59 protein-coding genes (2 of these 59 only partly in view) are annotated in these 56230 nt (G+C 51.3%); 32 read left to right on the forward strand and 27 right to left on the reverse strand.

All coding sequences use genetic code 11. The annotated features are described in order from the left end of the window. Positions 1–176: the start of a metallophosphoesterase gene (locus tag ACO0LK_RS10455; RefSeq protein ID WP_422974764.1), read on the reverse strand. It extends 1984 nt beyond the left edge of the window; the window shows 176 of its 2160 coding nt (coding positions 1–176); it begins with the start codon at positions 174–176; its stop codon lies off the left edge, out of view. Positions 177–651: 475 nt separating this feature from the next. Here ACO0LK_RS10455 and ACO0LK_RS10460 point away from each other — a divergent pair, with 475 nt between their 5' ends. Both ACO0LK_RS10460 and ACO0LK_RS10465 read left to right on the forward strand, forming a co-directional pair. Then, on the forward strand, positions 652–1269 hold the full coding sequence (locus tag ACO0LK_RS10460; RefSeq protein WP_422974766.1) for a DUF4124 domain-containing protein: 618 nt from the start codon (positions 652–654) through the stop codon (positions 1267–1269). 250 nt (positions 1270–1519) lie between these two features. Next, positions 1520–4666: a DUF4157 domain-containing protein gene (locus ACO0LK_RS10465; RefSeq protein ID WP_422974768.1), complete on the forward strand. Its 3147-nt coding sequence runs from the start codon at positions 1520–1522 to the stop codon at positions 4664–4666. A gap of 145 nt (positions 4667–4811) precedes the next feature. On the opposite strand, the gene ACO0LK_RS10470 is transcribed toward ACO0LK_RS10465, so the two are convergent. From ACO0LK_RS10470 to argF, 3 genes are all read right to left on the reverse strand, one after another. Next, complete coding sequence (locus ACO0LK_RS10470) at positions 4812–5126, reverse strand: pyrimidine/purine nucleoside phosphorylase (RefSeq protein ID WP_422974770.1); 315 nt, start codon at positions 5124–5126, stop codon at positions 4812–4814. Positions 5127–5197: 71 nt separating this feature from the next. Beyond that, positions 5198–6430, reverse strand: coding sequence for an argininosuccinate synthase (locus tag ACO0LK_RS10475; protein ID WP_422974772.1), 1233 nt, complete (start codon positions 6428–6430; stop codon positions 5198–5200). A gap of 317 nt (positions 6431–6747) precedes the next feature. Beyond that, positions 6748–7662: an ornithine carbamoyltransferase gene (gene argF, locus ACO0LK_RS10480; RefSeq protein WP_186948290.1), complete on the reverse strand. Its 915-nt coding sequence runs from the start codon at positions 7660–7662 to the stop codon at positions 6748–6750. A gap of 475 nt (positions 7663–8137) precedes the next feature. On the opposite strand from argF, the gene ACO0LK_RS10485 reads away from it, so the two are divergent. From ACO0LK_RS10485 to ACO0LK_RS10500, 4 genes are read left to right on the forward strand one after another with little or no spacing between them, the layout of a single operon-like run. Beyond that, positions 8138–8797 carry an SGNH/GDSL hydrolase family protein gene (locus tag ACO0LK_RS10485; RefSeq protein WP_422974774.1) on the forward strand — a complete coding sequence of 220 codons (660 nt, stop codon included), beginning with the start codon at positions 8138–8140 and terminating at the stop codon, positions 8795–8797. 23 nt (positions 8798–8820) lie between these two features. Beyond that, positions 8821–9480 (forward strand): alginate O-acetyltransferase AlgF, encoded by a 660-nt coding sequence (locus ACO0LK_RS10490; RefSeq protein WP_422974776.1) that lies wholly within the window; start codon positions 8821–8823, stop codon positions 9478–9480. 25 nt (positions 9481–9505) lie between these two features. Next, complete coding sequence (locus tag ACO0LK_RS10495) at positions 9506–10903, forward strand: MBOAT family O-acyltransferase (protein WP_422974778.1); 1398 nt, start codon at positions 9506–9508, stop codon at positions 10901–10903. A gap of 9 nt (positions 10904–10912) precedes the next feature. Further along, a complete protein-coding gene (locus ACO0LK_RS10500) occupies positions 10913–12055 on the forward strand; it encodes an alginate O-acetyltransferase AlgX-related protein (protein ID WP_422974780.1) in 1143 nt (380 codons plus the stop codon). 201 nt (positions 12056–12256) lie between these two features. Here ACO0LK_RS10500 and ACO0LK_RS10505 read toward each other — a convergent pair whose 3' ends face one another. After that, positions 12257–13144, reverse strand: coding sequence for an AraC family transcriptional regulator (locus ACO0LK_RS10505; protein ID WP_422974782.1), 888 nt, complete (start codon positions 13142–13144; stop codon positions 12257–12259). A 153-nt stretch (positions 13145–13297) separates the two neighbouring features. On the opposite strand from ACO0LK_RS10505, the gene ACO0LK_RS10510 reads away from it, so the two are divergent. Genes ACO0LK_RS10510 through ACO0LK_RS10520 form a run of 3 tightly spaced genes read left to right on the forward strand, consistent with a single transcriptional unit; the run spans position 13298 to position 14798 of the window. Beyond that, positions 13298–14041 carry an SDR family NAD(P)-dependent oxidoreductase gene (locus ACO0LK_RS10510; protein ID WP_422974784.1) on the forward strand — a complete coding sequence of 248 codons (744 nt, stop codon included), beginning with the start codon at positions 13298–13300 and terminating at the stop codon, positions 14039–14041. 18 nt (positions 14042–14059) lie between these two features. Beyond that, positions 14060–14473, forward strand: coding sequence for a VOC family protein (locus tag ACO0LK_RS10515; protein ID WP_422974786.1), 414 nt, complete (start codon positions 14060–14062; stop codon positions 14471–14473). After that, positions 14463–14798 carry a hypothetical protein gene (locus tag ACO0LK_RS10520; RefSeq protein ID WP_422974788.1) on the forward strand — a complete coding sequence of 112 codons (336 nt, stop codon included), beginning with the start codon at positions 14463–14465 and terminating at the stop codon, positions 14796–14798. The genes ACO0LK_RS10515 and ACO0LK_RS10520 overlap by 11 nt, the downstream gene beginning before the upstream one ends. A 91-nt stretch (positions 14799–14889) precedes the next feature. Here ACO0LK_RS10520 and ACO0LK_RS10525 read toward each other — a convergent pair whose 3' ends face one another. From ACO0LK_RS10525 to ACO0LK_RS10575, 11 genes are all read right to left on the reverse strand, one after another. Further along, on the reverse strand, positions 14890–16659 hold the full coding sequence (locus ACO0LK_RS10525) for a hypothetical protein (RefSeq protein WP_422974790.1): 1770 nt from the start codon (positions 16657–16659) through the stop codon (positions 14890–14892). Between the two features lie 109 nt (positions 16660–16768). Continuing rightward, complete coding sequence (locus ACO0LK_RS10530; protein ID WP_422974792.1) at positions 16769–17290, reverse strand: hypothetical protein; 522 nt, start codon at positions 17288–17290, stop codon at positions 16769–16771. Further along, positions 17283–17861 carry an alpha/beta fold hydrolase gene (locus tag ACO0LK_RS10535; protein WP_422974793.1) on the reverse strand — a complete coding sequence of 193 codons (579 nt, stop codon included), beginning with the start codon at positions 17859–17861 and terminating at the stop codon, positions 17283–17285. The genes ACO0LK_RS10530 and ACO0LK_RS10535 overlap by 8 nt, the downstream gene beginning before the upstream one ends. A gap of 228 nt (positions 17862–18089) precedes the next feature. Continuing rightward, positions 18090–18590, reverse strand: a complete 501-nt coding sequence (locus tag ACO0LK_RS10540; protein WP_422974795.1) for a hypothetical protein — start codon at positions 18588–18590, stop codon at positions 18090–18092. A 602-nt stretch (positions 18591–19192) separates the two neighbouring features. Continuing rightward, entirely contained in the window at positions 19193–20590 is a 1398-nt protein-coding gene (locus ACO0LK_RS10545; protein WP_422974797.1) for a S41 family peptidase, read from the reverse strand. Between the two features lie 6 nt (positions 20591–20596). Next, positions 20597–20875, reverse strand: a complete 279-nt coding sequence (locus ACO0LK_RS10550; RefSeq protein ID WP_422974798.1) for a hypothetical protein — start codon at positions 20873–20875, stop codon at positions 20597–20599. 400 nt (positions 20876–21275) lie between these two features. Further along, on the reverse strand, positions 21276–21476 hold the full coding sequence (rsgA, locus tag ACO0LK_RS10555) for a GTPase RsgA (RefSeq protein ID WP_422974799.1): 201 nt from the start codon (positions 21474–21476) through the stop codon (positions 21276–21278). Between the two features lie 28 nt (positions 21477–21504). Further along, entirely contained in the window at positions 21505–22269 is a 765-nt protein-coding gene (locus tag ACO0LK_RS10560) for a substrate-binding periplasmic protein (RefSeq protein WP_422974801.1), read from the reverse strand. A 242-nt stretch (positions 22270–22511) separates the two neighbouring features. Then, positions 22512–23417 (reverse strand): ribosome small subunit-dependent GTPase A, encoded by a 906-nt coding sequence (gene rsgA, locus ACO0LK_RS10565; RefSeq protein WP_422974803.1) that lies wholly within the window; start codon positions 23415–23417, stop codon positions 22512–22514. Beyond that, positions 23417–23767: a 4a-hydroxytetrahydrobiopterin dehydratase gene (locus tag ACO0LK_RS10570; RefSeq protein WP_422974805.1), complete on the reverse strand. Its 351-nt coding sequence runs from the start codon at positions 23765–23767 to the stop codon at positions 23417–23419. Before ACO0LK_RS10570 ends, rsgA (ACO0LK_RS10565) begins: the two co-directional genes overlap by 1 nt. Before the next feature lie 10 nt (positions 23768–23777). Next, on the reverse strand, positions 23778–25037 hold the full coding sequence (locus tag ACO0LK_RS10575) for a M48 family metallopeptidase (protein WP_422974807.1): 1260 nt from the start codon (positions 25035–25037) through the stop codon (positions 23778–23780). A gap of 42 nt (positions 25038–25079) precedes the next feature. On the opposite strand from ACO0LK_RS10575, the gene orn reads away from it, so the two are divergent. Beyond that, entirely contained in the window at positions 25080–25667 is a 588-nt protein-coding gene (gene orn, locus ACO0LK_RS10580) for an oligoribonuclease (RefSeq protein WP_422974809.1), read from the forward strand. 332 nt (positions 25668–25999) lie between these two features. On the opposite strand, the gene ACO0LK_RS10585 is transcribed toward orn, so the two are convergent. After that, on the reverse strand, positions 26000–26356 hold the full coding sequence (locus tag ACO0LK_RS10585) for an FKBP-type peptidyl-prolyl cis-trans isomerase (protein ID WP_186948272.1): 357 nt from the start codon (positions 26354–26356) through the stop codon (positions 26000–26002). Between the two features lie 523 nt (positions 26357–26879). Here ACO0LK_RS10585 and ACO0LK_RS10590 point away from each other — a divergent pair. From ACO0LK_RS10590 to ACO0LK_RS10630, 9 genes are all read left to right on the forward strand, one after another. Then, entirely contained in the window at positions 26880–27854 is a 975-nt protein-coding gene (locus tag ACO0LK_RS10590) for a cytochrome D1 domain-containing protein (protein WP_186948271.1), read from the forward strand. Between the two features lie 13 nt (positions 27855–27867). Next, complete coding sequence (locus ACO0LK_RS10595) at positions 27868–28674, forward strand: polysaccharide deacetylase family protein (protein WP_422974811.1); 807 nt, start codon at positions 27868–27870, stop codon at positions 28672–28674. After that, positions 28674–29654: a sterol desaturase family protein gene (locus ACO0LK_RS10600; protein WP_422974813.1), complete on the forward strand. Its 981-nt coding sequence runs from the start codon at positions 28674–28676 to the stop codon at positions 29652–29654. Before ACO0LK_RS10595 ends, ACO0LK_RS10600 begins: the two co-directional genes overlap by 1 nt. Then, positions 29651–30487: an EI24 domain-containing protein gene (locus ACO0LK_RS10605; RefSeq protein ID WP_422974815.1), complete on the forward strand. Its 837-nt coding sequence runs from the start codon at positions 29651–29653 to the stop codon at positions 30485–30487. The genes ACO0LK_RS10600 and ACO0LK_RS10605 overlap by 4 nt, the downstream gene beginning before the upstream one ends. 80 nt (positions 30488–30567) lie before the next feature. Beyond that, the gene (locus tag ACO0LK_RS10610; RefSeq protein WP_422974817.1) at positions 30568–31374 is read left to right on the forward strand and encodes a competence/damage-inducible protein A; all 807 of its coding nucleotides are present in this window, start codon (positions 30568–30570) and stop codon (positions 31372–31374) included. Further along, positions 31361–32707 (forward strand): TAXI family TRAP transporter solute-binding subunit, encoded by a 1347-nt coding sequence (locus tag ACO0LK_RS10615; protein WP_422974819.1) that lies wholly within the window; start codon positions 31361–31363, stop codon positions 32705–32707. The genes ACO0LK_RS10610 and ACO0LK_RS10615 overlap by 14 nt, the downstream gene beginning before the upstream one ends. A 48-nt stretch (positions 32708–32755) precedes the next feature. Further along, positions 32756–33313 (forward strand): nucleotidyltransferase family protein, encoded by a 558-nt coding sequence (locus ACO0LK_RS10620; RefSeq protein WP_422974821.1) that lies wholly within the window; start codon positions 32756–32758, stop codon positions 33311–33313. A 188-nt stretch (positions 33314–33501) separates the two neighbouring features. Then, positions 33502–34806, forward strand: a complete 1305-nt coding sequence (locus ACO0LK_RS10625; RefSeq protein WP_422974823.1) for an acetamidase/formamidase family protein — start codon at positions 33502–33504, stop codon at positions 34804–34806. A gap of 65 nt (positions 34807–34871) precedes the next feature. Continuing rightward, positions 34872–35339, forward strand: coding sequence for an SRPBCC family protein (locus ACO0LK_RS10630; RefSeq protein ID WP_422974825.1), 468 nt, complete (start codon positions 34872–34874; stop codon positions 35337–35339). Between the two features lie 12 nt (positions 35340–35351). Here the strand turns inward: ACO0LK_RS10630 and ACO0LK_RS10635 are convergent, their stop codons facing one another. Beyond that, the gene (locus tag ACO0LK_RS10635; RefSeq protein WP_422974827.1) at positions 35352–36449 is read right to left on the reverse strand and encodes a hypothetical protein; all 1098 of its coding nucleotides are present in this window, start codon (positions 36447–36449) and stop codon (positions 35352–35354) included. 146 nt (positions 36450–36595) lie between these two features. Between ACO0LK_RS10635 and ACO0LK_RS10640 the strand changes: the two genes are divergently transcribed. Together ACO0LK_RS10640 and ACO0LK_RS10645 are read left to right on the forward strand one after the other, a co-directional pair. Then, positions 36596–37291 (forward strand): response regulator transcription factor, encoded by a 696-nt coding sequence (locus ACO0LK_RS10640; RefSeq protein WP_422974829.1) that lies wholly within the window; start codon positions 36596–36598, stop codon positions 37289–37291. Further along, positions 37288–38718: an ATP-binding protein gene (locus tag ACO0LK_RS10645; protein WP_422974831.1), complete on the forward strand. Its 1431-nt coding sequence runs from the start codon at positions 37288–37290 to the stop codon at positions 38716–38718. Before ACO0LK_RS10640 ends, ACO0LK_RS10645 begins: the two co-directional genes overlap by 4 nt. Here ACO0LK_RS10645 and ACO0LK_RS10650 read toward each other — a convergent pair. After that, positions 38709–39116, reverse strand: a complete 408-nt coding sequence (locus tag ACO0LK_RS10650) for a hypothetical protein (protein WP_422974833.1) — start codon at positions 39114–39116, stop codon at positions 38709–38711. The genes ACO0LK_RS10645 and ACO0LK_RS10650 overlap by 10 nt on opposite strands. Before the next feature lie 182 nt (positions 39117–39298). Continuing rightward, the gene (locus ACO0LK_RS10655) at positions 39299–40399 is read right to left on the reverse strand and encodes a threonine aldolase family protein (protein ID WP_422974835.1); all 1101 of its coding nucleotides are present in this window, start codon (positions 40397–40399) and stop codon (positions 39299–39301) included. Positions 40400–40558: 159 nt separating this feature from the next. Here ACO0LK_RS10655 and ACO0LK_RS10660 point away from each other — a divergent pair, with 159 nt between their 5' ends. The 6 genes from ACO0LK_RS10660 (at position 40559) to ACO0LK_RS10685 (ending at position 46325) form a co-directional block, all read left to right on the forward strand. Then, positions 40559–42277, forward strand: coding sequence for a M14 family zinc carboxypeptidase (locus ACO0LK_RS10660; protein WP_422974837.1), 1719 nt, complete (start codon positions 40559–40561; stop codon positions 42275–42277). Positions 42278–42378: 101 nt separating this feature from the next. After that, positions 42379–42594 carry a hypothetical protein gene (locus ACO0LK_RS10665; protein WP_422974839.1) on the forward strand — a complete coding sequence of 72 codons (216 nt, stop codon included), beginning with the start codon at positions 42379–42381 and terminating at the stop codon, positions 42592–42594. Between the two features lie 107 nt (positions 42595–42701). Continuing rightward, positions 42702–44387 carry a tetratricopeptide repeat-containing diguanylate cyclase gene (locus tag ACO0LK_RS10670; RefSeq protein WP_422974841.1) on the forward strand — a complete coding sequence of 562 codons (1686 nt, stop codon included), beginning with the start codon at positions 42702–42704 and terminating at the stop codon, positions 44385–44387. Positions 44388–44560: 173 nt separating this feature from the next. Further along, positions 44561–44755, forward strand: coding sequence for a hypothetical protein (locus ACO0LK_RS10675; RefSeq protein WP_422974843.1), 195 nt, complete (start codon positions 44561–44563; stop codon positions 44753–44755). 153 nt (positions 44756–44908) lie between these two features. Continuing rightward, the gene (locus ACO0LK_RS10680) at positions 44909–45736 is read left to right on the forward strand and encodes an SAM-dependent methyltransferase (RefSeq protein ID WP_422974845.1); all 828 of its coding nucleotides are present in this window, start codon (positions 44909–44911) and stop codon (positions 45734–45736) included. Between the two features lie 190 nt (positions 45737–45926). Next, positions 45927–46325, forward strand: a complete 399-nt coding sequence (locus ACO0LK_RS10685) for a hypothetical protein (RefSeq protein WP_186948252.1) — start codon at positions 45927–45929, stop codon at positions 46323–46325. A 96-nt stretch (positions 46326–46421) separates the two neighbouring features. On the opposite strand, the gene ACO0LK_RS10690 is transcribed toward ACO0LK_RS10685, so the two are convergent. From ACO0LK_RS10690 to ACO0LK_RS10710, 5 genes are all read right to left on the reverse strand, one after another. Then, positions 46422–46637, reverse strand: a complete 216-nt coding sequence (locus ACO0LK_RS10690) for a DUF3820 family protein (RefSeq protein ID WP_422974847.1) — start codon at positions 46635–46637, stop codon at positions 46422–46424. 21 nt (positions 46638–46658) lie between these two features. After that, entirely contained in the window at positions 46659–47261 is a 603-nt protein-coding gene (locus ACO0LK_RS10695) for a DUF2242 domain-containing protein (protein ID WP_422974849.1), read from the reverse strand. 109 nt (positions 47262–47370) lie between these two features. Next, on the reverse strand, positions 47371–47568 hold the full coding sequence (locus tag ACO0LK_RS10700; RefSeq protein ID WP_422974851.1) for a hypothetical protein: 198 nt from the start codon (positions 47566–47568) through the stop codon (positions 47371–47373). 345 nt (positions 47569–47913) lie between these two features. Further along, entirely contained in the window at positions 47914–48669 is a 756-nt protein-coding gene (gene hutC, locus ACO0LK_RS10705; protein WP_422974852.1) for a histidine utilization repressor, read from the reverse strand. Positions 48670–48707: 38 nt separating this feature from the next. Beyond that, positions 48708–49643: a LysR family transcriptional regulator gene (locus tag ACO0LK_RS10710; RefSeq protein WP_422974854.1), complete on the reverse strand. Its 936-nt coding sequence runs from the start codon at positions 49641–49643 to the stop codon at positions 48708–48710. 165 nt (positions 49644–49808) lie between these two features. Here ACO0LK_RS10710 and ACO0LK_RS10715 point away from each other — a divergent pair, with 165 nt between their 5' ends. Beyond that, positions 49809–50576: a 3-oxoacyl-ACP reductase family protein gene (locus ACO0LK_RS10715; protein WP_422974856.1), complete on the forward strand. Its 768-nt coding sequence runs from the start codon at positions 49809–49811 to the stop codon at positions 50574–50576. 50 nt (positions 50577–50626) lie between these two features. Here the strand turns inward: ACO0LK_RS10715 and ACO0LK_RS10720 are convergent, their stop codons facing one another. Together ACO0LK_RS10720 and ACO0LK_RS10725 are read right to left on the reverse strand one after the other, a co-directional pair. Next, positions 50627–51103 (reverse strand): GNAT family N-acetyltransferase, encoded by a 477-nt coding sequence (locus tag ACO0LK_RS10720; RefSeq protein WP_422974858.1) that lies wholly within the window; start codon positions 51101–51103, stop codon positions 50627–50629. Positions 51104–51106: 3 nt separating this feature from the next. Continuing rightward, a complete protein-coding gene (locus tag ACO0LK_RS10725) occupies positions 51107–51514 on the reverse strand; it encodes a rhodanese-like domain-containing protein (RefSeq protein ID WP_422974860.1) in 408 nt (135 codons plus the stop codon). 281 nt (positions 51515–51795) lie between these two features. On the opposite strand from ACO0LK_RS10725, the gene hutU reads away from it, so the two are divergent. From hutU to hutI, 4 genes are all read left to right on the forward strand, one after another. After that, positions 51796–53499, forward strand: a complete 1704-nt coding sequence (gene hutU / locus ACO0LK_RS10730) for a urocanate hydratase (RefSeq protein ID WP_422974862.1) — start codon at positions 51796–51798, stop codon at positions 53497–53499. 212 nt (positions 53500–53711) lie between these two features. Next, positions 53712–55253: a histidine ammonia-lyase gene (gene hutH / locus ACO0LK_RS10735; protein WP_422974864.1), complete on the forward strand. Its 1542-nt coding sequence runs from the start codon at positions 53712–53714 to the stop codon at positions 55251–55253. Between the two features lie 118 nt (positions 55254–55371). Beyond that, positions 55372–55980, forward strand: coding sequence for a HutD family protein (locus ACO0LK_RS10740; RefSeq protein WP_422974866.1), 609 nt, complete (start codon positions 55372–55374; stop codon positions 55978–55980). Beyond that, on the forward strand, positions 55980–56230 hold the beginning of the coding sequence (gene hutI / locus ACO0LK_RS10745) for an imidazolonepropionase (RefSeq protein WP_422974868.1). Its footprint extends 970 nt past the window's final position; the window shows 251 of its 1221 coding nt (coding positions 1–251); it begins with the start codon at positions 55980–55982; the stop codon falls past the right edge of the window. Before ACO0LK_RS10740 ends, hutI begins: the two co-directional genes overlap by 1 nt.

Consider the following 56230-nt stretch of genomic DNA (forward strand, 5'->3'; position numbering starts at 1 on the left):
TCACCGTAGACATTTTCAAAATGCACGTCAGACATGACGGCCACAGCGGGTGTTTCGGCCTCGGTTGCTGGTGCTGCGGTATCTTTGCTGTCACCGCAGGCCATCAGGGCCAGCGGCAAGCAGAATGAAAGCAATTGCTTTGCAGCTTTGCCTTCATTTAAAAAACGAAGATTCATGGTAGTTCCTGTCACAGGTTTGATGGGCACAGCTATGTCATTTGTGCCGGCGCGTGGTACGGATAGAAGACTGTTGTATGACGCTAAAGAATAGAAAAATTAGCCATCTTCAGTAGTTGAGGATTGTAAAGTTGCTTAATGACAAGCTTGTGACGATGGTGTCCATGTATGTGTCCATACATCAGGCGGCGAGCTGCGTGAGCTTGGACCCGATTGAATTTACTTATTTGTTGCCATAGGGGAAATTTGATCGATGCCTGATGACGTGCAGACAGGCATTGCCAGGCAGGCCCAGTATCTGCACGTGCGCAAAGTGACAAAATTGTGATGTCGATAATGCAAATAAATGGAAATTTATGTATGCCAGGACAGGGGCCTGAATTATAATTTCTTAACATTCCATGTATGTAAAGGGCAAAGTGTTTTTTGAAATAAAATGTAATTGCCTGCTTATCGACTTATAAAAAACTGCCCTATGAATAAATCACTGCTGTTCGCCATTTTTTGCCTGAGTTTGTCCGCTTCCTGCATTGCTCATGCAGAAGTTCGTAAATGTGTCACCAGCACTGGCGAAACGATCTATACCGATCAACCCTGTAACGCTAAAGTCGGCACCACAGCCACTGAAGTGAAGGGCGATGGTGCCTTGCGCAAGATCAGTTCTTTGCAAAAAGAAAAAGATACTGGTAAAAGCTGCTGGGTACTGGCACATCGTTATCAGCAATGCAGTACCAGCGTTGATAGCGTGCTGATGACCAATTTCAAGGAAAACTGCGAATCGCCGACCAACAAGTTTATAAAAGACAGCAATGCCGAAGCCGATACCGGCTACAAAAAGACTTATCGTGACAATCGCTACAGCCGCGAGCAAGCGCCTGATGCCGATGACCTGGAATACAGCCACCGCTATGTCAACAAAAGCCGCGCTGTACTTCAGTGCGAGGTACTGCAAAAAGATATGTGGAATTACCTGAAAAATAATTTCAGCGCCAAGATACCGCCAGCAGATGCCAAAGGCATAGAATACCGCTTGCTGGGTTTGCCCGACCCTGCTGACAATACGGCGTCTTATTCTTATAGAAGAAAGCGTTGAGAATCGATCAGAAGCGATAATAACCCTGATTAGAAAACGCTGAATGTAAAAATGGCCTGCTATACAAATATAGCAGGTCATTTTTTTGCCTGTCATTTTGTTAAACAGCAGACCAGCTACTAATTTCTGAGTGGTAATCTGATCACAAAGTAAAACCTGATTGACAAGTCTTTGTGTTATCAGGAATACTTTCTTAAATGTTATCTACCCGGTAGCTCGTCCCGAGAAACTGTTTAGTCGAAAAATCTCCATGTCCAGCTACGCCAAACATGCATCTAACCAGAGCACTGGTACGCAAACCACTCAACTGAATGCTTCAGAAGTGCGGCAAAGTAGCGACGCCGTGGTAATTTTTCAAGACGATCGCCCTCAGGCAACTGCACAGCGACAAATACAGACTCTTGCAAATAACAGTTCTCGTGCCTTGCAGTTAAAGGCGGCGCAACGGCAGGCAAATCTGAGCCCGCAAGCAAGCCGGTTGGCTGGCATACAAGCGCTAGCCAATCAGCATACAAGTCAGTTACAGCACAATCTGGCCTCACAGCAAAAAAACGCTAACCCTGTGACACCAGTTCTTAAGCCAAATAATACTGGTCTTCCCAACCAGCTCAAGGCGGGCATAGAAAATCTGTCAGGTCTGAGCATGGACCATGTCCATGTCCATTACAACTCGACGCAGCCCGCACAATTGCAAGCCCATGCTTTTGCGAGCGGAAGCGACATACATCTTGCGCCAGGCCAGGAGCAACACCTGCCACATGAAGCCTGGCACGTGGTGCAACAAGCTCAGGGGCGCGTATTGCCCACTATGCAGATGAAGGGTGACGTGCCGGTCAACGATGACAGAGGGCTTGAGGCGGAGGCAGATGTCATGGGGGCGCGTGCTTTAACGCATGGTGCTTCAGTAGCTTCTTTGCAGCGTGCAGACAACGGTGTTTTGGAGTCGCCTGCTTCCCATAATCAGGGTGGCAAATTGTCTGCAACATCTGTCCAGCTCAAATTTGATGGTCATAGCACCATGAGGGATATGAAAGTCGCACTTAATAATTATCCCGATGCAGTGCAGGCTTTGGAATTACAGGAAGTGCACGACCTGATTGATCCGTATTTGACTAAAAAAACCAACTATTTTCCAACCAAACTTAGTGAAAAAGACCCTACGAAGGTTGGAAAAACGAAACCCGTCAAGAACTACGATATTGAATACCTGTCCAAATGGATTCTGAAGATAAAAGATTTATATTATGGCCAAAAGAAAAGCGAAGAAGGATTTGGGAGCGATCATTCTTCTCTTCCATCACTTACCAAGCCACACAACGATAACTGGCAAAAATTTGTCAAAAACAGACTTGACAAAATCAGCTTGGCTAATTTTAACAAAAGTAAATTAAATAGCTTGCGGGTAAATGCTGAAGCCGCAGCAAAACGACTTGACAGAGACGACCCGACGACTGCATCAGCAGACAGAGATATAGTCAATGCATTTGCCGACTATGTATTTAAAAAAGCACAAAGTCCAGATATAAAACCTTCCATCCCGGTTTGGAGCACCGAAAGTCAGTACAACACGGGTACCAGGGTGCATGCCACTTATTTTCCTGGCTACACGATGGTGAAAGGTAGCGGTTCAACCATCAAAACACCGATAGACTGGTTTTATGAAAGTCGCGTCAAAGATGGTGGAAGTGCTTATTACATCAAAGGTCATTTGCTTAACGATCATGTTGGCGGAGTAGCCAGAAATTACAACTTGTCGCCACTCAAAGATAATCGCAATAAAGAACATGAAGCGGGTATTGAGCATTACTTGAAAGACGCTGTTGGGCAGATGACATATGAGCATTCCATACAGGATGCGCCGACATTTAACAAAATTGAATATACAACAGAACTTGGTGCACAGACTGGGCCTAGATCAAATACCTTGCTCTGGGAAAGTGCGCTTAACTATTGGAACCATGTAAAAACCACAGATGCTGCTAGCTACAAGTCCACTACGCTTGACGATGTTTTAAAAGACAAGAATGTACCGGTTAATGTAAAAACCGCGATCCAGACCTGGAGTATTAGCTATCAGGATTACACCATGAAAGACTTGTTTTCATGGGTTAAAACATCGGCCTTGTTACTTGAGACTGAGGATTATCTGGTGCGCGATTGGACGGTGCATTTGCGCTTGTCCTATTCGAATAATAAAGTGGAAGACAGATTTGTTGTTTTAAAAAATGAAAAAATTGATGGCAACAAAGTATCTGTTAAAGAACGTTTATATAAAGATACCAAAGGCGTCGGAAATATTGTCAAAGATACCGACAAGTATCACAAGGACAGGCCAACAGCGATCAAACATTTTATTCATAGTCTTGGCGATACTAAGCGTCTGGGCCTGACTGAATTTATTTCAAGCCATCAGCTACATCCAGGTTTCAATATCTTGAATATGGATCAGGTCGAGCAGTCACCCGACATCAGTATGCTGCTATTGTCTGAATATGACACTTATGTGAAAAATTTACCCTCAGAGAATAAGTCACTGAAATCGGAAAATGATGAAATAAGTCTCAAATATAAAAAAGTAAAAAGAGAAAAAAGACGTTTGACGAGAGAAAAGAGAAGTATTCAATCTGACATAAAACTTGTCACGAAGCGTCAAAGAGTTATGCAAAGCTTGAAAAAGAATCCAAGTACGAAAGTTATCGGACGGACTTTGCTGGAATTCAAAAAGATAGATAGCGTTGATGGCACTGCGAATATTGTTGAAGAAGGGTTTAATTTTTTATTGGATGGCACCGAGGAGGAGGTAGAAACATTTGAACGCAGGTTCAACAGAAGAATAAAAAGGGAGGAAAAAGAATCTGCTGAAATAAGAAAACGCAAAAGAAACAGTGACGGACCGAAACGGAAGCGTAAAAAAACAGAAGTGATTGATGATGATAATGACGAGGTAATCGCCAACAAACTGCCGTTAGAGGTAAGGGCTTTTATCGATCATCATTGCCAAGGTTTTTTCATCTTGGATGGTACGGAAGATGTTGGTGCGGTAAACGAATTTGTCAGGCTCTATAGGCTGATTGAGTCAGAACAATTGAACTATGATGAATACAATAATGAAGAACAGCAGATATTCCTGAAATGGAAGAATGCAAGCCCACTGGGTTGGGTCAAAAATGGCTATTTATTGTCAGTGGGCGTCAAGCAGCTCATTAATAGCCATATCTCAAAAGGAAATCAGTTCAAATCCGGGGATCTGCAATCTGGTCACTTTAAAGATGTATTAAAGTTTAAGTGGCTATATAACAACTATCATAATTTACATCTGGACCTTTTTCATGAGAGTGAAAAATCCTTGCTGCAGAACTGGATGAACGCACCTGCATTGAAATGGTTGCGATATTAGCGCCAAGCCCCAGTTTTTTCTATTTCATGAACAGGTTAAGACACTTCCGATAAGGATACTGACATCAGAGGGCAAAACCAGTCTTCTGGAAATTGTTTTCCTTATTTTGCAGGAAGCATAGCATTGCTTCCTGCAAAACCGACGTTTACACAAAGTGGCAAACGTAATCCAGTGTATCAATGGTTTCAATTTCAAAGCTGGAATTGGCTGGTACATTGAATTGCTGGCCGCCTTCGTAGGTAGCCCATTCTGTTTCACCTTTGAGGCGGATGCGGCATTTGCCGGCGTTCAGTTCCATGATTTCTGCGGCAGCGGTGTTGAATACCAGGCTCGATGGGAAGATCACGCCTATGGTTTTTTTGCTGCCGTCGGCAAACAACACGGTATGGGATACGCATTTGCCGTCGAAATACAGATTGGCTTTTTTGACGACGCTGACTTGATCAAATTGGGTAGACATGCAGGGTAACTCCAAAAAAAGACCCGCGCAAATGAATGGGCGGGTCGATAATAGTTTAAGTGTTTAGTTAATTACTGACCGCGTTTTGCACGGGCATTGGCAGCAATACGCATGCGCAATGCATTCAGCTTGATGAAGCCGCCAGCGTCTGCCTGGTTGTAGGCGCCGCCATCTTCATCAAAGGTTGCGATGTTCATGTCGAACAGCGAATCGGTTTTGGAATCGCGCGACACGGTGATGACATTGCCCTTGTACAGTTTCAGGCGTACCCAGCCGTTGACGGTGTGTTGGGTATGGTCGATCAGCGTTTGCAGCGCGACGCGCTCTGGTGCCCACCAGTAGCCGTTATAGATCATGCTGGCATAACGTGGCATGAGGTCATCTTTCATATGGGCGACTTCGCGGTCCAGGGTGATGGATTCAATCGCGCGGTGGGCGCGCAGCATGATGGTGCCGCCCGGTGTTTCATAGCAGCCGCGTGATTTCATGCCGACATAACGGTTTTCAACCAGGTCCAGACGGCCTATGCCGTGCTTGCCACCCAGGCGATTGAGTTCTGTCAGCACCGTTGCTGGTGACATGCGTACGCCGTTCAGTGCAACGATGTCACCGCGTTCAAACTCTATATCCAGGTATTCTGCCTGATCTGGTGCAGCTTCAGGGCTGACGGTCCAGCGCCACATGGATTCTTCGGCTTCTGCACTTGGGTTTTCCAGGTGACGGCCTTCAAAGCTGATGTGCAACAGGTTAGCATCCATGGAGTAGGGTGCGCCACCGTTCTTATGTTTCTGGTCGATGTCTATGCCTGCATCTTCTGCATATTTCATTAGTTTTTCGCGGGACAGCAAATCCCATTCACGCCATGGGGCGATGATCTTGACGCCTGGCATCAGGGCATACGCACCCAGTTCGAAACGAACCTGGTCATTACCTTTGCCGGTCGCGCCGTGGGAAATGGCATCGGCACCGGTTTCTTTGGCGATTTCGATCAGGCGTTTGGCGATCAACGGGCGGGCGATGGAAGTGCCCAGCAGGTATTCACCTTCATAAATCGTATTGGCGCGGAACATAGGGAACACGAAATCGCGCACGAATTCTTCACGCACATCATCAATATAGATGTTTTCAGGTTTGATACCGAACTTGATGGCCTTGGCACGCGCCGGTTCCAGTTCTTCACCCTGGCCCAGGTCGGCGGTAAAGGTGACGATTTCGCACTGATAATTATCTTGCAGCCATTTCAAAATGACAGAGGTATCCAGACCGCCGGAATAGGCGAGGACGACTTTTTTAATATCGCTCATGATGTGCTTTCAAAATTAAACTAACTTTATGCTGAAGACCTAAAAGCTCACCACAGAGACACAGAGGCGCGGAGAAAGGCATGAGAAAGACAACATGCATTTATCTGCTACTTGGTGACTGCGATGACTCTTAATTTGATCTTACCGCTTCCAATACAAATGCGATTCCCAGAGAAACGATTTCATTCACAGGCTACTGATTCAAGAATAATCCCGGACCAACAAGATTTTCTTCGGTTTTCTCTCTGTGCTGACTCTGTGTCTCTGTGCCTCTGTGTTAAGAGGTCTTTCAAAAAATTACCGTGGTTGAAACAAGATCAGCGAATCTCGCCCACAACCAAAAATTCCAGCAAGGCTTTTTGCACGTGCAGGCGGTTTTCGGCTTCGTCCCATACGACTGACTGCGGGCCATCGATCACACCGGCGGACACTTCTTCACCACGGTGCGCTGGCAGGCAGTGCATGAACAGGGCGTCAGGGTGGGCGCGGGCCATCTTTGCTTCATCGACGATCCAGCCATCAAAAGCTTTCAGACGGGCCTGATTTTCATCTTCATAACCCATGCTGGTCCAGACATCGGTATTCACCAGATCAACACCGGCACAGGCGTCAGACGGGCTGTCAAACACGGTGTACTGTGATTTGTCAGCAGTCACCTGCGACATATCCATGTCATAGCCCTTGGGTGTCGAAATATGCAGATGGAAGTTGAATACCTGTGCTGCCTGTAGCCAGGAATACAGCATGTTGTTGGCGTCACCTATCCAGGCCACTTTTTTACCGGTGATGGAACCACGGTGTTCGATATAAGTAAACACGTCGGCCAATACCTGGCAGGGGTGATGCTGATTGGTCAGGCCATTGATGACAGGCACGCGCGAATTGGCGGCGAAGCGCTCTATCATTTCCTGCTCGAACGTACGGATCATGATGATGTCGCACATGCGTGACATGACCTGGCCTGCGTCTTCAACCGGTTCTCCACGGCCCAACTGGCTGTCGCGGGTATTGAGGTAAATCGCGGCACCGCCGAGCTGGTGCATGCCGGCTTCAAAAGACAGGCGGGTACGGGTGGAATTTTTTTCGAACACCATCACCAGGGTTCTATCCAGCAAAGGGTGATAGGTCTGGTAAGCCTTGAAACGCTGCTTGATGATGCGGGCACGCTGCATCACGTATTCAAATTCGGACAGCGAAAAATCGGAGAACTGCAGGAAATGTTTGATAGCCATAAATAAAACGGGCAGCAAGTTGAGCTTGCCGCCGCTTGTCATAACTGCTTAATTATAAGGGATTAATTCGTCTTTCCCATATTAAATTCTGGGTAGAGATTAATCCTATCCATTTTACGCAGTTTTTTGCTTTCAGGCATTAATTTATTGCCATATGTGCAATGGCTCTTGTAAACTTGCCGGTTTTATTTCCCACATAAAGAATTTCAACATGTAACAGTTATTGCATTTCCTATTTGAATCAAGTTAACAATTTGTGAATTTTCGTCAACTAGCTGGCATTGCTGACTGATTTGTTTACACTCAAATATATTGCAGTAAACGCACAAAAATGGATTTCGTATTTAACAGAATTTAACGATTCCGCAAACTGCAACCAATAGTGTTTGTTTTTGCAGCGGCCTCGAATTGCTTCAGCAGGTGATGCAGATATGACAAACACATGTCATCCAACGAATTAAAAAGTAGATAAATTATGAGCGCACTGTTAGCCGGACTTACCGTCCTGATTATTGGCGATAGCCATATGTCCACCCCCGACTATCTGATCACGACCCTGCATGATGATCTGATGAGCAAGGGCGCTGTGGTGTATTCCTTCGGTGCCTGCGGCGTTGCCGCCGGTGACTGGATGGTGAAAAGCCAATCGCCATGTGGCGGTGCGGCGCGCATCAAGGATGGCCCGGTAGAAGTGAAAACCGGTCAGGATGCAGTAACCCGTCCTTTCAATGAACTGGTTAAAACATATAAACCGAATCTGGTTGTTGTCGTCAATGGCGACACCATGGCGTCCTATGCCGCACCAGAACTGCCGAAGACCTGGATCTGGCAACAAGTGACGCGCCTGACCAAGGGCGTTAAAAACAACGCAGTGAGCTGTGTCTGGGTTGGCCCGGCATGGGGTACTGAGGGCGGCAAGTTCAACAAGACCTTTGCACGTGCCAAGGAAATGTCTGGCTACCTGTCTGAAATCGTTGCACCTTGCACCTATGTGGATTCCCTGACCTTGTCCAAACCGGGCGAATGGGCTTCGGCTGATGGTCAGCATTTTGACCAGGCTGGTTATAAAGCCTGGGGTACGGCGATTGGCAATGCCATTTCTTCGCCAGCCGTTTTGCAAAACATTAAAAAATAAATTAAACCGGATCACCCTTAATCATGAAAAAACTGATCGTTGCCTGTCTGGGCTCTATCTTGGCATTGGCGGCACATGCCGCTGACAATCCTTTATATGAAACCGGTCCTGCCCAGGATTCTTCCTTTGTGCGTTTCCTCAACGCCAGCGAAGACAAGGCCAGTGTGGTGAATGGTGCTGCGAAAGTGGCACTGGCAGCACAGGGCGACGCCAGGGTGTCCCGTTTTTATCCAGTCAAGGCCGGTGCCAAGCTGGCAGCCAATGTGCAGGTAGGTGCTGCAAAAACTTCGGTGGAAGTGGTGGCCAAGCCAGGTGAATTTGTTACCGTTGCCATCATCAGCAAAGGCACAGGCATAGAAACCGTCATCATCAAAGAATCCCCTACGGATTTCAATGCCAGCCGTTCATCCGTTGCCTTGCTGAACCTGGATGCCAGCTGCGCCGTTGCAGGCTTGAATGTGGCAGTAAAAAATACACCGATACTGGAAGCCGTGAAACCGGCTACCGTGCAACGTCGTCTGGTGAACCCCATCAGCCTGAAAGCGCAAGCCATGTGCGATGCGAAAGAAGAAGGCAAGGGCGTTGATCTGGGCCAGTTGCAGGCCGGTGAACGTTATAGCGTTGTTGTCATGCCGGGCAAAAAAGGACGTCAGACCTTCTTTGTTCGCGATAGTACTTCCTGACCCACGCTAAGCACAGGCACGACCCATGGTATTTGCGTCTTTAGAGTTCCTGACTCTTTTCTTACCTCTGTTCTTTGCTATCTACCTGGTTACCCCCCAGCGGTTTCGCAATCACACTCTGCTGGTGGGGAGCTGGCTGTTTTATGCCTGGTGGACGCCAAAGTTCCTGGTACTGATCATTGCACTGACCGTACTGGCCTGGGCAGCAGCCATATTGATCGACAAAACCAGCAATGAACGCAGCAAGACCCGTATCATGGCGGCTGCCATTGTGCTTAACCTTGCCTCGCTGGTCTGGTACAAGTACACCAATATGCTGGTGTATTCGCTCAATACCATTTTGACTGGCCGCGACATGCCCACCATCCCGTGGGAAAACCTGATGCTGCCGATAGGCCTGTCCTTTACAGTCTTGCATGCCATTTCATATATCGTCGATGTGCGCCGTAAAACCGTGCCGGCGCAATACAGCATTATTTCTTTCAGCGCCTATATGGCGATGTTCCCGCATCTGATCGCTGGACCGATTGTGCGCTACAAGGTCATCGATACCGAATTGCGCGAGCGGGTATTTTCCATCGATAAATTTGCTGCCGGTGTACGCCGCTTCATGGTCGGTTTTTCGATGAAGGTCCTGATTGCCGACACCCTGTCACCCATCGTGACACTGGCATTCGGTTTGCACAATCCAACGTTGATCGATGCCTGGACGGGTTGTGCGGCCTACACGCTGCAACTGTATTTTGACTTTGCCGGTTACAGCGCCATGGCGATCGGCCTGGGCCTGATGCTGGGTTTTGATTTCCAGGAAAACTTCAACAACCCCTATCTGTCCGTGTCAATACAGGATTTCTGGCGGCGCTGGCACATGACACTGTCATCCTGGCTGCGTGATTACCTCTACATCAGCCTGGGCGGTAACCGTCATGGTGCGGGCCGCACCTATGTCAACCTGATGCTGACCATGGCCATAGGTGGTCTGTGGCACGGCGGCGAAAACTGGAACTACCTGATCTGGGGCATCATCCACGGCTCGGCCCTGTGCTGTGACCGCATGTTTACCCAGCGTGGTTTATCCATGCCCAATTACCTGTCACGCACTTTGACGCTGTTGGTAGTGATGCTGGCCTGGACCGTGTTCCGGTCCGACAGTTTTGCAACGGCGATGGATTTGTGGGCCGGGCAGTTTGGTCTGCATGGCGTCGCCATGGGGGACGCCATTGCACTGGCATTGCGCCCCAGTATCGTACTGACCTTTGTTTTGGGCCTGATCTGCGTCGTCTATCCGGCTACGGCCATCGGCAAGCGCGGTGGCCTGGGTTTTGTCGGCTGGAGCATGACCTGGCCAGTGCTGACCTTTGCCTATGCTGTTGTCGTACTGGCCGGGCAAAAGGCCATTCCCTTCCTGTATTTTCAGTTTTAGGAGGTGATCATGAGTGAATGTTTTACTTTCGATCCCAAAAAAGCCGGCTGGACCCGTTTCCTGCCGGTGACCGCTTTTGCCGCCATCATGCTGGGTGGTCTGATAGTGACCCAGAGTTCATTGAAGGCCGTGCCCACCGAAAGATGGGCGGGCATAGATAATCCCAAACGCCTGCTTGACGGTGAGGCAACCCGCCAGTTTTCTGCGCAACTGAACAGCTACTTCCTGCTCAGCAAGCCGTTTGCAAAAATTGAGCGTGGTGTAAGCTGGGCCGTTGCTGGTGATACCGGCGTATCGGTGCGCCAAGGCTGTACCGACTGGCTGTTTCTGACTGATGAACTAACCCCCTTTGCCAATGCCACTGACAACGCCGCAGCGAGAGCAAAAATCATCACCCAGACTGCCAGCGATCTGCTAAAGCGCGGCATCAAACTGGTGGTGGCCGTCGTACCCGACAAGACCCGTATCGAGCATGAGCATTTGTGTGGCCTGCATCGCCCCCCCAGTTTTGCACCACGGGTGGATGACTGGGTAAAAATCCTGGCCGACAGCAAGGTCGATACCCTGGACTTTACGCCCGCACTGGCTGCAACGACAGGCGAACGCTATTACCGCAGTGATTCCCATTGGAATGAAAACGGCTCCAACGCTGCCGCCAAAGCCCTGGCAGAACATCTGCTCGCGCTAAATCTGGTGGATAAACCCAAAGCCTTACCCGACCCCAAAGCCGTACAGTCATCCAGGGTGGAGCGATCAGGCGATTTAATGCGCGTTTCCAACCTGGAAGGCTTGCCAGCCTGGATACGCCCGGCAACCGAAGTGACACAGATCAGCAAGGTGGCACCAGTCGCGGTTGCCAGCGACGATCTGTTTGGTGATGCCGGTTTGCCACCAGTGGCACTGGTAGGCACATCCTTCAGCCGCGCCTCGAATTTCTCACCCTTCCTCAGCCAGCACCTGGGTTCAGCAGTCGCCAACCTGGCCAAGGATGGCGGTGATTTCGACGGTGCCGCCTACGCTTACCTCAATAGCATCGAATTCAAAACCCAGGCCCCCAAGGTCGTCGTCTGGGAAGTGCCAGAACGTATGCTGCCCAAGCCATTGTCTGTGTCTGAGAAGAAATGGCTGGCGTCATTTGCCCCCAAGACTTGACGTAGCAGAGCGAATTTAAAAAAGGTGAGAGATAATTTAATTATCGATCACCTTTTTTATAAAGAAGTCGAATTTCAGCAAAAAATAACGAGCCGGCCTGTGGTTTTCGATAGACGGCCGAACAAACATTGATATGCGGTTTGTTCACCCTGACTCCCGCACGTAGAAATTTTTGTGATCGCCGTCAGGCAGCAGGCTTACCTAACGCCTCAGTGCATTTGAAATTCTGGTGGCGTCTTTTCCTGGAGGCTGTCCAAATTCGCGCAAATACTCCCGGCTGAATTGAGTCGAACTTTGATAGCCGACCTCATGCGCCGCTGCGGTAACGCTGTATCCGGCAGCCACAAGCAAAGTGCGGGCGTTCAGCAATCGAATTTGCTTCTGATACTGGACCGGACTTAAGGTCGTCACAGACTTGAAGTGCCGGTGAAACGCAGACACGCTCATTGCAGCCCTGTGCGCCAGGTCTTCCACACGCAGTGGCAGTGTATAGTCGCGCCGGATCTGCTGGATAGCCAGGTTGACTCTGGAAAGTGCCGAGTCAGGCAAGGCAACGTCGCGCAGCATCCATCCCATAGGCCCTTGCAGCACGCGATAAAGAATTTCACGCTCATACACCTGTGCCAGCGCGGGGATATCGGCAGGATGATCCATGAGCCGCAGCATTCGCACCCAGGCGTCAAGTAATTCCGGCGTCATCGCTGCGACAGAAAACCCCGCTTCCTTTGCATTAAGCCGGCCGGCAGTATCAGGCAGGTCGGCCAGGAGATTGGCAATCGTGCCGGCTTCCAATGTCAAACTGACGGCAAGATAGGGTTCACCTGTGGCGGCTGGCTGCACTGCACCCACCGCAGGTAGGTCAACGGACATCACAAAATAGGTTGCCGGGTCGTAGTGCAGTGTCCGTCCCCCTACAGTCATGGACTTGCTTCCTGTAAGAATCAGGTTGATCATGGGATCATAGACGGCTGTCAGCTGGTGTTCCGGAATGACACCCTGCACCATGGCAACGCGCGGGATACCCGTCTCGGTACGCCGGTTTTCGGCATGAGCGGCAAGGGTTCGAAGTTCATTTAATTGTTGTTCCATGCAGAGATTAAACCCCAGTTTGCGCTGTGTTGGCAATGGGGGCGCAGATAATGAAAAAGTAGGAATAGGCAGGATTGAAGCATGAAATGGCAGGCCTGATCTCGCACGGATGCTTATCATGGTGGCTCTTTTACATACATCTTGGAGCTACCAATGAACATCGTCATCATCACCGGCGGTAGCCGTGGAATCGGCGCTAGTACTGCCCTGGAATGCGCGCGCCGTGGACTGGGCGTCATCCTCACCTACCATAGTCAGGCCGCCAAAGCGGATGAAGTGCTTGCTCAAATCGCTGCTGTCGGTGGCAAGGCCGCTGCCTTGAAACTGGACGTTGGCGACGCCCGTGCTTTCGCCGGTTTCCGTAGCGCAGTAGAACATACCCTGGCCAAGGTTTGGAATGTCAGTGAACTAGCTGGCCTGGTCAACAATGCAGGCCATGGCTTGTACAACCCCATCGAGACCGTTACCGAAAAACAGTTCGATGATTTGATGAATGTGCATCTGAAGGGGCCTTTCTTCTTGACGCAGACGCTGTTGCCGCTGATGAAGAAGGGCGCAAGCATCGTCAACCTGACCAGCGCAACCACGCGGGTTGCGACTGCGGGTGTGGCACCTTACGCCGCATTCAAGGGCGGACTGGAAGTGCTCACCCGATATATGGCCAAGGAATTTGGCGAACGGCGTATTCGTGTCAATGCAGTATCGCCTGGTGCCATACGCACCGATCTTGGGGGCGGGTTGAACGACGAATTCGAAGCACTTCTGGCATCCCAGACCGCTTTGGGGCGCGTTGGTGAGCCAGAGGATGTCGCTCGCGTTATTGCAGGTTTGCTGACGCAAGACAGCGGCTGGATCAATGCCCAATCCATCGAAGTCGCTGGCGGCTATAACATTTAATACGAAGAGGGCAAAATCATGCTGGATCATATCTTTCTTTCGGTCAGTGACATTGACCGTTCCATCGCCTTTTACACTGCCGCGCTGGCACCATTAGGTATCGTCAATCGCCTTGACTATGATGGCAAAAACGGCCCGCCGGGCCACCCCGACCTGAAAGGATTCGGCGCGAATGGGCGCGTATTCTTTTGGTTACGCGAAGGCGTTGTTGAGGGCCAGGCAGCACACATCGGATTTGTCGCTCGCGACCAGCACCAAGTGAACGCCGCCTATGCCGCCGCCATGGCCGCTGGCGCAACCGACAATGGTGCACCAGGGGCAAGGCTCTATTATGACCCGCGCTACTATGCCGCCAATGTGCGCGACCCGGATGGCTACAGCCTGGAGTTCGTCTACAAAAGCTGGCAACACGGAGAAAACGATGGGAACTAAATCAATGGCAACTGAAGAGATGCCAACTGAAGCGATGGAAATCACGACCTTCCACCTGTCAGCGAGCGTGACGATGAAAGACTTTATTGCGGCAAACATTGATGTAGATGCCTGGCTACAGCGCCAACCTGGTTTTATTTTGCGACGCATTTGCCAGAGCACAGATGGCCTGGTGACCGACATGCTACTGTGGAAATTAGCTAGGGATGGTGAACGTGCCGCTAGCGGAATCGTCACAGAACTGGCACACTCACCCGTCCATGCGGCGATCGATCAAGCCACGGTAAACTGGTCGGTCAATGCGTGTCGACATCGTTTGAACTGAATAGGGTGATGCTAAGTACGTCTGGAAAAACGGGATGTGCCCATGCATGATGACGTTAAAAAAACTTGAATCGATCTGCTAAACAGTATGATCACTGCACCATCAAATATTGCCGCGCCACTTCTGCTACATCTTCTTGATGGGATTGCGCCAGATGGGTAAGGCAATTTTTGACGTCGGCATGATCCTCGCCATTGATGGCTATGCATGCTTCGATGACAGCCCGGGCTTTATCCGCATCGTCAATATGGCTTTCGTCCCGAAAAATAAATACATTGATCGCGTCCATGGCTGGTAAAGAAGCCTTGCCAAATTTACCCAGGGCGATGATCGCTGGTCCGCTGGATATGTGACCCTGCTTGAGAACCATTTTTCGCAAAGCTTCAACGACTGCATGTGAATCATCGCCTGCCGCAGCGAAGCAGTCTGCCAACAATTTGTTGGTGCAAAGGTAGCCGTTAAAATCTTCTTCTTGTTCACAGGTCTGCGCCAGACGCAACAGCTTTGGTACCTGGCTTCGAACTTTGCAACCCAATCCGGTCATTGCTTGCAGCGCAGCTGACTGCACGCTCCAGTCATGTCCTTCGGTATCAAAAATCATATCACCCAGCCTATCAATCACAAGGCTATCCTCTACGCCTAATTTGCCCAGTGACATGGCGGCGTTGCCCCTGATAAACCAGGTTTTACTGTCAAGGCACGGGACTAATATGGCTATAGCTTGTGCACGAAGTTCCTGACACCGCGACAATGCGATGACGTTGTAATTAAATACTTCGTCACGGTGGTTACTGCTGCGCGCCTGCGCTGTCTGCAAGATCAGTGTCTGCGCAGCCAAGGGGAGAGCAGTGTCCAATGTGTTGAACGTCTCCAGGATGGCGCTTTGCAAATGGTCATTTCCAGTACTAAAACGTGTGGCAATCGTTTCAAACCATGCGGGATTTTGTTTCAAGGCAGTTGCTAAGGCAATGCCCGGTTGATACGGCCATTCTCGCACGCCATGTTTTTTCATTGCGGCCAGCAGATGTTCAAGATGTTGTTCATCCAGCTTGGGAAACGCCGTCAGCATGGCTGCACCGAATGAATTGAGACTGCTATCGTCCGCATCTATCAGTTCCATCACTTCTTGCTGCGCCAGATGACCATAACCGGGAAGTGCATACATGAAATTGCCTAGCTCTATGCACACTTTATTGTATTCATTTAGTGCTTTTCTTCTGGATTTACCTTGGAACAGGCCAAAGAATTTTTCATTTTTGGATGACGCATTCAGAGCGGCCAAGGTACGCGTGTAATTCAGGCGATAACCAGTCAGAAAGTTGGCGACAAAGCGTGCTGTGGCAAAAGCCGGTAATGTTGTGACGCTCTTGAACAGTTCGGCATGCATCCGTAAAATAAATGGTGAGGCTTCTAATTCGCCGAGTCGCTTCATTGCTTTATCGTTGATTTGATAGTCGTGACCTACGAAAATGTTGAGCAGGCAGTCGCCAATTTCCATCAGGCGTGGTACTTGCCAGACTGCTTGATATTCGGCTTCGGTAACGCACAAAGCAGTATTGTGAATCTTGGTGACTCTGATATTGCCTACATTTCTCTCGCCTTCATGTATTTTTATTTCGCGGCCTTCCCATAGACAGGCAGGATAAATATCTGGTGTAGCTAGCCACACCGCCACGCGCCCGCTCTCACCAGGCTGTACATTATCCCCGTCCAGATATTCGTGAAGTCCGGTACTGGAATAATTATCATGCAATTGATGAGAGGGGCGATATCCCGAATGCGCAGGAGTTTGCCTGCCGCCTGGACCGGCCGGAATCAGGTTTAGTACGCCTTCAAAGTCAGCTGGGCGGGATTGGGTCATGGGTTTAGTCGGGTTTTAGTCGCGCGAGCAATTCTGTATTTTGATGAACAGATCATTGATGTTGGACTTGATAGAGGCACACCTTCGCTCATGCTGCGAGCAAACCGAATCATAGTATCGCGTCCCACGCTTTGTCTCTTTTAGTAGAATTATTTTTCCGGTCGTAAGGATAAAAACTGACTCCGGCACTTTTTGCAACATCAAGAAGATATTGAATCTTCACAAACGCATTCATGGTAATTACAGTGCCGTCATTCAGCGCAAATTGGTATTCAGAACCAAGGGACGAGCCGCCGATTGATTTGATGAATTCGATATCGGTCCACGCAATTTTCCTCTCTTTGTACCATCGAAGATAGCTAAATCCGGTTTCATCAATTTGAGGGCGTGCGCGTGTCAAATGCAAAAAGCCGGTTGCAGCCGCCCGCCAGACCAGAAAAAATGGTAAACCAATTCCTCCCATTAAATAAATATCATAGCCAACGTCTGGTTGCGGAAGTTTTAGTGCTGCCAGTAGCTTGCAAAATGCTGATAACGTCAATGCAAGAACGATGCAGGCTAGCCATATAGGGGAGGTCAGTAGTAACAGCAGAAAAAGCATGGTGTCCAGAAATGTAATGCGGTCATTCATGGTGATACCTGCTTGTCTGCAAACCTGTGATGACACCCAGGTCTGACGAATAGCTGCGCTCAAGTGCACTGACGATGAATTGATTGACTTCTTCATGGTGAGTACGTGTCAATACATGACCTGCACCCGCGATGATGGTTTCTGCCCTGGTACGGCGCACGTCAAAGACATTATCCTCGCTGCCGTGCATCTGCATTATTGGGCATGCTGCATCAGATGATTTCCAGGACAAAAGCGCCGACAAGGCCCAATCTCGAAACTGCCGTTGATCGCTGGACAGGCGTTTGCGCCTGCTGCGTACAGATGGGGTGGTCGCGACGGCCGCTTCTTGTCCCAACATCATTAATCTCCAGACGGTTTCAGCACTGAGCAGTTTGCTCAGGCGTCTCGCCATACGCAAGCCGGTTGGCAACCCTTGCACGTCACGGCTAGAGGCAAAGAGCAGGCACGTTTTCGCCTGCAAATAATGTGCTGCTTCCAGCGCAACGATACCCCCAAAAGATGCGCCACCGATCAGGCAAGGGCAGCCCGGGTCGATGTTGCGTGCCATGCGCTTTGCATACGTTGCCATGCTTTCTGATTTAACGGGTGGTAACCAATGTGCTATACGCAACGTTGGAAAGACTCTTGCCTGCTCAGAAAATATACGGGCATCGCCATTGATACCGGGAAAAAAGATAATTGGCAGTTGATCCATGCGACAAAGGAATGTTCCCCGAAAAATTGAACTTAAGTATAGCTGATGAGGAATGGCATATTTATGAAATGAGTTCTAGTTAGTGTCTGAGACAGCATCCTCTCAGTTGTAGACCGTACGCTCTTTGTTATTCATATTTTTGCAAATAGCATCTTCCTCAATCGGTATGCCCATCTCTTTTGCCTGGACGATCAGTTGTCTTGTTTCCTCAGTGGCGATTATTTGTAATTGCTGTCCTTCGTGGAAATGAAATTGAAATGCAGACCCACCGGACGGCACCCATACTTCGCGGATCACACTGATACTATTCCATAGAACGGTCTTCTTTTGAAAACGTCGATGGAAGCTAAAACCTGTGGCATCTGATTGCGGGCGTTCACGCAATAAGTGCAGGAAGGCATAACTGCTTATCTGGGCGACTATAAGAAAAGGATAGCTGATTGCCATAATAACTATTGTTGCGATTGACAGGAATGAGACCTGACCTAGCAACCAACAGATGCCGAGCAGTGCCAAGCTGATCAGCCCGCATGGAATCCAAAGTGGGCTAGTCAGGCAAAGTATCAAAAACACGTACATGTCATGACGGGTAATGCCGTTCATCTAGATCTGCCTTTGGCTTCATATTTCAGTGTCAAAAGTCCACACCAATACCAGAACTCATTTCATCCCTATTTATGAAATGAGTTCTATGTAATTTGGATTCAAATTCTGCTGGTACAAGCGATATCAGTTCCCTGACAAGCTCGCAAATTCTCTGGTATGACGGGTGAGTGTCAGGATCTTGCCTGCACTGTGCGATATAGTTCCTGGCTTGCGTGTTGATCCAGTGAATATCAGAATCCCGAAATTCTCGGTGCACGATCAAGGGCCCCAGATTGTGGACCAGTTCCAGTTCCGTATATAAATTGGTGAACAGTCTTTGCCATGCATTCCAGGTTTGGACGCTACGCGCATAAGGGAGTATCAATTCAAGAATTTCTCCGTAAATGCCTTGCTTGCGACTTGAGTGTGTATTGATATCAGACATTTGTATATTGCGGCTCAAAAGGCAGGTGTTTGCTTAAAAATGATACGCGCGAGTCTATTTGTAATAAATTGGCGGAACGGCCCTGGAGGACAGCAACAGTTAAAACAGAACTGAAAAATATGTCTTGTATTGCACTCGCCAGCATGCATCTGATGACGAGAGTATCCCTGGCGCATCACCTGATTTTTTCAATCTCTGCCAGCGCCGCATTGAGTTGTGTATCCTTGCCCGTCCTGAAGCCATCTATTTTTGTGTGGATCAGCTTGCCAGGTTGTACGCCCACGCCGACAAAAGGCTTGCCGTCGATATAGGTGTCTTTTTTGGTACAGATGCGGGCGCTGCCGCCGCCGGGCATGCTGATCATTAATGGTTGTCCTGTGCTGCCACCGGTAGGTTCGCCAATGATCAGGCCACGTTTCATGGTGTCAAAGGCGACGACAAAGTCTTCAGCGGCGGAATAGGTTGCAGCGCTGGTCAGGACCATGACTGTGCCGTGATAGGCGCGCTCTGGATCAACCGGGTTTTTTTCGTCGGCAAAGTCATGCATGCCTTGCCTGTTGCCCCAGGCCCGCAAGGTGGGTTTGTAGTCGCGGGTGGCGGCATGGCTGCCATCAAAGTTTGACGTCCCCAGGGTTAGTAATACTTGATAGCCTACATTGGTATCGCCGCCACCGTTTTTCCTCACGTCGAAGATGATGGCCTTTGCCTTGGCAATTTCTGCATAGGCTTTGATGTATTCTTTGGCAGCGGTATCGTCACCAAAAGAGTTGAGTTCAACGTAGGCAACATTATTGGCTAACATGCGCCAGTTGAATGCTGGCCTGGGTGTGGCAAACTTGCGCCGCGTTGCGGTGTTGACGCGCTTTAGGTCGATGGAAAGGGTCTTGCCCTGCGGGTCTGCGACAAGCATTTTTACTGGCGTATCAAGGTCACCAAGCAGCAAAAAATAATTGTAAAGCCGCGTATCCATGTCTTGCGGAGTTGATGCACTGGTATAGGGGGCTACTGTTTTTTGTAAATAGGTTTTGATATCCTGCCCATCGGCAGTCAATATCTGATGGCCGGGCAAGATGCCACGTTCGCGCAATGCGGGATCAAGCACATCCGTGATGATGACCTTGCCTTCCATCAATGCAGCGCGTAGCGGTACGGTGCCCCACACATCGTTGTATAGGGTGGCTGGTGGCGTGACATTGGTATGTCCATCTTGCAGCAAGGCGCACATTTCCATCAGTATCTTGTAATAGTCTGCCGTGTTTTTTGCTGCGCGTACTTTGGGCAGGTAACGCAGATAGACGGCATCCCAGTCCAGATCCAGCAGTTTGTCGGTGTAGACGAAATTGTATTTTACTTCAGACCAGAATTTGGACAGACCAGCTATTCTCTCGTCTTCACTCAATTGTTCAACATAAGCGCTATCCCATACTGGTGATGACCAAAGGCGGGCCTGTCGGGTGGCTTCTTTCCTGGTTTTTTCGACTGTTTTTTGCCAGCGTGGATCGTCATGCAGGCTGTCAAAATCGCTGTCCTTGAGCATGTGATCAACATTCAGGTAACCAGCACCGATGGCCACATCCAGTCATTTGAAGGCATCGTCTTTCGCTCCGCGCAGCGCGTGCAGGCAGGCGATGTCGTAAGGCAGATCAGACGAGTCAGGGATAAGTTCATACGCCTTGAGCAGCAATTGCAAGGCATCTGCATAACGTTTATCGAGCCGGGCGACGTCACCTGCCTTGTAGTATTCCCGTGCCTGCTTGAGGGCTGGATCAGTGGCTTTTGTCTGCGCCAGGCTGGCGGATGAAGGCATCAAGTTCAAACTGGCGACAATGAGGCAGCCGAGGATTTTTTTCGCAAACACGTGCATCACATTGCTTTCAAGGAATGTTGACAGGAATCCTATTGTAAATGAAATGATTTATTGAAAACAAAATAAAGCGACAAAATGCCTGAAAGACAGGTCAACACGCCCTAATGATAGAGCTGAGTCTTGTACCGGTCTTCCAGTGCTGTCAGAGCAGTGCGATGCGTCAGATTCATGAATTAATACCCCACCGTCTGCTTCGATCCAGGCAATAGTGGACTGTCACAGCTGAAAACAGAGTGCCTTCCGCTTGCGCGACGACCATGGCTGCGGTGCAAATGCTCGCGATAGTTCACTATCGCTGTGCACAAGTGTTAACCTTGCCTTGCCCTGATCGCCGGGTAAATGTCTTTCACTTCTGTTTCAACTGTTACAGTCCACTAGTGGTTCAAACATGTCATGCCGCATGGTAGAGATGCTGCTGTCTTTGACTGTGGCCAAAATCGCGCAGCCGGGCGGGTAGCATGCCATCGCTGAGATGGTGCAGGCCAAATTCCTGAAAGCCGGGTGAATCGATCACGCAGGAATTGTCATCGATGTGGTACAGGCGGGTGAAGGTGGTGGTGTGCTTGCCTGTGTCGAGCACGACCGGTTTCAAACGAGAGCCGTTACAGTTAAGGCATACGTTAAGGCATACCGCCATAATTATTCATTATTGCCTCAATGCTTCCGTCTGCGATGGATGCATCAATTGCAGCATTGAGATGCCCTAACACAGCACTCGCGTCTGGACGTGATTTAGAAATTCCAAAATAATTTTTATCTATCGCTAAAGGTGTCTTCTGTACAGTTAAGTCATTGAAGTCTATTCCTGCCATTTTTGCATTAAACGTCACGGCTGCAACACCACCTGGAATAATTGCAGCATCAATTCGACCTAATACAAGCTTACGCAAACGGGAAACGCCACTGTTATCTTCATCCAGATTTACCATTGGAAGTTCTTCAATATACTTTGTACCGTATTTTGATCCTCGGTTTACACCAATGGTCATACCTTTCAAATCGGCCAAACTCGCTGCGACGATGTTTCTTTTCTTTAAGGTGACGATTACCACACGATCGGCAAGAACGGCATTTGAGTAACTAAAAAGCAATTCACGCTCAGGCGTCTTGGATAAACTACAAATAACACCTTCGCCTCGCTCCGCCATTTGCACTGCCCGTGCCCAAGGAACCGCAACGATCACAACCTTGTAGCCTGCGCGTCTGCCAATTAACTGTGCAAGTTCGGTGAAATAGCCAACAGGCTTCTCAGCATCATTCAAAAACATCTTGGGTGCATTACTTGTGCCGACGAGCATCGTCAACGTAGGCTCTGCAGCTGACGTTGTTGCACTCAATGCCACAGAAAGGAAAATGAATAAAAAACGTCGTTTTAAAGAATCCATTTTGCTCTCTTGTTGTTAGCACTCATCCCTATTGATGAAATGAGTTTTAGCTTCGTTGGAGTGAACTTTTGACGCGCTTCAAAGAAAGTATAACCTTTACCGAAATAGATGGTCAAACCAAGTGGAATACTCACAATGCCCTGGCTGTAGCCAGCATAGATCAAATTTTGGTATTTGTTTGCATCAATGGCATTTCATGCTACTCAAGAAGCAAGTTGCTAGTTGTTGCTTGTTGTGGCTTGTTAATACCCCACCGTCTGCTTCGATTCATGCACCAGTTGTTCAAACATGTCATGCCGCATGGTAGAGATGCTGCCATCTTTGACTGCGGCCAGAATGGCGCAGCCGGGTTCGGTGTGGTGGTGGCAGTTGTAGAACTTGCAGTTGCCCAGGTGGGGCAAGAATTCGGGAAAGGCGCGTTCCAGCATGCCTTCGCTGAGATGATGCAGGCCAAATTCCTGAAAACCGGGTGAATCGATCACGTAGGAATTCTCATCCATGTGATACAGGCGGGTGAAGGTGGTGGTGTGCTTGCCGGTATCGAGTGCGGCAGAGATTTCGCGTGTGGCGATTTCTGCATCGGGTATCAACAAATTGATCAGTGATGACTTGCCCATGCCAGACTGGCCGATGAGAATGGTGCTTTGTCCCTGCATCAGCTTTTGCATCAGCAGGCGCGTGCCTTCTGGGTCGGTTTTGACGGATACTTCATGCGCGGGGTAACCCAGTCCCGCATACAGACCAACACGTTCACGCGCCTTGGGCAGGGACGCGGTGACGTCAACCTTGTTCAGGATCAGATGCGGTTTGATGCCGGCTGATTCTGCTGCTACCAGCGCGCGCGATACCAGGTCATCGGTAAAGCTGGGTTCGGTGGCCACCACGATCAGCAACTGCGTCAGGTTGGCGGCCAGCATCTTGGATTTGTACTGGTCTGACCGGTACAGCAAGGTCTTGCGCGGGGTGATGGCTTCGATCACGCCCTGGTTTTTGGATGTCAGCGCATATTCAACGACGTCACCCACTGAGACATCACTCTTTTTACCCCGGGTGACGCAATGCAGTTTGTGTTGCTGACCATCGATTTCGGCCTGTACCAGATAGTGGCGGCCATGCGCGGCTATGACCAGGGCTTGTGCACGTGCCATCAGGAAAAGCTTTGCTCAAAAATGGTGTTGATCTTGGCGGCGCAGATAAAGTCATTTTCTGAAATGCCACCCTTGCCATCATTCACGGTATGCGTGTCAAACCTGATGACGCAACGGTTATAGGTGACGACCATTTCCGGATGATGGTCTTCAGCATGGATGACATAGGCAATCGCATTGATGAAAGACAGAGTTTCATAATAGTTCTTGAACTGGAAGGTCTTGACGATGCGCGGGCCATCCTGGGCCCAGCCGGGGGTAGCTGCCAGATAGGCGGGCAGGCTGGCTGTGTCCAGTCCGGTTTCGGTATGCTGGGATTTTTTTGCCAGCAAGTCTGTATTCTTGATCATGGGGTCTCCGTTATTGGGCAGCCAGCAGGTGCTTGATACGCACCGAGGCAGAAGGATGTGAGTCATAAAACGCCGAATGCAAGGGATCAGGCGTCAGTGTCGATGAATTGTCGTCATACATTTTGACCAGCGCCGTGACCAGATCATTGGCATTGGTGTGTTGGGCGGCAAAGGCATCGGCTTCAAATTCGTGCTTGCGTGAGGTGATGGAACTCAGCGGTGAAAATACAAAGGTAAATACCGGCAGGCTGAGCATGAACAGTATCAATGCCATCGCATCATTGCGGGCCAGCAGCATGGGGTCTACACCCAAACCAGTGTAAAACCAGACCTGATCTTTCAAAAAGCCCAGTATCGCCAGAAACACCAGTGACAGCCCAAAGATGACAACCATGCGTTTGACGATGTGCTTGAGCTTGAAATGGCCTAGCTCATGCGCCAGCACGGCTTCGATTTCATTCGGGGTCAAACGTTCCAGCAGGGTATCGTAAAACACGATGCGCTTGGCGCCGCCAAAGCCGGAAAAATACGCATTGCCATGGCCGGAGCGTTTTGAGCCATCCATGACAAAGATGCCTTTCAGGGCAAAACTCACACGCTTGCTGAGGTTTTCTATGCGTTCACGTACTTCTTCATTGTCCAGCGGCCAGAACTTGTTGTACAGCGGCGCAATCACAATAGGGAAGATCAGCATCACCAGCAACTGGAAGCCGATAAAGAACACCCAGGCATACAGCCACCACATGCTGCCGGCTTTTTCCATCAGGCTCAAAATTACCCAGATCAATGGCAAGCCCAGCGCTGCACTCACCAGCGTATTGGTCAGCATGTCTTTAAAAAACAGACCCAGGGTCATTTTATTGAACCCAAAGCGCGCTTCCAGCACAAATTGTGAGTAATAACTGAATGGAAATTCTATGATGCCACTGATGAGGGTAAACGCCACCAGCAGGCTGATCTGGTACAGCATGCCCGGTCCGGTCAGTTTGACCAGGGTCACCGACAGCCATTGCAGCCCGCCAAACAGGGTAAAACCGATCAGCACCGATGCATTTACTATCTGCATCACGATGCCCAGCTTGGTCTTCGCAATAGTGTAATCAGCAGCCTTCTGATGCGACGCCAGACTGATCTTTTCAGCGAACTGGGCAGGCACGGCGGCGCGGTTGCGCAGGATGTGGCGGATATGGCGGGAAGCCAGCCAGAACTGAAAAACCAGCGTCAATAGCAGGAAGGAAACGAATAAAACCGAAAAAACGACTGAAATCATGGGAAAATGTGACATTCGATAAGTAATAGCTAAGGAAGAATTATGTCACAAGCGACCGACATTCAAACAAACACCACCATTCCGGCCCGCCCTAACGAGTTAAACCTGATCTGGCTGGACATGGAAATGACCGGCCTCGACCCGGACACTGATCGTATCATCGAGGTGGCGATAGTGGTAACTGATTCGCAATTGAATGTGTTGGCCGAAGGCCCGGTATTTGCCATCCACCAGTCCGACGAAACCCTGGACAAGATGGACAACTGGAACAAGGGCACCCACGGCCGTTCGGGCCTGATTGAGCGCGTGAAAGCCTCTACCGTCACCGAAGCCGATGCAGAAGCCGCCCTGATCGCCTTTTTGAAAGCCTTTGTACCCGCAGGCAAGTCACCCATGTGCGGCAATACCATCTGCCAGGATCGTCGCTTCATGGCACGCGGCATGCCCAAGCTGGAAGCCTTCTTCCATTACCGCAATCTGGATGTATCGACCCTGAAAGAACTGTGCCGCCGCTGGAAACCAGAGCTGGCATCCGGCTTCAAAAAACACCAGAAGCATACCGCCCTGGCCGATATCCTGGAATCGATTGAAGAGCTGAAATACTACCGCGAGCATTTCATTAAAGAATAAGCTGTATTCATCAAACTTGTTGCAAAAAAGCCAGGCATGTCCTGGCTTTTGCTTTTTTGGTAATTGTTTTGTGCTTATTTGGTACTTATTTTGCAATGAAAGCCTGATTAATACAGCATAAAACCCGTAACCTCAGTCCCGGGTTTGCCAATACTGCTCACGCTGTTAGAACCTGTTTACGATCTGTAGCGAGCGGGCGTCAGCAGGGTGAAGAGCCGCGCAAAAAGCGGAATGTACTCTGGTACATGAGCATTTTGAGCAGCGCATGAGCCCTGATCACGCCTGCGCAGTAAGATCGTGAGCAGGTTCTTCGGGCAGGGGAGGCGGGTGGATTATACGCCCAGCAATTCAACTTCAAATATCAGGGTCGCATTGCCAGGGATAACACCACCAGCACCGCGTGGGCCGTAACCCAGGCTGGAAGGGATAGTCAGCAGTCGGGTGCCGCCCACTTTCATGCCTTGCACGCCTTCATCCCAGCCCTTGATCACATGGCCAGCGCCCAATGGGAAAGAAAACGGCTGACCGCGGTCTTTGCTGGAATCAAATTTTTTGCCTGCGCTGCCGTCAGGATTTTGCAACCAGCCGGTGTAATGGACATCGACATGTTGACCGGCTTGCGCTTCTGCGCCTTCGCCGATGACTTTATCTTCATATTGCAGACCGCTGACTGTTGTGATTGTGCTCATGGTTTTTCCTTGGTAATGCGATAATGCAAAGTAATCAGGTGCATTAATATTAATACGCCTGCCATTGTTGGTTTTTTCAGGTGCAGGCCGACTTGGAGTTTTTCTGCTACCCTGTTTCTCTGGTCTGGGATGGGCTGGCGGGCATGTTACTCAGTACTGACGCACCAGGCGAAAACCATTGCTGCACGGTGATACTGCATGCAAATCGTCTGGCAGCGAAGTGTGAGCTACAGGCCCGGCAATTCCCTCATCAAAAAAGCTGGCGCAATTGTAGAGCAAAAGTTTCGGGCATGGTGGATGGCGATACAATTGTTGAGAGCTGTCACAATTGCTTACTACTGCTTACTACTGCTTGCACTGTTACTTACCAGTTTTTGACCTGTTTTGCTTTTCGGCAAGTATGATGCAGCTTGATTTTACGCAAAATTAGCGAAAAATCTGAAAAACAATGAAAGGAAAGCCCTTTCCTTATTGTCATGCGCTGTAAAATGCCTGTTCAATTTAATTTTTTGCGGTAACTTTCATGCGTAGTCGTTTTTTGTTGTCGTCTTTGGCGTTTTCTTTGCTTTCCAGTGTTGCAGCATCCTCTGTCCAGGCCAATGTCGTCGTGGTATTGAATTCACGTGACGCGACCGTGAGCTTGCTTGACCAGACAAGCTATAAAGAAATCAGCACGTTTCCTGTAGGCAAGGAACCGCATCACCTGATGGCCACACCGGACAATAAGTCCCTGATCGTGGCCAATGCAGTCGGTAATGAACTGGTGTTTCTCGACCCGAAAACCGGGCAGATACAACGCCGCATGAAGGACATTGCCGACCCTTACCAGATCGGCTTTTCACCTGACCAGAAATGGTTTGTATCGAATTCTTTGCGTCTGGATCGCGTCGATTTTTATAAATACGATGGCCAGGACATGAAACTGGTGCAGCGCGTGCCCCTGGGCAAGTTACCCAGCCATATGGCATTTGATGCCGCCAGCACCACGGTCTTCATTACCCAGCAAGGCAGTGACCAAGTATCTGCCATTGATCTGGCAACCCAGAAAATCAAGTGGACTATCCCTGTAGGCAAGTTGCCGGCAGGTATATCCATGACGCCAGACGACAAATACCTGCTGGTCGGTATCATGGGCAGTAATTATGTCGAAGTGATCGACTGGCGCACGCAAAAAACGGTCAAGAAAATCAAGGCGGGCGAAGGCACGCACAATTTCCGCGCCCTGGGTGACAAGCGGCATACCTTTGTTTCTAACCGCACGTCCAACGAAATCAATATCCTTGACCAGCAGACCCTGGAAATGGTCGGCAACATCCAGGTACCTGGCGGGCCGGATTGCATGGAAGTCAGCGATGACGGTAAAACCCTGTGGACGACCCTGCGCTGGATCAAGAAGGTGGCCGTGATTGATATCCCGTCCCGCAAGGTGATCAAGATGATACCGGTAGGGCGTTCCCCACATGGTGTGTATTTTGCCAACCGTGCCGGCAATATGTAAATTGCCGCTGCGCATGAAACTGACCCTGGTGGCCATGCTGGGCTTGCCCGCAGTGGCCTCGCATGTTGCCGCTGCTGGCACCAATGCTACCAACGCCAATACAGGCAATTGCAAAGGTACAATCTACCTGACGTTTGATACCGGCAGCCAGTCGCAGGCAGAACTGATTGCGACTACACTGCGCCGGCATCACATCAAGGCCACGTTTTTTCTGGCGAATGAAAAAACCGTGCAGGGCGATTATTCACTCGACATGAGCTGGTCTCCCTACTGGAAAAGCCTGGCTGACGAAGGCCACGCCTTTGGCACTCATACCTTTGACCACGTGTATGTAGTTGGTGATTTGCCCGACGGGCGCATAGCAGTAAAGCCGCAATTTGGTCCCCAGGCCGGGCAGACCCTGCAATGGACAGCGCAAGAATATTGCCAGGAACTGCGTCGCGTCGATCAGCGGTTTTTTGCCTTGACGGGTAAAAAGCTTGATCCTTACTGGCGTGCGCCGGGCGGCAAGCTGACGCCGGGTTTGCTGAAAGCCGGTCAGGCCTGTGGATATCAGCATGTGGGTTGGGCACCGGCCGGGTTTTCTGGCGATGAACTGCCCAGTGAAAAATTCAGCAACCCCATGCTGCTCAAACGGGCGCTGGACAAGCTCAGGGATGGCGATATTTTTGTCGCCCACATGGGTATCTGGTCACGCAAGCAAGCCTGGGCACCAGAAAACCTGGAGCCGCTGATTAGCGGCCTTGAGCAAAAATCCTTTTGTTTTGCTACCCTACGTGAGCATCCTGCTTACCGTAATTTAAATCAACCGAAAAAATAATGATGATTTCTGATCTGTTCACAAATCTGCAAGCCTGGATTTTTGAAACGATAGTGCAGCCCCTGATGTTTTATCTGGGCCTGGGCGAGTTTGTTGAAGATTCTTTCGAAGGCGTCGAATGGTTCATCCTCGGCGTGTTGCAACTGATCATACTGTTTATCGTGCTGCGTCCGCTGGAATCCTGGATACCCGTGCACGAAATCAAGAACCGCTATGCACGCTGGAATGATTTCATCTATACCGCCCTGCATCGGCTGGGGGCGTTTTCCATCCTGGTGTTTTTCGTGCTTGACCCCTTGCTCGACAGTGCTTCTGCGGTGCTGCATCTGCAAGGTGTCAATCCCTTCAATCTGGAAAACATCTGGCCCGATATGCTGCAATATCCGGTCTTGCTGTTCTTTGTCTATCTGTTCGTACTCGACTTCTTTGATTACTGGTATCACCGCGCCGAACATCACTTCAACTGGTCGTGGGCGCTGCACAGCCTGCACCACAGCCAGCGTGACATGAATCTGTGGAGCGATAACCGCAACCATCTGCTGGATGATTTTATCCGTGACATCTACATGGGCGTGATTGCCCTGGCCATTGGTGTTGAACCCGGCCAGTACGTGATGCTGGTGATGGCATCGCAGATGCTGCAAAGCCTGCAACATGCCAATGTGCGTATTCATTTTGGCCGTATCGGTGAATACCTGCTGGTGTCACCGCGTTACCACCGTACCCACCATGCCATAGGCATAGGCCATGAAACCAATGGCAAGGGCACGCTGGGCGGGCATAATTTTGCAGTGCTGTTCCCGGTCTGGGATCTGCTGTTTGGCACCGCGCTGTTCAGTAAAGAATTTGCCATGACCGGCATCCGTGATCAGTTACCGGCACCCGAAGGCAATAACCGTAATTATGGCGAAGGTTTCTGGTCGCAACAGTGGCTGGGTTTAAAACGCATGACGGGATTTGACAAGGAACAGCAACCATGAACATGGCTTCCATCATGCGTGCCTGGGGCAGGGCAGTGGCAGGGCAATTGCATTACCGCATGCTCCTGCTGACTTTTGTTCCTTTCCTGGCAGCTTTGATGCTATGGGGTGCCGCCATGTGGTGGGGCTTGCAAAGCATGATGGATTTTATCCAGGCCTGGTTTGGCGAACACAATGGTTTTCAGGCGGCAGGCAGCGTACTTAATATGCTGGGTCTGATCACCTTTAAAACCATGGTCGTGCCGCTGGTGGCGATGTGGGTTTTGCTGCCATTGATGATCTTTACTTCACTGGTCTGCATCGCCTTGTTCGCCATGCCCGCCATCAGCCAGCATGTGGGTAAGCGGCATTATCCGGCGCTGGAACAAAAAAATGGCGGCAGTCTGCTGGGCAGCCTGGTGCATTCGTTTTCATCCTTCGGCATTTTTGCCTTGGTCTGGCTGCTGACCCTGCCGCTGACCCTGATACCCCCCATCAGCCTGATCTTGCAACCCTTTCTGTGGGGATGGCTGACCTACCGCGTCATGGTATACGACGCCCTGGCCCAGCATGCTGATAGCGAAGAGCGGGATGCACTGATAAAACAGCATCGCACTTCATTGCTGGCGATAGGCATCATTGCAGGTCTGTTTGGCGCAGCACCGGGTTTGCTGTGGCTGGGCGGGGTGTTGGCAGTGTTGTTCCTGCCCGTGATAGCGGCAGTGGCGATCTGGATTTATGTGCTGGTATTTGTCTTCACCGGATTATGGTTCCAGCATTACTGTCTGGATGCCTTGCAGGAGCAGCGCCAGCAACAGCAACTGGAAAATCCGCAGGAGCAGCCAGCAGCCTGAGTAGCTCTCACCCAGCTCTCACCCGCCAGATCGAAAATGGCGCACAATAGAGGCTTCATGAATGAAAAGGGGAGTGGATTGTGGCGATAGGTTTGATCATAGTCGGAGATGAAATTTTATCCGGCAAACGCGAAGACAAGCATATGTCCAAGGTCATTGCCCTGCTGAAGGCACGTGGCATGCAACTGGACTGGGTAGAATACATAGGCGACAACCGTGAGCGCATTACCGCCACCCTGAAACGCAGTTTTGCCAGCGGTGATATCGTATTTTCTACCGGCGGTATCGGTGCCACGCCTGATGATCATACGCGCCAGTGTGCGGCTGCTGCGCTCGGTTTGCCAATCACTCTGCACCCCGAAGCCAAACTCCTGATCCAGGAACGCATCATCGATATCGCCAAAGAAAAAGGCGAAGTGGCGGACCTGAATACCCCTGATAACCTGCACCGTCTGAAGATGGGCGAATTCCCGCAGGGTGCGGACATCATCCCCAATCCCTTCAACAAGATTGCCGGTTTTTCGATACGGAATCATTTCTTTGTACCAGGCTTCCCGGTCATGGCCTGGCCCATGCTGGAATGGGTGCTGGATACCTATTTTTCTCATCTGTTTCACAAGAATGCACAATTTGAAAAATCTGTGCTGGTGTATGAAATTGCCGAGTCCATACTGACGCCCCTCATGGAAGAACTGGAAGCCACCTATGTTGGCATCAAGGTCTTCAGCCTGCCCAGCGTCGGCAGTGCAACCGAACGTCGGCATATAGAACTGGGCGTCAAGGGCGGTCAGCAAGAGGTGGACATCGCTTATGACACCATGCTGGAAGGCTTGCAGAAACTGACGACTGACTATATTCCTACCCCGCAAAAACATGCAGAAGATTAAATTCACCCTGTTCAATCTGCGTGATCTGCTGGTCGCTTTTGGCCCGGTCACGCTGATGGTGGTGATCGTTTGCGGTGTTGGTTACTGGCTGGTAGACCCGGCACCATCGCGCATCATTGATATGTCCACTGGTCAGGCCAATGGGGCGTATGAACGCTTTGCCAAACGCTATGCGCAAGAACTGGCCAAAAACCAGATCGTATTGCGCCAGCAATCTTCGCTAGGTTCAGAAGAAAACCTGGCACGCATCAGCGACCCGGATTCCGAAATCGAAGTCGGTTTTGTACGCAGCGGCTCCATCGAAGAAACGCTGGCCCAGGAACGTGGCCTGATCTCACTGGGCAGCCTGTTTTATGAACCTATCTGGGTGTTTTATCGCAGCCCCAAAGAAGTCAGCACCGTCAGCCAGTTCAGGGGCAAGACCGTCAATGTTGGCCCCGATGGCACCGGCGTGGCCCGCCTGTTTGACCAGATACTCAGCGTCAACGGTATGACGACGGAGGATGTCAGCCTACAGAAACTGGCAGATACGCCAGGCACGGTCGCTTTGCTGGACGGCAAGGTGGATGTGCTGATCTTCAGTTCTGCCAGCGATTCGCCACTGGTGCAAATGCTGTTGCAGACGCCCGGCATACGGCTGTTCGATTTTGTCCAGGCCGAAGCGTATACCCGTCGCTTTCCCTTCCTGTCGCATGTGGTGCTGCCGCGTGGCATCGTCGATATAGGCCGCGATATTCCGGCTCGCGATTATCACCTGATCGCACCCACTGCCACCCTGGTCGCCCATGAAAGCCTGCATCCGGCACTGATAGGTTTGCTGTTGCAGGCTGCGCGGCGCATACATAGCGGCGCAGACTGGTTCAGCAAGCAGGGTGAATTCCCATCGGATAAATACACGGAAATTCCGGTGGCAAGAGAAGCCGAAAAATTCTATAAAAACGGCCCGCCCATGCTGCAACGTTACCTGACCTTCTGGGTAGCAAATTTCTTTGAACGCATGTGGGTGGTGCTGGTTGCCCTGGGCGCACTGTTCCTGCCACTATCCAAGATCATTCCACCCTTATATGTATGGCGCATACGCTCGCGTATCTATCGCTGGTATGGACAATTGCGCCTGGTTGAACAATCGATAGAAAGTATCCCCCCGGCAGAATTGCAGGCCGTGGCCACCAAACAATTACGTCACCTTGATGAAATCGAAGAAAAGGTCAACCGCATCACCATACCGCTGTCCTATGCCGAAGAACTGTATGGCCTGCGCAGCCACATCAACTTCGTTCGTGCCAGAGTAGAGGCAATGATGAAGGCTGGGGCAGCGCAGGCTGCGACTTGATGGCTTGTGATTCCTTGTTTGACTACCTTCAATTCTCCACTTTATTCAATGCAAAACCGCTTCCTGACCGACGTACTCACCAACCGTAATAACAAGGCCATACTAGAACGCTGGGATGCCCTGGCGCTTCCCGATGGCTGGCTGGTGGCAGGGTGTTTGTTCCAGACCATCTGGAACAAACAGGCAGGTCGTGCGCCAGAAGCGGACATTAAAGACTACGACCTGTTTTATTACGATGCCAATGATTTGAGCGAGGCAAGAGAGCAGGAAGTGCAGGCGCGGGTTGACAAGCTGCTGGGTGACCTGGGGATTACGGTAGAAGCATGCAACCAGGCGCGCGTCCACCTCTGGTACGAATCCTATTTTGGCCATCCTTATGATGCCCTGGCTTGCGCCGCCGATGGTATCGACCGTTTCCTTATTCCCGCCACCTGTGTCGGCATTCGCCCGGATGCAATCTATGCACCCAATGGCCTTGCCATGCTATACGAAGGCATATTGAGCATGAACCCCCTGACACCCTACCGAGATATGTTTGAGCAAAAGGCGGCGTCATATCAAAGCCGCTGGCCGTGGTTGAGGATTGATCAGGGCGGAATGATCTGAGCGTCTACAAGTCTGTGATTCGTTTCCATATTCAGCTTTAGATTCAGTTTTAGATTCAGTCGCTGATCATCTGTGTCTGCAATTTTGCGATCCGGTCGTGGTAATGTGCATTCCATCGCATTTAATGCGATATGACTGCCTTCTACATTTAGAATGACCTGCATATTATTTTTGCGATAGGAAAAACCATGTTGCGAGTGGCGATGTTGTTGATAGCACTGGTCCCCGGATGGGTGCTGGCAGCGGGTGAAGAACAATGGCTGGTGCAGCTTGATCGCTGGGGCAATATTTCTTACCAGGCGATGACCCTGAAAGCAGCAGGCAATACCATCAGCGGCCAAATCGATGGTGACAGCCTGACCGGTACCCGCAATGCGGGCCGCATTAGCTTTGCCGTGACCGACAAGGACAAGGCCCACTACACCTACACCGGCACGTTTACTCAGGATGCGATGCAGGATGTGATGCAGGGCGTGGCTGACTTTCCCGACACAAATAATCCGCAGGCCAGGGCCAGCCATGCCTTCAGCGCCCGCCGCTTGCCTGAACGTCCGGCGGGGCCAGCGCGGGTCTACGATTTCCAGCCTAAAGATTATTCAAATGAATTCAGCCCGCATCGTTTGCCGGTGCTGACGGTCTGGCCCGGTGATACGGTGCATACCAAGACCATCGATTCTGGCGGTGTGGATGAACATGGCGTGACCAAAGCCCTGTATGGTAATCCGCAGACCGGGCCATTTTATGTGTCCACGGCCGAGCCGGGTGACACCCTGGTGATCCACCTGAAACGTCTGCGTCTGAACCGCGATTATGCTGACAGCCTGGACAGTATCGTCGGCAGGGCAATGGGCCCGGGGCTGGCAGCCAAAGCAGGTGATTTGGGCAAGCCCATACGCTGGAAGCTCGACCGTGAACGCGGCCTGGCCAGCCCGGAAAAACCGACGGCAGGCTTGCATGGGCTCAGCCTGCCGGTCCGCCCCATGCTGGGTGGGCTGGCAGTGGCACCTGGCAATGGATCACCGCCGATTTCTACCGGCGACACGGGCCGCTTTGGCGGCAATATGGATTTTAATGAAGTAGTCGAAGGCAATACCGTCTACCTGACAGTGCAGCAACCGGGTGCCTTGCTTTACCTGGGCGACGCCCATGCCTTGCAAGGTGATGGCGAGACCTCACAATATGCGCTGGAAACCTCGATGGACGTAGAATTTACCGTCGACGTCATCAAAGGTAAATCTGTTGCATCACCCAGGGTAGAGTCACCAACGCAGATCATGGTGCTGGGCCAGGCCGGTTCACTGGATGACGCCCTGCGGGCGGCCACCAGCGGTATGGTGCAATGGCTGCAACAGGATTATGGACTCAGCCTGTCTGAATGCGCCCAGATACTTGGTAGCGCCATTCATTTCAGCATCCCCAATCTGGCGGGCCGTAGCGTCGGTGTGGTAGCGAAACTCGACAAAGCTGTGCTGGCGACTTTGCGTCGCCAATAAATCTGGTACAAGCGATACAGGACAATATGTGTTAAATTTTGACATCGATATTATCGGCCCAGACTATGCTGATCAAACATGAATTCGAAGTGCGTGCCGGTGCCAAATATCTCTTTGACCTGACGCAGGATTACACCCTCAGGTCAGCATGGGATACGCTGACCAGTGAGGCCTATCTGATCAACGCTACGCAGGCGGCAGTAGGTGCACAGGCGCGCTGCATAGGCGTCAATGGCTTGTCTATGGATATTGAATATGTATCCTACAAACCGAATGAAGTGGCTGCCGTCAAGATGGTCGACGGGCCATATATCTTCGATCAGTTTGCCGGTGGCTGGCACTTCAAGGCCCTGTCGGATGAAATTACCCGCGTGCGCTTCTCGTATAACATCACCGCCAGACCGCGCTGGCTGTCATGGGTGTTGACACCCATCCTGTGTCTGAAATTCAAGCGCGAAACAGAAAAGCGCATCGTCGCCCTGACCGCCTATGCGGAACGGCATTTTGTCGCCGTTCCTGTGGCAGTGGGTTAGCGATAACAGCAATTACAGCGCATTCATGAACGCCTTGCGTATCTGACGCCCGCATTTGACGGAAGCGACATAGGCACCGGTTGACTTGTCGTGGCGCGACAGGATGCCGTAGTATTTTCTGTCAGGCGATACCCAGGGGTAGAAACCCCATTTTCCCGGGCTGGAATAGGCGTCAATACTGCCCTTGCCCTGTTCCGATTCTACCCAGTGGTTATATGAATATGTCCAGGGTTCGTTCAATAATTGTATCGGTGAATACACCACTTTGCCCGGACAGGCTGCTGCCAGCGCACACACTGCCTGGTCACCCAGGTAACGGCCGATTTCCAGTTCCTGTTTCATGATTTTTTTCAGGAACAGGGAATAATCAGTAGCGGTACCCAGCATGCCGCCTGCCATCAGCGGGTCTAGCGGTGCCATATTGAAACCCTTGCTCAGGCCTATGGTGTTTTGGTATTCGGTATCAAGCTGGGCGGCAGTGAAGTTGCCCAGGCCCAGGTCTACACTGGCCAGTTTCTGATCATGCCCGCTGTCATAGTCAAACAGGTTGACTGTCGTCGGGTCGGGCTGGCTGGTCTTGCCGCTGGTGCCATCCATGCCGGCGATAAAACAGCCATTGATGCTGAGTTTGCCGACGCAGGCTTCTTCATCAAAGCCGGTATAGCCGGACATGAAACGCAAACCGTTGCTAAGTGAGGTATTGCTGCGGACCTGATCTATGCCTTTCTTTTCCAGCACATAGGCACCAAATATCCATTTCGATGCAGACGCAATGTTGAAATACGTCGTTGCCGTGACAGTGCCGGTACCTTGCGCGCCGGATACCACAGGTGTGCTGTCGGTAGCGTTACCAATTTCCCAGTAAAAATCACCAAGCTTGTCTACACTGCACAGCGGGTCGGTGCTGGCGGCTGTTTTGGCGGCGGCAATTGCAGCGGCAATGCGGGGGGTAACGCTTCCCGTTGTCGTGCCGGTGGTGGTGGTGGTGGTGGTGGCCGCCGGTGGTGCGGCGGCATCTGTGCTGCCAGATCCGCCGCAGGCACTCAGCAGGCTGCTGGCAGTTACCATGGTGGCGACCGTCAACAGCGAAGAAACAGAAGGGTAAGGCATGATCATCTCCAGTAAGGACAAAAACGTGGTTTACATCTTGTCCTGACTGTAGTCATCAATTCTGTAATTTTGATGGAAGCAGGCCCGCTTACCCGTGCTATGGCAAAATGAAGGCAATTAAATTGTTACTACTTGTTTCTCCATCCATGCATCCTGCGATTCCTGCCCATTCTGTGCTGTTTGTCGAAGACGATCCCATGATCGCCCGTACCCTGAGCATGGGCCTGCGTTATGAAGGTTTTGCGCTCAGTCATGCTGCCAGTGTGGCTGCGGCCATGCAGTTGCTACAGCAGCAGGTATTTGAATTGATCTTGCTGGATGTCGGCTTGCCCGACGGTGACGGTATTAACCTTTGCCGGCAATTGCGCCTGTTGCATCCTGCTACACCCATATTGATGTTATCTGCCCGTACTGATGAGGGGGCAGTCGTCTCCAGCATAGAAGGCGGGGCAGATGATTACATACGCAAGCCCTGTGGCCTGCGTGAACTCAGCGCCCGCATGCGCCGTCTGCTGGGCCGGCGTCAGCCAGAAGCTGTAAACCGCCCTGTGATCAGCTATGGCGCCATACAGATGGATAGCCAGCGTCGCACTGTCAGTGTTGGTGACACGCCGCTGCAACTGGGCAAGAAAGAATATGAAGTGCTGATGCTACTGGTGCGGGCCAATGGTGATGCCATTACCCGCGAACAGATTTTGAATCAGTTTGAAGACAGCAATGTCATTTACGATCGCACCATCGATTCGCATCTCAGTCATTTGCGGCGCAAATTGAAAGATGCAGGTGCCGTGGAGCGCATCGTCGCCATTTATGGCGTGGGTTATAAACTGGAGTCTGCATGAGTCGTCCCCTGTGGTTGCGTTTTGTGGTGATCAGTGTATTTTTCTCTGTGCTGTTGAGTCTGGTGTATCTGTGGATGATACGGGAAGTGACGACGCGGCCCGGTGATGAAGTGCAGCGCAGTATGTATCTGTTCATTGCCCGTATCGTCGAAGGGCATGACTATGCCGAAGGCTTGCACAGGGTGCAGACTTATCGCAGTGAATCACCTGCCATTGCGCTGGAAATGTGGGTCGTCAATGCCGACAATCAGGTGCTGGCCAGTAGTGTCGAAGGTGAAAAACCGCCCGCCAGCCTGCTGGAGCGCAAAAAGCCTGACGCCATTCATGACGTGGTTGCGCGCGGGCGTTTCTTTTCTGGCAGTGCCGCGTCTGCCATCGTGCGCCTGCAATCATCCGAGCCGGTTTACCTGCTGGTGAACAACCCCGGCACCCCGGCGCGGGGTGCTTTTCTGACGATGGGGATATTGTTCGTGGTGACCCTGATTGCCGCCATTTTGCTGGGACTGTTATTGCTGACTCTGTATCTGCGCGGTCGTTCTGCCGAAGCACGGCGCGTGATACAAAGCATGGAAGCGGGTGATCTGACGGCACGGTTCACATCGGGCCGTCTGGATGCCATAGGCGGCCTGATGCAGCATTTTAATGCCATGGGTGATGAGATACAGCGGCTGGTCACGCAATTGCAGGCAATCGAAAAAACGCGGCGCGAATTATTGCAGGAACTGGGCCATGACTTACGTACACCGCTGACCAGCCTGCGCACGGCGATTGACACCCTGACCGTGCACGGCGACGATATGGAACAGCAGGAAAGGCAGGAATTTTTCAACGTCGTCAACAGCGAGCTGGATTATTTCACCCGGCTGATCGATGACCTGTTCTTTATCGCCAATATTGATGAACCACGTTATCGTAATCAGGCAAGCAGCTTTGATCTGTGTGACTTGCTGAAAGCCGAAACCGGACATTCCGTTCACAACCAGCAGCAGACTGAGCAGCCCATCGCTTTTGAATTACAGATTGACGCTACTTGCGCGCACAATGCATACATCAGTGGCGATGCCTATCTCATTTTCAGGCTATTGCGCAATGTGTTTGACAATGCCGCCAGCTATGCGCAAAGCAGGGTACGCATACGGCTACAGGCGCTTGCCGATACGCTGGAGCTGGTGGTGGAAGACGATGGCCCCGGCATTTCCAGCGATGGCATTTCCCGTTTTGGACAAAGGCGTGATACACGTCTGATGTTTGCCGGCTTACCGAGCAGGCAATCCGGTATTTCACTGGGCCTGGGGTCGGTCATTATCAAGACCATTATCGAATTGCACGGCGGCCATGTCGACATAGACAATGGAGAAGCGCGCAGCGAATTCCCGGGCGCACGCTTGACGCTGGTTTTTCCGAAGCCTTCAACCATTCAATATTGACGGCTGACAGTTCTCTCTGTTTTCGGCGAGGAAGCACGTTCCGTATTTGATGATGCACGTTCCGTATTTGATGATGCACGTTCCGTGCGGGCCGAACTTTCATTTGCAAGTATGGGTTTCAATTGCAGATCAGTAATTCGGAAGTTTTCTCTCTTGTCGCCCATCAGGGCACGCAATTCCTTGATGCTGAGGCCGCTGGCTTCATGCATGCTGATCATCAGCGACGCGCCTATGGGCAGGCGATGGTGACGGATTTTGCTGATCACCGGCGGTGCCACGTCCAGCAATCGGGACAGGGCTGCATCGTTTTTTAAATGCAGGCGCTTTATCAGGGTATCAAACAAATGATTCGGGTCATACTTGAACTTGTCTGATTTCAGATTGATTAAATTTACCATTTTTCTTCCTCCATTATGAGAATGCACGCAGGCAATTTGCCTTGATGCCCATTCATGTTTAAAAAAAAACATGAAACAATGAATAGAAGAATAATGAAGAATTAAAGTCTTGTATGTGCGATGACTAACATAGCAGCCAGGCTCTGACAGGACCTGGCTGAAAGCTACAAAACGGCTGGCTTTTAAGTGGTGGCTGTCACTGCATCTTCCAGCAGAGTCATTGCACGTCTGACCGTTGCATCATCCATGACGAGTAAATTATCGCCCACATACCATTCAAACATACATTGGCCAGGCAAGGCCGTGTGGACGGCATTATTGAATAGCCATATTCCGTGTTCTTGCGCAATACGGTTGCGGATGGTGATGGCAGTATCTCTATCCACCGGCAGGTACAGGTGTAGCATATTGCATTGTGGTACTGCCGGATTGGTCTTGAATACAGGGTAGTCGCGCAGGGTTTCAAATAGCCATTGTGTACGGGCAAAACAGGTGGGCAGGGCGGCCAGCCTGTCGTCAAACTGCATGGCTGCCGACACCACATAGGGGCTGCGCCGGAAGATACTGCCGCCTTGCCTGTGCATCCATACTTTTGCCCTGGCAATGAATTCTGCGCTGCCCAATAGCATGGCACCACCCAGCCCGCCTATGCCTTTGTAGAACGAGACATAGGCAGTATCAAAACCATTGGCAACATCAGCCAGGCTGCGTCCGTAACCGGCGGCGGCTTCCCACAGGCGGGCACCATCCATATGCAGGTGGATATCGGCTTCACGACACCAGGCCTTGATGGCTTCCAGCTCTTCCCACGGTGGTAATTGCCCGCCGATTTCGCGCATCGGCAATTCATATTGCGCTGCTGCCAGTTTGTCTGGCACGGCCTGCAAGTCTTTCAGCAACCAGGGGCGATGCGGGTTGCCGATTTGCAGTGCATTGAAATGCTGTAGCAACTGGTAATTGCTTTTTTCGTGGACCAGAATATGTGAACTGGCATGCAGGGCGACCAGGTTGCTGCCTCGCTCTTCGCAGGCCAGTCGCAAGGCTGTGACCTGGGTCATGGTGCCGGTCATGCAAAACAGGCCGGCTTCCATGCCCAGCAATGCGGCGACTTTTTGTTCAAATGCCTGTACCAGTTCACCCTCGCCATAGGTGTCGTGTTGCACCTGATGTTGCTCGCACCAGGCTGCCATGCGGGCAAAAGTCTGGGCCGGGCTCATGCTGTGATGGCCGGGTAGTGTCGTGTGGCAGCTCAGGCGCAGGGCCAAAATTTCGGCGTCGGTCAAGGTAAGTTCTCCGGCAATCGATTAGAACGCATTCGACCCCTGTCAGTGAAATGAGTTCAAGAAGAAAATTGTTTCAATCCGACACGAGTATGCCATGCCAGTTTGCCTGCTTGTGAGATAAAATCTCGCGCATCGACTATTTACGAGTTTACACATCCTATGTCATCCCCGTCAGTGAACGTCAGCAGTCCTGCCAGTTTTCTTACACCCTATGAAGCCGGCAACCACAACCAGACCACAAGCTGGGAAGACTGCATCAGGTTTTATCAAGGACTGGCAGCGCAGTTTCCTGCCGTGCTGCAGTTTTCGCAAATCGGGGTATCGGATAGCGGCCGCCCCATTCATGCCGGTGTGGTGACTGCCGACGGCGTGTTCGACCGCAACCGCATCCGGCAGGAACAGCGTCCGGTCTTTTTCAATAACAATGGCATCCATCCGGGCGAACCGGAAGGCATAGATGCCTGCATGGCCCTGGTGCGTGATTTCTGTACCCAGCCAGAGCGACTGACGGCACTAGGTAAAACAGTGTTTCTGTTTATCCCTGTGTATAACGTTGATGGCAGCGTAAATCGTCAGAATACTTCCCGAGTGAATCAGGATGGGCCGGAACAATTCGGCTTTCGCGGCAATAGCCTGCATCTGGACCTGAATCGTGATTTCATCAAATGTGATAGCGAAAACGCCCAGGTATTCAACCGCTTCTTCAGCGAATGGAACCCGGACGTCATGGTCGATACCCATACCTCGAATGGTGCCGATTACCATTACACCATGACCCTGATACAAACCCAGGCTGACAAGCTGGGCTATGGCCTGGGGCCCTACTTGCGCGACACCATGTTGCCAGCCATTTATGCCGATATGCAACAACGGGGCTGGCCCACCTGCCCGTATGTGAACCCGGTCAAGGACAGCCCAGATCATGGCATAGAAGATTTCCTGGAAACGCCGCGCTTTTCTACCGGCTATGCAGCCGTGCATCACACCATCGGTTTCATGCCAGAAACCCATATGCTGAAACCCTTTGCTGACCGTTATGCATCCATGCGTGCACTGGTGGAGAGCGTGCTGTCCTTCACTGTTGCCAATGCGGTGCAGATACAGGACTTGCGGGCAAAGGCACGCCAGACAGCCAGCCAGCAGCAACAGGTGGCGGTGCACTGGGCGGCTGATCACAACCAGCCTTCGCAGTTTTTATTCAAGGGCTACAATGCAATATATATCCCCAGTATATTAGGAAATTACCAGCGTCTGGCCTACGACCGCAGCCAGCCATGGGAAAAACCGATTGCCTACTATGACCGCTTCGTTGCCGACATCAGCGTGCAGCAGCCAAAAGCCTATCTGGTACCGCAAGCCTGGCGCGCCGTGATCGAACGCCTGCAATGGAATGGCGTGCAGATGCACAGAGTGGAAGACGATAGCAGCCTACAGGCCGAGGTGTATCAGATACTTTCTGTTACATCACGCCCGCATGCCTACGAGGGCCATCTGTTCCATGATGATGTGCAATTGCAGGCGGTGACACGGAACATGGCGGTGCATGCAGGTGATTATCTGGTGTCGCTGGATCAGGATAAAGCCCGCTACATCGTCGAAACCCTGGAACCGCAGGCGCATGACAGTTTCTTTCGCTGGGGATTTTTCAACAGCGTGCTGGAAAAGAAGGAAGCCTATTCCGACTATGTATTTGAAGACACCGCCAGCGAGATTCTTGCCACTGAACCTGAGGTGAAACAGGCATTTGAAGAGTGGAAACTGGATAACCCTGACTTGCTGGACAAGCAAGAAGCGGTGCTGGATTTTATTTTCCAACGTTGCCAGCGCTTCCATGAACCCGAATGGCGCCGTTATCCCGTGTTGCGATTGATGGCGTAAACGCGTGAAATTTGTTACAACTTTTACAGAATCATAATAGAATCTTCATCAGTATGACCCTCGTTTCTTAACCCACGAAGTTAAATGGAAGGTGAATCAACATGTCTAAACTGCTTGAGTACTTGAATACACTGGATAAAGATAGTGCCGCACTGGCTGCCCACAAGAGCGATCCTGCTGCTGTCATGGATGATTTTGGTCTGACAAGTGAAGAGCAATCTGCTGTTTTGTCTGGTGACAAAGAAGTAGTTGCCGGATTGCTGGGAATTTCTGCTGAAGAACTTCCTGCTCTTGATACGACTGAAACAACCTACTGATTGTAGTAATTGCGCATTCATAACAAACTCCGGTATAAGCGATGATCTCAGGCTTGAAGTTAAAATTTTTCACGGCCATATTGCTTGTAACCGGACTTTGCGCAAGTATGCAAATAGCCGCACGCGAAACAGAAAGCGTGGATGGCATGTTGTCACAAATGGCGCAGGAAATCAGAAGTGCGCCCGATGTGGTATCTGCCACCATCGCACGCTTGAGCGAACTGGAACCTACCTTCAGCGATGCGCAAAGAAATCGTTATTTTTTGCTTGCTGCTTCCGCCTATGGCTTCAAAGGCCGCCACAAAGAACGTGTTGAACTGGTCGAATCACGTTTGAGTTTTGTCAAAGACCCCGATTACCGTGTCCGTTATCTGTACCAGCTATCGTCTGGCTACACCAGCCTGGGTGAATATGAAAAAGCATTGATGGCCATCAATGAAAGCATCATCCTGCTGCCCAAATTAACCAATCAGAATGCCAAGGTCGATACGCTACAGGCAGCGATTACTCTGCTCAATTCCCTGCGTGCCTATGACGAGGCACTGGTCTATGCTGACCGCATGATGGCGCTGGACGGTGATGTAGAGCGCAGTGGTTCCACCTGTATCGCCATGGGTGATCTGGTGGAAATCAATTTCCTCAAAGGTGAACGTCAAAAGGCCAGATCACTCTTGCCCGAAGCCATAAATTTGTGTGCATCACATGGGCGGAATTTTTTCGCGTTATTGTTACAGACACTGGCCTGTATCGACCTGATCGATTCTGGCAATTATCAGCAGGGTAAAGGCGCGGGTCTGGCGCTATTGACCGAATTTTCCAAAACCACGCAAAGCTCGGATTACCTGACCATGCTGGAAGAGGCGATGGCACGCGCTTTTCTGCATACCGGCAATCTGGAGCAGGCCGAACGTTATGGTCTGCAAGCCTACCAGCATGCGAAGTCGGGCAGCGCCGTCCAGATTATGGAGAAAACCGCCGAAACCATGGCCAGTATCAAGCGTGCACAGGGGCAATTTGCAGGTTCGCTGGAATATTATGAAACAGCACTGGCATTAAAAAACCGTGTACTGGATGACCAGTTGCATAGAAATCTTGCTTTCCAGCGGGTTAAATTTGATACCCAGGATAAATCCAATCAACTGAGCCTGCTGGAACAGAAAAATAAAATCCTGGCTGTTGAGCGCGAGCTGGAAAAGAAAAGTAATCAGAATTTATGGCTGGTCATCATTCTGGTCGTCATCATTATGGTGTTGGTGGTCTTGTGGCTGATCAAGACCCTGCAACAGAAAAACCAGTTCCGCGAATTCTCACAGACAGATGGTTTGACCCAGGCTGCAAACCGCATGCATTTCATGACCTCATCGAATGAGGCCTTCAAAATGCGTACCGGCAGCATGAGCATCATCCTGTTTGATATGGACTTGTTCAAGAATATTAATGATTCTTTTGGCCACGCTACCGGTGACTGGGTGCTCAAGAATGTGTGCGAAACCATCAAGACCCATTTGCGCAAAGAAGACTTGTTTGGGCGTCTCGGTGGTGAAGAATTCGGTATTTGCATGCCGGATTCAAATCAGTCGTCGGCCCTGCAACTGGCAGAACGTTGTCGTATGGCTATCGCCATGATCGATACCGAGCCCAGCGGTTATCGTTTCCCATTGTCAGCCAGTTTTGGTGTCGCCACAGTAGACAGTAACGGCTTGACAAGCTTTGACGCCACGCTGGAAGCAGCAGACAAGGCTTTGTACAACTCCAAGGCCGAAGGGCGTAACTGTGTGACCGTGTACCGATAGTTATTCGTAATCCCAATAGTTAAAGAATGTAAAATATACGTTTCTGATTGCCTAAAAAAGTGGCGTAAAATCCTTGGTGCGAATACCACCAAAATAGTTTGCTCATCAAGATGAACCGTATGTCCAGATTTTTGGATCTTTGAATGTTTTAGATGCAAATGCTGGTCTGATCCATGCTGGCAGACAGGACCCTCAGTCTTGTTTTGTCTGTTGACGAGCAGGCGGTCTTGTTGAAGCAGAACAGGAAAGAGATTTCTGCTTTCTTTGATATCCCGTTCAAGGATTTCGATTTACTCGATACGATAGAAAACCCTTTTGATTTTAAGGGCAATAGGATGCATTCTGAAGAAGATGCCATCGCGACCTGATGGCTTTGTGTTGTTTTCTTTCAATGGCTGATGCGCCGGAAGAAAAATAGTCAAAAAAATGAGCGAAGCAGAGTTGCTTGCTTTGCTCATGGTAGTCAAATCCTTATGTTGCAAGACGCAGCAATGTACAAAGTTGTCCTTATTGTAAAGTCTATGACAAATCAAACTCAAGGTTCACTGGTCTGTGTGGGTACCGGCATGCGTATGGGAGGGCAGTTGACGCCCAAGGCGCAAAGCTATATTGAAACTTTCGATATCGTGATTGCCGCAATACCCAACATCTTTACCCGCAAATGGCTACAGGGCGTGGCGAAAGAATATGTCTGTCTCAACGATCATTATGACGATACCAAAGTGGACGGCAAGACCCGTCGCGATACCTATCGCCGCATGGCCGATACCATCCTGAAAGAAGTCAGGGCCGGGAAGAAAGTGTGTGCCGCCTTTTATGGTCATCCCGGCATTTTTGCCTGCATCTCGCATATGGCGATAGCCGATGCACGTGCCGAAGGTTTTGAAGCACACATGGAGCCGGGCATTTCAGCACTGGATTGCCTGGTGGCAGACCTGGGCATAGACCCCGGCAGCTATGGCATGCAGTCCATGGAAAGTACACAGTTCATGATTTATCAACGGCAACTGGATCCGACGGCGCTGCTGATCTTATGGCAGATAGGCATAGCCGGTGATCTGAGTCTGAAACGCTTTGACACTGAACCCGCGCACTTGCAGATCGTGGTGGACAAACTCAGCCGTAGCTACCCGCTCGATCATGAAGTGATACTGTATGAAGCCGCCACCGATCCGCTGGAAAAAACGCGCAAGGAAAAACTGTTGTTGCGTGATTTGCCAAACGCAGCTTTCCGGCAAATCACGACCCTGGTGATACCACCGGCAAAAACGCTGGAAAAAGATCAGGCCGTGATTGATCAGTTGAACGCGCTGGCAGCACAAAGAAATCTCGCCGAGCAGTTAGCCTGATAGTAGAAGAGACAAAGTTTTACGGTTTTGCATTGTATTTTATTGCTGAGTGGAAATTTTCGTAAATGATTTAACAAATTTCATTTAAAAATACTTTCCAGGTTACAAATAAGCGCTTTCAATTTGATTTGCTCTTATTTAGAATTGGCTGCGAAAGACAAAATGGTTTGTCGACATGTTGGGGGATACTATGAAAAAAATGCTTAAGAACACACTTATTGGTCTGGCTTTGGCCGGTGGTTTGTCAGTTGCCTGTGCTGAAGGCGTGGACACTTCTGTCGACGGTATCTTCACAGCCCTGACCAGCAGTTCCAACCTGCAAGCAACGGTAGACAGCCTGGTTGCCAGCGGTGCCAATCCACAATCCATCGTCTCCGTAGCGGCCGCTGCCGGTATCCCTCTGGATACCGTCAAGGACTTGCAAGTGTGCAGCAACTCTGCACCGGATGCAGCCGTATTGAGCGCTTCCTGCCTCAGGCAGCGCAGCATGGTGACTGCCTATGCGGCAGGCGTCAATGACCCGATGAAATTCCTGCCAGCAACTGCTGCAGGCAAGCGTCAAAGCAAAGACGTTACCAAAACAAACTAAGGTTTTTTGCCGGACATAAAAAAGGCAGGCATGTTGAACATGTCTGCCTTTTGTCGTTCTGCCCTGTCACAGGCCGCCTGATGTCGCCCTGAATAGTCAGGCTTTCTTCCTGAGTGGCACCAGCAATTCACCCAGGTTATTGTGGTCGATCTCGTACATCAATTCCAGCAGGCGACCAATCTCGCCCTTAGGAAAACCTTCGCGGGCAAACCAGCCCAGATAATGGCCGGGCAGGTCGGCAATGACCGTGTCCTTGTATTTGCCGTAAGGCATCTTGAAACTCAACAGGCGTTGCAGGTCATCGGCTTGCATGGGTTTTATCTGCTTTATCGCTTATTCATCTGATTGCTTGACGACGGTTTCCGGTGGTGTCACCGGTGTGGCAGCCTGCGTTGCAGGTGCTGGTGTCGCGACGGTCTTCTTGTCTTCTTCGGTATCCGGCATGTAAGGCACGCTGTCCAGGTAGCGTTCTACCAGCTCAAAGAATTGCTCATAGAACTGGCCAGTGGGTATGGTTTCACTGGCGACCTTGACCAGCGCATCGTCGGTAGAGCCAAACGGCAGCGACACCGAACCGATGGCGCTGACACCGATACTGGCCGAGGTATTGCTTTTCTTTAAGGAATAACGGTCACGTATGGCATTCGCAAATACGGTCGTGCTATTGCTGCCCTTGCTGTCGGCGACACAGACGACATTGAATTCGATCTCTGCATGCACATCGACATCCGGCTGGTATTTTCTGCGACCTTTGAGGGCAGAAGGTTTCCAGTCGCTGATGACATAGCCCTGGCTCAGCAAGGCGCGGCGGGCTGATTCGCAGGCAGTTTTTTCGCTGCCAGGAAAGCTGCGGGTAAATGCACCGGTAGCCCCAAATTCTTCATGCTGGGTACCGGCATGCTTGCTCGTTGTCGAACAGGCGCTCAAAGTAGCCAAGCACAGTACGACGGGTAATAATACTAAGCGGTGAATCATCTTCATTTCAATTCTTTTATTTCGTTGACGGCATGATGCTGCATGAATGCAGGCGAGCGAACTGTCGCTGTCAGGCCAGTGCTTCTTTGGCGGCTTCTTCCGGGCTGAGTCCATCAAAGAACAAGTCGGTGAACCATTCAATCTGTTCTTCTATGTGATCCTGCGCCTGATGCACGGTGGCACCGCCAGCAACCAGAAAGCCTTCCACTTCCGTACACCAGGCAATCAGCGCCTCGGTTTCGGGATCAAGTTCATTTTTTTTTGCCATGATGTGTCTTTCTTGCAATTCCAGCAAATCGCTGCATAGCCAGCATTTTAACTTGCCAGCCTGTTTGAGGTGTTACCAGTTGGTTACCGTATGTGTCACATTATTAATGTATAACGCGGCTGAAGGTGATTTGGGTGACATGGTGAGCAAAAATTTAAGACCGGAAAGCTCAACACAGAGGCACGGAGACACAGAGGGGCACAGAGAAAAGCGCATTCTTAATTCGATTCTCAATGTTGCACTTTTTAGCGCAAAACGTCTTTGAAAATCAGGACAAGTACTCAAAGATTTTCTCCTTGCCCCTCTGTGCCCCCTCAGTGTCTCTGTGTTGAAAAGGTCTTGCAGTCAAAAACTACCCGCAAATTGATAACGCTTACCCGGATGCCACATGGTGACGCTGGTGGCGATCATGCCTTGTGAGCGGGTTTTTCTGTGCAGGACCAGGCAGGCTTCTTTGGCCGGGATATGCAGCATGTCGGCGATCAGTCTGGTGGGTAGCACGGCTTCGATGCGGTAATCAACGCCTTGCAGCGGGGCGACAGCGACCAGGTATTCATTCGGCGTCATGGTGCTGAAGTCTTGTTGCAGGTATTCCGGCGTCACGCTGGAATTGACCCAGCGGTCTTCCACCTGTATTGCCACTTCGTTTTCAAAATGGACGATGACAGAATGAAACAGCGGGTGCCCGGCCTTGACCTGGAATTCTGCGGCCAGCAATTCGGTCGCGGCTTCCGCCTTCAGCTCATGCAATTCACTACGGTGGGCATGGCCGCGAGAACGGATTTCTTCGGCGATACTTTTGATTTCCACCAGCGTGGCCTGGTATTTTTGTTGCGCCACATAGGTGCCGGAACCCTGTATGCGCGTCAGTATCTGCTCGCTGGTTAATTCACGGATGGCACGGTTGACTGTCATGCGTGACACCCCGAACTGGCCAGCCAGCGAGGTTTCCGCCGGAATGGCATCGCCTTCTTTCCATTTACCTGCCTGGATTTCCTTCAGCAGGGTATCTTTGATCACTTGAAAGGCTGGAATATCTGGCTTGCTGGGTTTCACAGGATGGGCGGCAATAGAAAAATGGCGAATGCTGCATTTTCTCATAGGCGGGCAGGGATGGCGAACATATCCACCGCCAGCGTTTATTTTTTTCGCGGCAAGGCAGAAAACTTGCCGGCGATATCCAGCTCGCGAAAGCGTTTGACGATGAAATCGACAAACAGCCGGGTCTTGGCAGGCATCAGTTTACTGCTGGCGTAGTACAGTGAAATCGGGCCGATATCCGCATGCCATGCTGGCAGCACGCGCACCAGCGTACCACTTTCCAGATATGGCAGCGCATGCAGTTTGGGTACCATGGCCACACCCATATCCAGCAGGGCAGCGCGGCACATGGCCTCAGGATCATCCATGATGACGCGTGTCTTTAATTCCATCGCTGCTTCTTCGCCTGCTGCATTGCGTAAGGTCCATGATCGCAGCCGGCCGCTTTGTGGTGAACGCCGGATGATGCCATCCAGTGCCGCCAGATCGGTAGGGCTTACCGGCACCTTGTGGGCAGCCAGGTAAGCTGGGGAGGCAACCGGTATCACGTGGGCGCGCGCGATTTCACGTGCAATCACGCCCGGCACCAGTTCTATGCCGCCACCGATGGCGACATCAAAGCCTTCGGCGATCAGGTCTACGCTGCGGTTGTCAAAATGCAGGTCGGGGATGACGTCCGGGTAAGTGGTGACGAAATCATTCACCGCCGGCAAGACGTAATCCCGCCCAAAGGCCAGTGCCAGGCTGATCTTCAATACGCCGGCAGGTTTGCCTGCGACATTTTCAACGTTTGCCAGGGCTGCCTGTATGCTGTCCAGCCCAACCCTGATCTGGGCCAGGAATACTTCCCCCGCTTCTGTCAGCACCAGGCTGCGCGTGCTGCGCTGGAACAGCCGTATCCCCAGTCGTGACTCCAGCTTGGCGACGTTTTTGCTGACCGCCGCCGGCGTCAGCCCCAGATTGCGCGCTGCCTGCGAAAAGCTGCCTGCTTCGGCACTGCGGACGAATGATTCGATGCTTGAGAGCGTTTCCATGATTGTCCTGTTTATCTTCAACCTTTGGTTGAAAGTGATGTAATGGATTATGGACTACCTGTAATTACTTTAAAAGCACAAAATAGCTTCATCCAATCACGGATTGAACAGAAACTCATTAATACCTTTCATTGAAATTGAATTGAAACTACACAGGAGAACGACATGACACAAATTTTGAACACACAAGCAAACACAACATTGAACGGCAAAGTGGCCCTGGTTACCGGCGGTTCACGTGGTATTGGTGCCGCCATCGCACAAAAACTGGCACGTGACGGCGCCGCAGTGGCAATTACCTATGCCAGCAGTGGTGATCAGGCAGAGCAGGTTGTGGCCAGCATTCGTGCTGCCGGTGGCAAGGCCCTGGCGATACGCGCCGATGCCCAGGATGCTGATGCCGTCAGGCAGGCAGTCAACACCGCAGCAGCAGCCTTGGGCGGGCTGGACATACTTGTCAACAACGCAGGGGCAGCCGTGTTTGGCAGCATTGACGACTTCAGCATGGCCGACTACCAGCGCCTGCTTGCCGTCAACGTGACCGCAGTGTTTGTCGCTACGCAAGAAGCACAACGCCATATGAAAGAGGGTGGTCGCATCATCACCATAGGCAGCGTCAACAGTGATTTTGTACCTGTACCCGGCCTGTCTGTCTATGCGCTGACCAAGGGCGCGGTAGCATCCTTCACCCGTGGCCTGGCGCGCGACCTGGGCCCACGCGGCATCACTGTCAATAATGTGCAGCCCGGTCCGGTAGATACCGAAATGAACCCTGCCAACGGCCCCTTTGCCGACACCATGCGCACCTACATGGCAACCGGCAAATACGGTACCGGCGCACAAATCGCCAGCCTGGTAGCGTATCTGGCGAGTGAAGATGCGGCATTTATCACCGGTGCCAACCTGAAGGCGGATGGCGGCTTTGATGCTTGATGTTTGATGTTTGCTGGGGGGGGGCGGGGTATTACCTTTGAAAGGCTTGACTACAAAGGCAGTATCCACGCCTCCCACCCAGTATCAGGCTGTCCACCCAAGCGGCGATAAAACTGCCTGGCATTTTCATTGCCAGGCAATACATCCCATTTCAAACGACCGCAGCCACGCGATCTGGCATGGGTCAGCACAGCCTGCATCAATGCCTTGCCCACGCCCAGACTCCGGGCGCTGGGGCAGACATATAGTTCCTTGAGACGACAGTCGGGGCGCAAATCATAGGTGAAGGCTATTTCTACCAGCACCGCATAGCCCAGCAAGGCACCATCTGCCGGCTCTGCCAGCAGGGCGTGGAATTGGGCTGGCTCATGGTCCCATTTACGGTCCAGACCACGTCCCAGCAAGTCTTGCTCTTGCACGCGAAAGTCTGGCAGATAGCCTTCAAATTTTGCTAGCTCGCGCATCATTGCCAGCAAGGCCGTGGCATCAGCCGCCTTTGCATAACGCACCGGAATGTCTGTCGACATGCGCTATGCCAGCTCTGTCACTTCAGTCGTCAGGCTGAAGCCTTCATCCAGCCATCCGGTAATGCCGCCTATCATGATTTTGACCGGGCGGCCCAGTTGTGCCAGCTTGATTGCGGCCCGTGTCGCGCCATTGCAGTGTGGGCCAGCGCAGTAAGTCACAAACAGGGTATCTGCCGGATAACTGGCCAGTTTGGAGGCGATGATTTTGCCCCGTAGCAGGTTGATGGCGCCAGGCACATGGCCTTTTGCATAGGATTCTGGGCTACGTACATCGAGCAGCACGAAATCAGCCTTGCCTTCGGACATGGCATGGTGGGTATCCCAGCAATCGGTTTCGAAACGCAGCGAATCAGAAAAATGGGTGATGGCTTCTGCACTGCCGGCAGCAGCAATTTCAGTAACGACGGACATGGGGTTTGCCTTTCATGGTGTGGTTGACGATGTGCTCATTGTCGGCTTGCTGGCTGGCCGCGCATAGTGGCGTTAACGGCATAGGGCGGTAAGATCGCGCCAATTTTGCAGGTGTCGAAAAATATTTATGCCTCCATAAATATTCGCTTGCAAAAGTTGTATATACAACTTAAACTTTCCCTCAATGATTCAAATCTGATCCGGTTTTACTGGGTGGTTTTATTTTGGGTTTTATTCCATATAGCCGGGTTTCTATATTGCATTTGTTGATGGAGAGAGACATGAACAACGATCCTCGCTGGGATGCCAGCCGCGAAATTCACGCCCCGCACGGCGCAGAAAAAACTTGCAAGACCTGGGTGGCTGAAGCGGCCTACCGCATGATTCAGAATAATCTGGACCCTGCCGTCGCCGAAAACCCCAAGCACCTGGTGGTGTATGGCGGCATAGGCCGTGCAGCGCGCAACTGGGAATGCTATGACCAGATACTGGCGTCGCTGAAGGAGTTGAACGAAGATGAAACCCTGCTCATACAGTCCGGCAAGCCGGTAGGCGTCTTCAAGACGCATGAAGATGCGCCGCGTGTACTGATCGCCAATTCCAACCTGGTGCCCAAATGGGCCAACTGGGAACATTTCAACGAACTCGACCGCAAGGGCCTGTTCATGTATGGGCAGATGACTGCCGGCAGCTGGATCTATATCGGCACCCAGGGTATCGTCCAGGGTACCTATGAAACCTTTGCCGAAGCAGGGCGTCAGCATTTCAACGGTGACTGGGGCGGACGCTGGATTCTGACAGCCGGCCTGGGTGGTATGGGCGGCGCGCAGCCTTTGGCGGCCAGCTTTGCCGGTGCCGTATCGCTGAATATAGAATGCCAGCAATCGAGTATTGATTTCCGTCTGCGTACCCGTTATGTCGACAAGCAGGCCAAAGATCTTGATGATGCACTGGCACTCATCAAACACCATTGTGACCGCAAAGAAGCGATATCCATCGCCTTGCTCGGCAATGCCGCAGAAGTTTTGCCAGAACTGGTTAAACGCGCAAAAGCCGGGGGCATGAAACCTGATCTGGTAACAGATCAAACTTCTGCCCATGACCTGATCAATGGCTACCTGCCCATAGGCTGGACTGTCGCACAATGGAAGGCTGCACAACAAGACGTAAGCCTGCATGCCAAACTGACTGCCGACGCTGCGCAAGCCTGCGCCGTGCATGTACAAGCCATGCTGGATTTTCATGCCATGGGCATACCGACCGTCGATTACGGCAATAATATCCGCCAGGTGGCATTTGATACTGGCGTCAAGAATGCTTTTGATTTCCCTGGCTTTGTACCAGCGTATATCCGCCCACTGTTCTGCGACGGTAAAGGCCCATTCCGCTGGGTCGCCTTGTCTGGCGACCCGGAAGATATCCGCAAGACCGATGCCAAAATCAAGGAATTGTTCCCGCACAATAAGGGTGTGCACAAATGGCTGGACATGGCGAGCGAACGCATTGCCTTCCAGGGTTTGCCGGCACGTATTTGCTGGCTGGGTCTGGGGGAGCGTCATATCGCTGGCCTGGCCTTCAATGAAATGGTCAAAAATGGCGAACTGAAAGCACCGATTGTTATTGGTCGTGATCATCTGGACACAGGTTCAGTCGCCAGCCCCAATCGCGAAACCGAAGGCATGCGCGATGGCACCGATGCCGTATCCGACTGGCCTTTGCTGAACGCCTTGCTGAACACGGCAGGTGGCGCCAGCTGGGTATCACTGCATCATGGCGGTGGCGTAGGCATGGGTTATTCTCAGCATTCTGGTATGGTCATCGTTGCAGATGGCACGGATGCAGCGGCAAAACGCCTGGCGCGTGTACTGGTGAATGACTGCGGCTCTGGCGTCATGCGGCATGCCGATGCTGGGTATGAGCAGGCCGTTGCCTGTGCCGAGCGTGAGGGCTTGAAGTTGCCTATGATTAAGGGTACTGGCAGGTAAGTCGATTTTATTTATCGCGATAATAGTAATTTATTTTCATATTCCCTCCCCTTCAAGGGGAGAGCCAGGGAGGGGATGGGTTTCGGTTGATCATTACAAGTCTGAATTGCTGAAGAAACCCATCCCCATCCCAACCTTCCCCTTGAAGGGGAAGGAGTAGATTGCCCCACGAATCTGCCCGCACAAATTATTAAAGTATTCAGGAAAAAACCATGAGCACCCATTTTGAAATCCAACCCGGCCAATTCAGTCTGACTGACCTGCGTGCCATCTGGACCAAAGCCCAGCCTTTGAAGCTGGCGGACAGCGCCTACGCAGCCATCAATGCATCCTCCGCCACCATCGATAAAATCGTGGCGAAGGGCGATGCCGCCTATGGCATCAACACCGGTTTTGGCAAACTGGCCAAGACCCGTATTCCGGATGAACAACTGGAACTCTTGCAGCGCAATCTCATCCTTTCACATTCCGTCGGTTCTGGTGAACTGATTGCTGATGAAGTCGTGCGGCTGATACTGGCGATGAAAATCGGTAGCCTGGCACGTGGCTATTCAGGCATACGTGCATCAGTCATAGACAGCATGATCGCCATGTATAACGCAGGCATCATGCCGACCATCCCGGTCAAGGGGTCGGTCGGTGCATCTGGTGATCTGGCGCCCTTGTCGCATATGACCCTGGCTTTGCTGGGGGAAGGCGATGCCCGTGTTAACGGCAAACTGATACCCGCCAAAGAAGCGCTGGCCGCAGCGGGCATCCAGCCCGTGGTGCTGGCCGCCAAGGAAGGTCTGGCACTCATCAACGGTACACAGGTGTCGAATGCACTGGCCCTGAATGGTCTGTTTTTGGCAGAACGCCTGCTGGAAGCGGCCACCATTACCGGTGCCTTGTCGGTCGATGCGGCTAAGGGTAGCGATGCGCCATTTGATCCGCGTATCCATGCCAGTCGTGGTCAGCCTGGCCAGATTGCCACCGCCCAGATTTATCGCAGTCTGCTGGAGGGCAGTGAAATCCGCCGTTCCCACCTTGTCAATGATGAACGCGTACAAGACCCGTATTGTCTGCGCTGCCAGCCACAAGTCATGGGTGCCTGCCTCGACATCATCAATAATGCAGCCCGTACCTTGCTGATCGAAGCCAATGCGGTTACTGATAACCCGCTGGTGTTTGTTGAAACCGGTGAAGTCATTTCTGGCGGTAACTTCCATGCAGAGCCTGTGGCTTTTGCGGCAGATACTCTGGCGCTGGCGATTGCAGAAATCGGCTCTATTTCCGAGCGCCGCATTGCCTTGTTGATAGATGCCTCGATTTCTGGCTTGCCACCTTTCCTGGTGCCTTCGTCAGGCTTGAATTCCGGCTTCATGATTGCCCATGTGACGGCAGCGGCACTGGCGTCCGAAAATAAGTCGCATGCTCATCCTTCCAGTGTGGACACCATACCGACATCGGCCAACCAGGAAGACCATGTCAGCATGGCCACCTTTGGTGCCCGCCGCCTGCATGAAATGGCGCACAATACCGCCACCATCGTCGGCATAGAATTACTGGCAGCGGCTCAGGGTATAGATTTTCATGCACCCTTGCAAACCTCGGGTATGCTGAAGCAGGTACACCAGCTGTTGCGTGACAAGGTGGCTTTCTATGACAAAGACCGTTTCTTTGCGCCGGATATCGAAGCTGCGAAAACACTGGTGGTAGAGGGGCAATTGAGCGCACAATGTCAGAAGTTGTATCAGAATCTATACTTATTTTGAGTTTGTATTTGAGCCTCTATTTGGCTTGAAATAAGATAGTGGCTTCTTCAGTTTGAAGAGGCCACTCTGTGCATTCTATGTGTCGCGCCACCAATTTGCCTCACCATGTTTGAAAACTATGCGTAAGTGGACAAGACAGGATTATCAGACCATGCCATGGAAAAATGGCGGTGGCAGCACGACTGAGCTGGCGATTTTTCCGTCTGGTGCCAGCCTGGATCATTTTGTCTGGCGCTTGAGTACGGCTGAAGTCAGCAGCAATGGCCCGTTTTCGCATTTCAGCCAGATTGACCGGACCCTGGCGATACTGTCAGGCGATGGCCTGATTTTGCATGGTGATAGCGAGCAAAGCCATGGCAGCAGCATATTCCTTAAAAAAGACAGCCTGCCGCATCAGTTTCGTGGCGAAACCCCGATCAATGCCGAGCTCTTGCATGGCACTGTGCTGGATTTGAACATGATGACGCGGCGTGATGTCTGCACCCACCACATGCAAAGACTGGAAGCCGGTAGTCATTTCATCGAAGCCAATGATGCCCAGCAGCTCTTGCTGTTTTGTGCAGAGGGCAGTGCCCGTCTGTCCACGGGTGAAGTCTTGCAAACCTATGATTGCTGCCTGTTTGATGAAGAGCATGAACACGGCGGCATACGCCTGAACCTGCATGCTGGTGAAGGGGCAGAGCTGTATCTGATGCGTATACAATTTCTGAATATGGGTGACAGCTGATGGCGCAAATAGAAGCATCCTGGGACAGTTTGTGGATCAATGTGCACCTGGCCTGCATGACTGATGGCTATGCAGAAATCAAAAATGCAGCCATTGCCGTCAAGGATGGCAGGATCGCCTGGCTGGGTGTGCAGGCTGAACTGCCAGCCGGTTATGCCAAGACCAAAACCCATGACGGCAAAGGCTGCTGGCTGACCCCCGGTCTGATTGATTGCCATACCCATCTGGTCTACGCAGGCAATCGCAGCAA

Source organism: Undibacterium sp. Ji49W (assembly GCF_049340205.1).
Classification (GTDB): domain Bacteria; phylum Pseudomonadota; class Gammaproteobacteria; order Burkholderiales; family Burkholderiaceae_D; genus Undibacterium.

What these genes read in the sequence shown, in the direction of transcription:
- ACO0LK_RS10740 (WP_422974866.1), top strand. Translation starts at nt 55,372, where the DNA reads ATGCGTAAGTGGACAAGACAGGATTATCAGACCATGCCATGGAAAAAT.
- ACO0LK_RS10530 (WP_422974792.1), bottom strand. Translation starts at nt 17,290, where the DNA reads ATGAATGACCGCATTACATTTCTGGACACCATGCTTTTTCTGCTGTTA.
- ACO0LK_RS10590 (WP_186948271.1), top strand. Translation starts at nt 26,880, where the DNA reads ATGCGTAGTCGTTTTTTGTTGTCGTCTTTGGCGTTTTCTTTGCTTTCC.
- ACO0LK_RS10570 (WP_422974805.1), bottom strand. Translation starts at nt 23,767, where the DNA reads ATGATCAAGAATACAGACTTGCTGGCAAAAAAATCCCAGCATACCGAA.
- ACO0LK_RS10585 (WP_186948272.1), bottom strand. Translation starts at nt 26,356, where the DNA reads ATGAGCACAATCACAACAGTCAGCGGTCTGCAATATGAAGATAAAGTC.
- ACO0LK_RS10465 (WP_422974768.1), top strand. Translation starts at nt 1,520, where the DNA reads ATGTCCAGCTACGCCAAACATGCATCTAACCAGAGCACTGGTACGCAA.
- ACO0LK_RS10510 (WP_422974784.1), top strand. Translation starts at nt 13,298, where the DNA reads ATGAACATCGTCATCATCACCGGCGGTAGCCGTGGAATCGGCGCTAGT.
- ACO0LK_RS10725 (WP_422974860.1), bottom strand. Translation starts at nt 51,514, where the DNA reads ATGTCCGTCGTTACTGAAATTGCTGCTGCCGGCAGTGCAGAAGCCATC.
- ACO0LK_RS10630 (WP_422974825.1), top strand. Translation starts at nt 34,872, where the DNA reads ATGCTGATCAAACATGAATTCGAAGTGCGTGCCGGTGCCAAATATCTC.
- ACO0LK_RS10505 (WP_422974782.1), bottom strand. Translation starts at nt 13,144, where the DNA reads ATGGAACAACAATTAAATGAACTTCGAACCCTTGCCGCTCATGCCGAA.
- ACO0LK_RS10485 (WP_422974774.1), top strand. Translation starts at nt 8,138, where the DNA reads ATGAGCGCACTGTTAGCCGGACTTACCGTCCTGATTATTGGCGATAGC.
- ACO0LK_RS10500 (WP_422974780.1), top strand. Translation starts at nt 10,913, where the DNA reads ATGAGTGAATGTTTTACTTTCGATCCCAAAAAAGCCGGCTGGACCCGT.
- ACO0LK_RS10460 (WP_422974766.1), top strand. Translation starts at nt 652, where the DNA reads ATGAATAAATCACTGCTGTTCGCCATTTTTTGCCTGAGTTTGTCCGCT.
- ACO0LK_RS10700 (WP_422974851.1), bottom strand. Translation starts at nt 47,568, where the DNA reads ATGGCAAAAAAAAATGAACTTGATCCCGAAACCGAGGCGCTGATTGCC.
- ACO0LK_RS10515 (WP_422974786.1), top strand. Translation starts at nt 14,060, where the DNA reads ATGCTGGATCATATCTTTCTTTCGGTCAGTGACATTGACCGTTCCATC.
- hutH (WP_422974864.1), top strand. Translation starts at nt 53,712, where the DNA reads ATGAGCACCCATTTTGAAATCCAACCCGGCCAATTCAGTCTGACTGAC.
- ACO0LK_RS10720 (WP_422974858.1), bottom strand. Translation starts at nt 51,103, where the DNA reads ATGTCGACAGACATTCCGGTGCGTTATGCAAAGGCGGCTGATGCCACG.
- ACO0LK_RS10640 (WP_422974829.1), top strand. Translation starts at nt 36,596, where the DNA reads ATGCATCCTGCGATTCCTGCCCATTCTGTGCTGTTTGTCGAAGACGAT.
- ACO0LK_RS10535 (WP_422974793.1), bottom strand. Translation starts at nt 17,861, where the DNA reads ATGGCAACGTATGCAAAGCGCATGGCACGCAACATCGACCCGGGCTGC.
- ACO0LK_RS10680 (WP_422974845.1), top strand. Translation starts at nt 44,909, where the DNA reads ATGACAAATCAAACTCAAGGTTCACTGGTCTGTGTGGGTACCGGCATG.
- ACO0LK_RS10710 (WP_422974854.1), bottom strand. Translation starts at nt 49,643, where the DNA reads ATGGAAACGCTCTCAAGCATCGAATCATTCGTCCGCAGTGCCGAAGCA.
- ACO0LK_RS10520 (WP_422974788.1), top strand. Translation starts at nt 14,463, where the DNA reads ATGGGAACTAAATCAATGGCAACTGAAGAGATGCCAACTGAAGCGATG.
- ACO0LK_RS10665 (WP_422974839.1), top strand. Translation starts at nt 42,379, where the DNA reads ATGTCTAAACTGCTTGAGTACTTGAATACACTGGATAAAGATAGTGCC.
- hutU (WP_422974862.1), top strand. Translation starts at nt 51,796, where the DNA reads ATGAACAACGATCCTCGCTGGGATGCCAGCCGCGAAATTCACGCCCCG.
- ACO0LK_RS10540 (WP_422974795.1), bottom strand. Translation starts at nt 18,590, where the DNA reads ATGAACGGCATTACCCGTCATGACATGTACGTGTTTTTGATACTTTGC.
- hutC (WP_422974852.1), bottom strand. Translation starts at nt 48,669, where the DNA reads ATGAGAAAATGCAGCATTCGCCATTTTTCTATTGCCGCCCATCCTGTG.
- ACO0LK_RS10600 (WP_422974813.1), top strand. Translation starts at nt 28,674, where the DNA reads ATGATGATTTCTGATCTGTTCACAAATCTGCAAGCCTGGATTTTTGAA.
- ACO0LK_RS10620 (WP_422974821.1), top strand. Translation starts at nt 32,756, where the DNA reads ATGCAAAACCGCTTCCTGACCGACGTACTCACCAACCGTAATAACAAG.
- ACO0LK_RS10675 (WP_422974843.1), top strand. Translation starts at nt 44,561, where the DNA reads ATGCTGGCAGACAGGACCCTCAGTCTTGTTTTGTCTGTTGACGAGCAG.
- ACO0LK_RS10625 (WP_422974823.1), top strand. Translation starts at nt 33,502, where the DNA reads ATGTTGCGAGTGGCGATGTTGTTGATAGCACTGGTCCCCGGATGGGTG.
- rsgA (WP_422974803.1), bottom strand. Translation starts at nt 23,417, where the DNA reads ATGGCACGTGCACAAGCCCTGGTCATAGCCGCGCATGGCCGCCACTAT.
- ACO0LK_RS10595 (WP_422974811.1), top strand. Translation starts at nt 27,868, where the DNA reads ATGAAACTGACCCTGGTGGCCATGCTGGGCTTGCCCGCAGTGGCCTCG.
- ACO0LK_RS10575 (WP_422974807.1), bottom strand. Translation starts at nt 25,037, where the DNA reads ATGATTTCAGTCGTTTTTTCGGTTTTATTCGTTTCCTTCCTGCTATTG.
- ACO0LK_RS10645 (WP_422974831.1), top strand. Translation starts at nt 37,288, where the DNA reads ATGAGTCGTCCCCTGTGGTTGCGTTTTGTGGTGATCAGTGTATTTTTC.
- ACO0LK_RS10635 (WP_422974827.1), bottom strand. Translation starts at nt 36,449, where the DNA reads ATGCCTTACCCTTCTGTTTCTTCGCTGTTGACGGTCGCCACCATGGTA.
- ACO0LK_RS10605 (WP_422974815.1), top strand. Translation starts at nt 29,651, where the DNA reads ATGAACATGGCTTCCATCATGCGTGCCTGGGGCAGGGCAGTGGCAGGG.
- orn (WP_422974809.1), top strand. Translation starts at nt 25,080, where the DNA reads ATGTCACAAGCGACCGACATTCAAACAAACACCACCATTCCGGCCCGC.
- ACO0LK_RS10475 (WP_422974772.1), bottom strand. Translation starts at nt 6,430, where the DNA reads ATGAGCGATATTAAAAAAGTCGTCCTCGCCTATTCCGGCGGTCTGGAT.
- ACO0LK_RS10715 (WP_422974856.1), top strand. Translation starts at nt 49,809, where the DNA reads ATGACACAAATTTTGAACACACAAGCAAACACAACATTGAACGGCAAA.
- argF (WP_186948290.1), bottom strand. Translation starts at nt 7,662, where the DNA reads ATGGCTATCAAACATTTCCTGCAGTTCTCCGATTTTTCGCTGTCCGAA.
- ACO0LK_RS10490 (WP_422974776.1), top strand. Translation starts at nt 8,821, where the DNA reads ATGAAAAAACTGATCGTTGCCTGTCTGGGCTCTATCTTGGCATTGGCG.
- ACO0LK_RS10650 (WP_422974833.1), bottom strand. Translation starts at nt 39,116, where the DNA reads ATGGTAAATTTAATCAATCTGAAATCAGACAAGTTCAAGTATGACCCG.
- ACO0LK_RS10670 (WP_422974841.1), top strand. Translation starts at nt 42,702, where the DNA reads ATGCAAATAGCCGCACGCGAAACAGAAAGCGTGGATGGCATGTTGTCA.
- ACO0LK_RS10690 (WP_422974847.1), bottom strand. Translation starts at nt 46,637, where the DNA reads ATGCAAGCCGATGACCTGCAACGCCTGTTGAGTTTCAAGATGCCTTAC.
- ACO0LK_RS10615 (WP_422974819.1), top strand. Translation starts at nt 31,361, where the DNA reads ATGCAGAAGATTAAATTCACCCTGTTCAATCTGCGTGATCTGCTGGTC.
- ACO0LK_RS10525 (WP_422974790.1), bottom strand. Translation starts at nt 16,659, where the DNA reads ATGACCCAATCCCGCCCAGCTGACTTTGAAGGCGTACTAAACCTGATT.
- ACO0LK_RS10660 (WP_422974837.1), top strand. Translation starts at nt 40,559, where the DNA reads ATGTCATCCCCGTCAGTGAACGTCAGCAGTCCTGCCAGTTTTCTTACA.
- ACO0LK_RS10470 (WP_422974770.1), bottom strand. Translation starts at nt 5,126, where the DNA reads ATGTCTACCCAATTTGATCAAGTCAGCGTCGTCAAAAAAGCCAATCTG.
- ACO0LK_RS10495 (WP_422974778.1), top strand. Translation starts at nt 9,506, where the DNA reads ATGGTATTTGCGTCTTTAGAGTTCCTGACTCTTTTCTTACCTCTGTTC.
- ACO0LK_RS10685 (WP_186948252.1), top strand. Translation starts at nt 45,927, where the DNA reads ATGAAAAAAATGCTTAAGAACACACTTATTGGTCTGGCTTTGGCCGGT.
- ACO0LK_RS10560 (WP_422974801.1), bottom strand. Translation starts at nt 22,269, where the DNA reads ATGGATTCTTTAAAACGACGTTTTTTATTCATTTTCCTTTCTGTGGCA.